The sequence below is a fragment of the Phytoactinopolyspora limicola genome (genome assembly GCF_011320225.1).
Classification (GTDB): domain Bacteria; phylum Actinomycetota; class Actinomycetes; order Jiangellales; family Jiangellaceae; genus Phytoactinopolyspora; species Phytoactinopolyspora limicola.
Genome location: NZ_JAAOEN010000002.1, coordinates 592,147 through 646,435, shown reverse-complemented (window position 1 = coordinate 646,435; position 54,289 = coordinate 592,147). Strand labels below are relative to the sequence as shown.

Here is a 54,289-nt window from a genome sequence, read left to right as displayed (position 1 = left end):
ATCGCCCTAGTGACCCGGGTCCAGCCCTCGACGAGCTGGTTCTCCCGTCCTGGATGCACCCTCCAGCGGTAGATCACCGCGTAGCCGTGGTCGGGGCTCGTGCCGCGCTCCGGTGTTGTCATGCGGCAGCCTCCTCCAGTCCGCCGACGGCCAACCGGGCCGCAACGTCGGCCAGCCGTGCGCCCTGAAGACGTGCGGCGTCCAGGACGGCATCCAGCAAACCTGTGTCCTGCGCGGCGTGCTGCTGACTGAGTGCGACACCATACGGGTTGCCTCCCGTCCGCGTGGCCACGTCCTTGTCGACGTATCCGGTCGGCAGCACCAAGGCACCCCAGTGATAGAGCGTGTTGCACAGCGAGAGCAGCGTGGATTCCTGGCCGCCGTGGGTGCTGTAGCTGGCGGTGAATCCGGTGGCCGGCTTGTTCGCCATCACGCCTCGCTCCCAGAGGCCGGACGTTGTGTCGAGGAACTGGCGGAGCTGCGAGCTGATGTTCCCGAACCGGGTCGGTGAACCCAGCGCGTAGCCGTTCGCCCAGATCAGGTCGTCATGCGTCGCGGAGGCGATGTGGTTGGTGGATTCGAGGTGTGCTCGCCACTGTGGGTTGCTGTCGACGGCAGCTGCCGGCGCGAGCTCCGCGGCCCGACGGAGCCGGACCTCCGCTCCACGGTCGGCGGCGCCCTCGGCAAGCGCGGTGGCCAGGCGGTGGACTGTCCCGGTAGACGAGTAGTAGATCACGGCGATACGCGCGTCGGTGGTCCTCATCAAGGCTCCTCATCACATATACTTCAACGTTAAGATAGTTAACCTTGCTGAATCCATCAACGTCAAGTTTCTTAACGTTCAGTAATCTGCGGAGGGTTTCGTGCCGGATGAAGTCGAGGGTGTCCTCGAGCAGTGGCGCCGAGAACGCCCGGACATCGATCCCTGGCCGATCGGGGTGGTCGGCCGACTCATGCGGCTGTCACGACTGTGGGACGGCGAGATCAAACGGTTCCTGGCCGAACACGGGCTCGAGCCGGGTGAGTTCGACGTGCTCTCGACTCTGCGCCGGATCGGCGCCCCGCATGAGCTCACCGCGAGCGCGTTCATGAAGACCTCGCTCGTCACGTCAGGAGCGATTACCAACCGAATCGACCGGATGGAGGCCAAAGGTCTGGTCCGACGGATCCGCGGCACTGCGGACCGACGCTCGGTGAAGATACGCCTCACCGATCAGGGGCTCCAACTGGTCGATTCGGTGCTTCCGCTCCACGTGGCCCATGAAGCACGCCTGTTCGCCGAGCTGTCCCGTCAGGATCAGGAGGCACTCGTCAGCCTGCTGTCGCGGCTGCTGCATCCGCTGGAGACGGCAACATAGCCTCGACCCAGCGGCTGGGGTGTTGTCAGGGGCACCCCGAGAACGTCCACGTGGCCGCGCCGGTTGTCCGCTGGGCAGGGTGATGGGCGATGGAAGCGCGGCCCAGTCGGCGACGGCCCCCAGATGTCGCGGAGCCACTGGTCATCGGGCCGGCCGGGGTCGGAGACACACTGCATCGCCGCGCCGTAGAAACAGATCTTGAGGCTGCGACTGCCAGGTTCACCCCGGACCGCCGCCGGAGGCGCCGTACAGCAACGACAGGCAATCACCCAGCGCGCCGCCACCCCGGCCCTAGTAGCTCGCGCCCTCGTCGCAGCCTCCGTCGTCGGGATAGCTGTCCAGGAAGCGATGCCAAGTTCGCCTACTCCAGCGTCTTCGGCTTCAGTGTTCCAGCCGGGAGTCGCGGCCTGGGACGGACGGCGACGGGGCCGGGTCGTCGAGGCCGAGCCCGGACTAACCTTCCGAGAGTCCGACCCGTCGTGACTGTTGGCAACGACGGACCCGGAAGACGAACGGGCGCCCTTCTGGCACTCCGCTACCGCCAGATGGGGTTAAGGGCTGAATCCGGGCCCGAACACCATCTGGCGGCAGCGAAGTGGCCGTGTGTCGGCAGGCGTCAGTGTCGCGCTACAGTCGTTGCCACTAATGGTCGGAAGGATTAGACGCGGTGCTCCATGCCTGGTACGCGCGCCGACTGGCTAAACAACTAGCCAACGGTGCACTTCCGCGGCATGTCGGGCTGGTGATGGATGGTAATCGCCGGTGGGCACGTCAGATGGGATTCGACGACCCCAGCGTCGGCCACCGCTACGGCGCCCGCCACATCGACCAGGTCTTGCAGTGGTGTTTCGGTATCGGGATTAGGCACGTCACACTCTTCGTTGTTTCGGAGGACAACCTGCGCAAGCGGGCGGTCGACGAAGTCCGTTTGTTGATGGAGACCATCGAAGAGGTTGTCGCCGAGCGGCTCATGGACCCAGCCAGCCCTTGGCGGCTACATGTGGCGGGCCGCCTCGACGCGCTGCCGGACTCAACGAGGAACGCCCTCGAGTTGGCAGCGGAACGGAGCCGCGAACGCACCGGCGTCGCCCACCTGACCGTCGCGATCGGCTATGACGGGCGGCAGGAGATCGTCGACGCGGTGCGATCGTTGCTCGACGTCGAGGCGAGACAGGGCGTCGCCATCACCGAGCTGGCCGAGCGGTTGACCGACGACGACATCGCCGCACATCTCTATACCCGCGGTCAGCCGGACCCGGATCTGATCATCCGCACCAGCGGTGAGCTGCGGATGTCCGGGTTCTTGCTGTGGCAAGCGGCCCGCTCGGAGCTCCACTTCTGCGATGTCTACTGGCCCGGATTCAGGCATGTCGACTTCCTGCGCGCGCTGCGGGTCTTCGCTGCTCGGCGGGAGGCTCGCTCGCGTGAGCGGTCCACCGACGGCGTCATGGGTGGTTAATCGTCTCGCCGGTTGGTGCTGGTCTGGAAGACTCTGCGCAGTGGGCGCTCTTTGTAGCCGCCGTCGTTCAGGCCGGCCCGGCGCTCGAACACGTTGCGTGATGCGGGGTCGCCGGTGAGTAGCCATGACCATGCTGCGGCGAGTGCGTAGAGGAGCAGCATCACTGGGCCGATGCACCAGGCGTATTGAGTGGCGTGACGGGCCTCGTGAACCAAGAGCCGCGGGCGGCGGTCGAGTTTCTCGTCGTCGAGGCGTATGAGGATGACGTTACCGAGGGTGAAGGCCGGCGCCGGGGGGAGCGGGAAACGGTACCGCCGGGCCAAGAGCAAGCCGTGTTCGCCCTGCTCGAGTTGTGCTCGCCCGATGAGGCAGACCAGCAGCCCGAGAGGTGTGGACAGGTTGATCCAGTTGACGACCTGGCGGGTGCGGTAACGGGGCTGCACGCCGTTATTGTGCCTGAGGTGATCGAACGCCAGCTCGACATCGGCCGTGCTGGCACGCACGGCTAGACCATGGGTTCCAGCCGCGGGCAGCGTCACGGCCGGGCGACCTTGCGGACGAAGGTCTCGGGTGGCGTGACCGCGTGACCTTCGCTGTCGGTGACCTGCAGCCTGCCCAGAGGCCGTTCCGACTTCACGTCAAGCAGGGCAGAATGCGGCTCGGCTTCGTCGAAGAGATAGTCCTCGCCCCACTGTCGAAGCCCAACGAGAATGGTGAACAGATCCCGTCCCTTGCTGGTCAGGGTGTACTCGTGATACGCGGTGCCGTCGGCGGCCGGTACAACCTCCAGGATTCCCTGCGCGACCAGCTCGCGGAGCCGAGCCGCGAGGATGTTCTTCGCTAGCCCGAGATTGCGACGGAACTCGCTGAACCGGCTGATGCCGTCGAAGGCGTCCCGAATGATGAGCAGGGACCAGCGGTCGCCGATGACGTCAACTGCCCTGGCGACTGGGCATTCGGCCCGTTCGTGAGTCACGCGTCGCGGCATCGACGTCTCCCTCTGGTCGCTGGTTGGCCTCAACGTCGACGTCGAGGTGGTTGCAAGTATAAACCACTTCTGTTACGGTCACTCAGTCGGTTTCAACTTGAAACCGGATTGCTGGTCTGAAGCCCAGGAAGGAGCACACCATGACAACTCAGATAGGCGAAGGCGCAGACGCGAGGGTGAGTCCCGTGCGGGTCGCGGTGGTTCAGTTCGAGCCGCGGGTCGGGGTCGAGAATCTCGAGTCGAACGCTGCCGAGGTCGAGCGGCGGTTGGCTGCCGCGGCGGATTCCGGAGCGAGCCTCATCGTCTTGCCCGAGCTAGCGACCACGGGTTATGTGTTCGAGAGCCGCGAGGAAGCGTATGCCCATGCCGAGGCGGTTCCGAACGGCCGCACGGTGGAATCGTTCGCGACGATAGCGGCCGAGCGGCAGGTGTACATCGTTGGCTGCGTGGTGGAACAGGACGGTGAGAAGCTGTTCGACACGGCGGTGCTCGTCGGCCCCGAGGGATACATCGGTCGTTATCGCAAGACGCATCTGTGGAACACGGAGAAGCTCTGGTTCACGCCGGGTGACGAGGGCTTTTCGGTCTTCGACACCCGCATCGGCCGGATCGGACTGCTCGTCTGCTGGGACATTTGGTTCCCCGAGACCGCCCGGATCGTCGCGCAGATGGGCGCGGACATCATTTGTATTCCGACCGGCTGGGTGTGGACCCCGCCGCCGCTCTACGACGAGAGTGGTGTCTGCATGGCCGCGTATCTGACGATGACTGCCGCGCACGCCAACAACATCTTCATCGCCACCGCCGATCGGATCGGCCAGGAGCGCGGCGCTGGATTCATGGGCAATTCGCTCGTCGCCGGGACGAACGGTTGGCCTATCGACCGGATCGCCGGGCCGGACGAGGACACCATCATCTACGCCGACATCGACCTGACCTCGGCCCGGACCGCTCCGATCTGGAATCAGCTCAACGATCTACACCGTGATCGGCGCACCGATCTCTACGACCAGATGCTCGGCTACACCAGCAGCGTTGCACTCCCGCGGTGACGTGATGGCGACTTCTCATCCCACGTTTGCGCATGGCGTCGTCGAACTTGGTCGGTCTCTCCGTCGTCATGAGACGACGTCAAGTGCACTCGTCGCCGCGTCGCTGCGCCGGGTGCATGGCCTCGATCCAGCCCTGAACGCGTTTGCCCTGATCGACGATGAAGGCGCTCTGGAGGCGGCCCAGACGGCTGACCGTGAGCTCACGTCGGGGATCGATCGCGGCCCTCTGCACGGAATCCCGGTCGCCGTCAAGGATCTCATCGACATGGCCGGCCTGCCCACAACGTGCGGATCGGCCAGCTCTTTCGGCGCGACAGCACATGTCGATGCCGAGGTGGTGAAGCGCCTGCGCCAGGGCGGCGCCGTCATCGTTGGCAAAACGACCCTGCATGAGTTCGCCTACGGCGCGACTGGTGATCGGTCCGTCCACGGCGCGTCGCGAAATCCGCGCGATCCGCGCCGGATGTCCGGCGGCAGCAGTGGAGGCAGCGCGGTTGCCGTGGCAGCCGGCATGGTGCCGCTCGCCGTGGGTACCGACACGGTCGGCTCCATTCGGGTGCCAGCCGCGCTCTGCGGTGTCATCGGCCTCAAACCCGCCTACGACGTTGTCCCCACCACGGGCGTATATCCCCTGGCGCCGAGCCTTGACCATGTCGGTCTCTTCGCCGCCACGTCCGACGACGCCCTCGTCGGATACCAGGTCCTCGCTGGTGGAGAGGTGAATGTCCCGCTCGAGAGTCACGGACGGCTGAGCGTCGGATGGATACCACCCGGTGCCATCGGCGTCACTGATCCGCACATCGAAGAGCTGACGCTCGAACTCGTCAGCCAGACCGGGCTGCACGTCGAAACCGTTGCTGGATTCCCCGGCCCGGGGCACGAGCAGAGCTTGTTCGACGTCGTCTCCACCATCCAGAGCAGGGAGGCGTATCACGTCCACGAGCCTCATCTCGAGGCTGACCGGGATCAGATCGACGCGGAGGTTCTCGCGCGTCTCGACCGCGGACGGACGGTCTCCGCGGGACAGTACGCCCAAGCTGACGCGGCCCGAAGTAAGCTGCGCGCAACGGTGGAAGAGTTGCTGAAGGTTCATGATCTGCTGGCGCTGCCGACGGTGCCGACCGTGGCTCCACCGGTGGGTACTCGCACGGTGACGGTGGCGGGAACCCAGCTGGAGGTGCGCTCGGCGCTGCTTTCGCTGACCAGCCTGTGGAATCTGGTGGGCGTACCGGCGATGAGCGTCCCCGCGGGCGAGATCGGCGGTCTGCCGGTCGCTGTTCAACTCGTCACGGCTGCGGGCAGGGAATCTCTCATGTTCGCAGCTGCCCGCGAGCTGGAACGGAGACGCAGCCAATCTCCGGTGTCTTCTTAGCCGCTCATACCCCACGCACCTGCCGTATGAAAGGAACACGATGCCTTCGATCCAGATCGACCTGCCGCTGTCCGTCACTCCATCGGAGAAACAGGCACTGGCGCAGCGGTTCGGTGCCATCTACGCGGAGATCATGCAGGTAGGCATGGATCTCCTGACGGTGTCCGTGCACGATCTCGGCGACGGAGGGGTCTGGCGCTGCCATCAGTCCGGCCCGCCCACACCCTCAGCGCTCATCATGTGTGACATCCGGCGGGGCCGTCCCGTCGAAACCAGAGCCACGTTGGCGCAATCCTTGATCGACGCTCTCGTCGAGACGTTCGACCTGGACTCGCTCTGGATCAAGGTCGAGTTCACTCAGCACTCAGGGGACGATATGTACCACCCGCACCTCGGCGGCTTCAACGTGGACTGGAGTGGCGACGAAAGGGCTGAGTCGGGCAGGGCGAGCTTGTACTAGTGCGTCGCGCCCTCAGGATCTACGGCCACCCTCGTCTCCGACGACCTCATAAGTAAGGTGTGTTGCCCGAGGTGACTCGGTGACCTCCCGCTGGACCAGCGTCATCGGGCCGACGAGGTCGAACAGCCGCGTGCCGCCGCCGAGCAGCAGTGGTGCCAGGTGGATGCGGAGTTCGTCGACGAGCCTGGCCTCCCGGCTTTGGTCGATGACGTTCGCCCCGCCCATGACGACGACGTCCTTGTGGCCCGCGGCCGATCGCGCCTGGTCGATGGCGCCCGCTACTCCGTCGGTCACGAACCGGAACCTGGACACCAGCCGCACCTGGGCAGGTGGTTCGTGGGTGACGACGTAACACGGCGGTGCGGCCGCCTGGTCTTGGTCGTGTCCGTACCCGACGTCGTCACTCCATCCGTGCGGGCCGTCCACGATGTCGTACAGCCGCCGGCCCATCACCACCGCGCCCGTCGTGTCGAAGCTGTGCGCCAACACCGCTTCGTCGACGGGGGAGCGGGGCTTCTCAAGTACCCACGCGTGAATCGCCTCGCCGCCGATGCCGAGGCCGTGTTCCTGATCAGCTCCACGTGCGGTGACATATCCATCCAGCGACATCGAGATGTCAGCGATCACCTTGCTCATGCGCACTCCTTCATGGGCTGTTGTCCTGGTAGACCCGACACGTGCGCAAAACTCATCGGGCGACCATGTTGAGGGCTTCGAGCCGGTTCGATTCAGATCGAGGGATGCGCTACCATCGACCGGGCAACAACAACTGGTTGGAACGGAAAGATCCGATCTGACCAGGGGTTTTGTCAACGTTTCCCGGCGACGGGAAGCTGGCGACGCGGGGTGGAGCAGTTCGGTAGCTCGCTGGGCTCATAACCCAGAGGTCGCAGGTTCAAATCCTGCCCCCGCTACCATGTGATGTCTCAGGACATCGCGGACAGCCGGACCTACGATCTTGTAGGTCCGGTTTTCTGTGTTTTGGGTTGTGGGCCGGGTGGGCGTCCGGTGCCCTGGTAGTTCTTGTCGGGGTTGAGGGTGAGTTCGCGCAGGAGTTCGCCGGTGGCGGCGTCGATGATGCGGATGTTGAGGTCTTGGATCAGGAGCAGGATGTAGGTTCCGGCGTGGGTTCGTCCGATTCCGATGTGGTGGAGTTTGCCGTCGTTGCGTAGCGTGACGGTGCCGGCTTTGTCGACGCGGTCTTGGCGGACTCGTTCGTGGCTGGTGCTGGTGCTGTCTGGGGTGGCTTTGGGGCGCGCGGCATAGGCGGGCATCGGGAACGCGGGGTGAACGCGGCCTCGCCGTCTGCTCGGTAGCGGGCGACGAGTTCGTAGACCCACGAGCGGGCCACGGCGGACTCGGCAGCGACTTGGGTGACGGGACGGCCTTCGATGACGACCGCGGTGATGACCAATCGGGCCTTTGACATGCCCGAACCTCACCATCGGTGAGTGCTGTCCTCGATGACCTGAGACAGCCGGACCCAAATGGACGCGGGTTCGGCCGTCCTTGTTTGCCAGGTCGGGCGGGGTGGCCGTCGGGTGCCACCATATCCGCATCACCGTCGCGGAATTGGAATCGGTGACGGCGAGGTCGGGGAGTCCGGAGTCGACGCCGCAAAAGCTCGCCATTTCCGTATACTTCGTTGCGCAATGGTATTTCAGGCATTGCCGATGTTAAAGGGGAGAGCGGTGAACACAGACCGGGTCTTCAAGAGCCTGCAGGCCGTCCTGCCTCGGGGGGTTGAACTTTCCACCGCGCACCCGCGGCAGACCAGGCTCAACGACACGACTCGGCGGCACGCGGTCGTGCGTATCGCCGGTCGGAAGGTCACCGTCGAATGGCTTAGGGCTGGGACCCTTCCGGCCGTTAAGAACGTGCTCGCACGGCGCCCGCAACCCGATGTCCTCGTCACACCGAAGATGTCTGCGGGAGCCAGGGCCGCTGCATCAGATGCTGGCGTCGGGTGGGTCGAGGAAACTGGTGCCGCCGAGATCGCCCTCCCGTTCCTAGTCGTGAGCCGTACCGCGGCCACCCAGCTCCCAGTCAAGCCGAAACGCTGGCGTTCCAGCGACCTCGGCGTTGCCGAAGCACTACTCGAAGGCGTACGGCCCACCGTCTCCGAAGTGGCCAAGGCAACTGGCATGTCGGCCAGCACTGTCACGACGGCACTCGCGTTCCTGACCTCCGAGGGGTTGCTCGTCGCCGATGCTGCGCGCGGTCGCAAGTCAGCACGGCGATTAAACGACGCGGGAGTGCTCCTCGACAGCTATGCGGGTGCCGTGGAGAATTTTCCGCCGGCCAACGAGGTCCACGTGGGCTTCCTCTCCAAGGACCCCGTCCGAGATCTCGCCAGGATCGGTAAAACCTGGAGTCGCCACGACGTCGCCTGGGCTGCAACCTCGGCCGTCGCTGCAACGGTCCTCGCTCCGTTCGGCACCCAGGTCGCTCCCCTGGTCGTCTACGTCAACGCCGACACGCAACCGCAGCTGGCCTCTGTCGCAGATCTAGCGGACCTCTCGCCCATCCGCGGCGGCCGGCTCACTTTGCGCCCCTTCCCGACGAAGGCGACCGCGAAGCTCCGCACCTGGCAGGACGGACTCAGTATCGTGCCCTGGGCCAGGTGCTACGCCGACCTCGTGACAACTGGCGTCCGGGGGGAAGACATCGCGACGAACCTGCGGGAGATGAAGCTCAATGAGCGATGGGGAACCGGAGCGCAGCCGTAGGGCCCGAGCTGCTGCAGAGCTCGCCCTGACCAGCGTCGCGTACCACTACGGAGCAAAACCGGGCTTCGTGCTTCTCGGCGGCCTCATGCCGGAGTTGCTGTGCTCGGACTCTACCTGGCTGCACGCCGGCACCACCGACGTCGACGTCCAGGTGAATCTCGAGATCGCCGCCGGTGCCGCCAACGCGAGCCGGCTCGAGCAGGCCTTGAGAGACGCGCACTTCCAGCCGTCCAACGACAAGGTCTGGCGCTGGATTCAGGTCGACGCAGGCGGGCGGAAGACGATCGTGAAATTCGAGCTGCTGGCCGACCTCGACACCGAGAGAGCTGAGACGGTCATCAACTTCGCCGGCGCCGAGAATCTAGGCGCAGTCAACCTGCGAGGGACGGGATACGCCACCAAGGGCGCCGTTGAGCGCGAGTTCCGCGCCGAGGTCGACGGCGCACTCCGCGTCGTTCGTCTCGACGTCGCGAGCCTGCCCGGCTACCTGATCGCGAAGGCAGCCGCCGCGCACGGCCGCAACAAGGACAAGGACTGGTACGACATCGCATTTGTGCTACTCCACAATGACGCAGGTGGCCACGACGAGGCGGCTCGCCAGGTCGTGGCGACGTTCGGCAAATCACCCGGAACGCACATGCACACTTGGTTGGTGAATCTGCGAGCCAATTTCGACGACCCCGGTGCCCCGGGCCCGAACGCCTACGTGACGCAGCTACGTATCGACCACCCGGACGCCGACCTCGAAGAGGCTGCTGCGGATGCTGTACTGGCGGTCACCGGGTTCTGTGACATCGTGGACGGCCGAACCCGATAGACGCGGGTTCGGCCGTCCTTGTTTACTAGGTGGGCCTGGTGCGCTGAACGCTCGCTGGAAACCGGCAACTGGGCCGATCGAGCGAGGACTCACCGCACCAGGCCGGTTGCTTCCCAACATGACATACGTCCAACGGGCCGAAGACGCGCTGAATCCGACGGCGCGGGGGCGGATTTCGGGGCCCGGGAGCGTGGCTCGGACGCGGCTTCACACTGCCCCGAACCAGGAAATCCCAGGTTGTCCAGGGGGCATTCCGTTCCTGGAAAGAAGCGGATCGGGCTGAGGTGCTCGTCCCCACCGAACTGAGGTGAGCGTCCAGCGGCTACGATTATGAGAATGAGACTTATTACCGCCACTCCACGATCTCGCCGTCGAACGGTCACCGTGCTCGCTGGGTTGGGCGCTACCTCCTTGGCGCTGGCCGCCTGCGGCGACGACACGTCGATCGCGGGCAACGTTTCCGCGGCGCAGGTCACCAACTACGACAGCGTTGGTTTCATCCTCGATGACGGTGAATATGAGTTCTTCGCGATGCCGGACGCCAGCTGGACCCGGATCATTGGCCTTCGCTCTGACGGCGAGCAGGCGCTCGTATGGTTCCGCGACGACGCCGACGCAGGATACGAACCAGCGCTGCTCGACCTAACCAAAACAGAGTTCATTCCGCTGACCGTCGCTGACGCTCCTGGCTTCTTCGCTCGTGGCCTCACTGGCGACGGTCGCGTCGTCGGCGGAGCCGAGGGCGACGGGGGCACCGAGGGCGTCATCTATGATCCAGAGTCTGGAGCGGTGAACTGGCTGGAGCGCCCAGGTTCGGACTTCACTGGTATTAGTGATGCCGTCGACGACGTCGTGCTCGGCTACACCGACGCAGGCATGGCCACCTTCGTGCAATCCGACGACGTGATCTTCGACATTCACGGCGACGACGCCAACCGGCTGCTGGGGATCCAGGTCAACGCGGACAACGTGGTCGTCGGCTACGCCTCGTGGGGCGACGACCCGATGTGGGATCCGCTGACGCGAGGTTTCATCGCCACGTTCGATGGCGACGAATACATCGCCGAGCCCTTCAGCCTGCCAGGCGCGGCCCGCACCACCATCACTGGCATCAACGACGACGGTCGCATCGCCGGACACGTCCACCAAGCCGACGACACGCCCATGACCGCCTACTCCGCCGACCTTGCCGATCCGGACGGAACGCTCGAACTACATCCGTTACCTGACGACGTGACCGCCATGCTCAGCACACCGGGCACAGGCGCCAGCGTCTGGGGCATCGACCACCAAGGCCGGATCTTTGGTGCTCTCTTCATCACCGACCCAGAGCCCGAGCTGTGGAGCGAGGATGAGCCCTGCGGCGGCCACGGTCACCTGCACGGCACCGAGTGCCACTGCGACGACGGCTACGTGCTTGATCCCGACGACCCCGGGATGTGCCGCCTCGAATCTGACGAATGAGCGCCGCTCGTCAGCTAGTACCAACTAGTTTCCACGCAGGGCACTAGTTCCCGCAGGATAGCCGCGTCTTCGTAGTGGAGACATTTGCATAGAATGTCCGTCCCGCCTGCACGGAAGTTCCGGATGTGCGCTGGATGAAGTTGGAGTTATTAGAATTCCTGCAGCGCCACTCGACTGTCTTCAGCGTCAGCTTTCTAGTGTTTGTGCCGGAATTGGATTTCGTGACCATGCTTTCCCAGTTAAGGCCAAGCCAGCGAGCCTTATACAGAGTGCTTTTGTGGGTTATCCTGGTCGGTGTTCCTTGTGTGCAGATTGTGTAGGGCTTTGCGCCCACGGTATTATATGAGCCGGACTTCCGTTTATGAATCACTGAGGGATAGAGGGTGCAATTGTAATAGTCTACGGCCATTGTATCCACTGTATCCGCGCCAGGGTCACCCGGCTGATATTCGGCCGGCGATCCCTCCTCCAGTTGTACGACGTTAGGATCCAGCACGTCCTCGGAACCTGCGGCACTGGGGGCAATCACCATCATGGAGACAGCTAGGCATCCTAACGCCTGCCCCACTCGGACCGTTCTCATCCCTCTCCCCTTCTGTTGCGGCTACCATCCGCATGTTTGTGTGATGGAGACGTTTGCATCAAAGAATCTCTGTTGCTCTGATTCGGATATCGAATTAATGAATTCGACCTCGTCTCGCGAAACGAGGTAAGGTATTGCTTTTTTGAACGTCGTCGCCCAATCGGCTAGATCGGTTTTGAGAGGGGGAGTGGCGACGTCCGTCGCAGATTCAAAAATCGTCAGGACTTCAGCCATTGATTCTGCACTGACTCTTGAGAAGTTCTGTGCCACTGGCCAGCCGATGTTAGCCTCGGCGAGGCCGGTCGCGAGTTCACGGCAGGTTGTCGCGTCGTCAAGTTTCCGCTCGGCGGAGCATCCAGGGTTTAGCAGTAGTACGGTAAATACACAAAGAACTATCCCCCCCACCTTTAGTAGCATATTGGGACACCTTAGTGCAGTCTTCGTCGTTAGGGAGGGGCCATTCGAGTCTTGTGTGACAATGAGGTGATGAAGCAGGTGTGGATCGTGTTCACTGATGTGCCAGACCCGCCGGAGACTGTCCTCGGCGTCTTTGGTGACCGGAAGTCCGCTGATGCGTTTTTCGACACTATCGCGGGTGACTTCCCAGATGGAGGAGTAGCACTCGGGGTGTATCAGGTCGGGTGGACTTACAACAGTGGTGCGCGTCGTTACAGTGATTAGCGGCTCTTTACAGTTGAGGCTGTAGCGGGGGGCGAGACGCCAAGGTTCGGGTCGCTCAGGATGCTGCCCTCCCGTTCGTGATCTTGCTTCCCGACCATAGATCGGCTCTGCACACGGGGGAAGCCCCGCGATGCCCATAACTTCCTCGCCAGGCGCAGCGGAGGTGGAGCGGGCGCTACGAGGTGCGGGGGATCACGTGGACGGCAGGGGCTTTGATCACGGCTGTCACCGGTGTTCCCGGAGCAAGGCCCAGCTCGTCTCGGGCCGGCCGGGTGATGTAGGCCACCAGGGGGACACCAGCGTCGAGGTCGACACGTTGGAGCGCACCTTCGGATGTCAGTGCGGTGACGCGTGCGTCGAGGTGGTTACGGGGACTGGATCGGCGGGTCCCCGGTTCTTCCAGTGCGATGTCTTCGGCGCGTATACAGGCCAAGACCCGGTCGCCGGTACTCAACGCACCCGGATCCAACGCGGTGAGTGTCTCCGCGGCCACCTCGATGTGCACCAGGCCCGCATCGATCTCACCGACCCGGCCGGTCACGACGTTCTCCACCCCGACGACCTCGGCCACCCGTGGTGTCGCGGGCCGGGAGAACACTTCTTCAACCGTGCCCTGCTGGTGGACCCGTCCGTCCACCAGGACGACGATCCTGTCTCCGAGAGTCAGGGCCTCGGTGCGATCGTGTGTCACGAGCAGGGTTGGTGTACCTGCCTCCACCAGGATCGAGCGTAGTTCGGCGCGCAGCCGCGAGCGGGTGGGGCCGTCCAGTGCGGAGAGTGGCTCGTCCAGCAGCAACAGGCGAGGGTGTGGGGCCAACGCGCGGGCGAGAGCAACTCTTTGTGCTTCTCCTCCGGAGAGGTTGGTGGTGGCACGTCCGGACAGGTGTGCGGCCCCGGCTGCGACGAGCGCTCGGCCAGCACGTTCCCGTCGTTGAGGCCGCGGCAGGTCGGTCAGGCCATAGGCGACGTTGGCGTCCACGTCCAGGTGGGGAAACAGAGCGTGGTCTTGGAACAAGTAGGCGACGCCGCGTTTGCGGGCGGGCAGGCGGTGTCGCCCGTCGTTCCAGACATGGCCGTCGAAGGTGATGTGAGCTGGCGGGGCTGGTGCTTCCAAACCGGCCACACACCGCAACAGGGTGGTCTTGCCCGCTCCGGAAGAACCGAACAGCACGGTGACCGGACGGGCGGCATCCAAGGGGAGTTCCAGGTCCACGTCCAGGAGGAGGTGGCGCAGGCAGACTGTCAGGGTCGGGGCCATGCGGGCCTGCCTTTGCGATTGATGGTGTACGTGGTGGCGAGCACCACCAGAGAGAACACGAGCAGGATGACGCTGGTCCGGCCGGCGGCGGCGTGGTCGAAGGCTTGGACGCTGTCGTAGATGGAGATGGCGACGGTCCGGGTCTGGCCGGGAATGTTGCCGCCGACCATGAGGACGACGCCGAATTCCCCGATGGTGTGCGCGAAGGTGAGGACGCCGGCTGTGACGAACCCGGCGCGAGACAGAGGTAGCGCCACGTGCACGATGGTGCTGGGCCACGTGCGGCCGAGCACCGTGGAAGCCTCCAACAGCCGCCGATCCACCCCGGCGAACGCGGCCATCAAGGGTTGGACGGCGAAGGGGAGGCTATGCACGACCGAGGCGATGAGCAGGCCGTTGAAGGTGAAGACGATGGGGGAGCCAGTCAGTTCGATCCACCACCGGCCGATGGGGGAGCGGTTGCCGAGCGCCACCAGGATGTAGAAACCCAAAACAGTCGGGGGCAACACCAGGGGCAGAGCCACCACGGCCTCGACCAGAACCGTCCAACGGCGCCGGGAGAACGCCAGCCAGGCGGCCAGCGGTACCGCCACCACCAGCAGAACTGCCGTGGTGGCGGCAGCCAGGCGCAGACTCAGCTCGACGGCGGTCCAGTCCACGTCTCGCCTCAGGTGCCAGCGTCGATCGGTGGATAGAACCCGTATGTCTCCAGGATTTCTTGACCGGCAGGTGACGTGATGAAGTCCGCCAACTCGTGGGCGGAGTCCGGAGCGCCGTCCAGGACCACACCACCCTGCTCCAGGCGAGGGAAGTCGTCCACAGGCACCTCGCTGTACGTCCCTTGATCGCGCAGGCCGGGTGAGAGCGCGAGGGACAGCGCGATGATCCCGGCATCCGCATTGCCGGTCTGCGCGAACTCAGCGGCCTGCGCGATGTTCTCGCCCATCACCAGCTTGTCTTCCAGGTCCGCATGCACGCCTGCCGTGCGGATAGCGGCTTCGGCGGCCTGTCCGTACGGGGCGTGTTGTGGGTTGGCGATCGCCACGGTGGTGACGCTGCTGTCCGTCAGCCCGGCGATCCCGGCTCGTGGGTCGGCCGGTGAGCCTTCAGCGGCCCACACGACCAGGCGTCCGACGGCGTAGCCGAATACATCGCCGGAACCGGCGTAGCCGTCGTCGGCCAGGTCATGGACCAGGCTGGCATCGGCGGACAGATACAGGTCGAAGGGTGCGCCATTGCGGATCTGTTGGACGAAATTGCCCGATGAGCCGTACGAGACGCTGACCTGTACCCCCTCGTGCTCGGTCTCGAACACCTCGATGATGTCGTCGAGAGCGAACTTCAGATCCGCGGCGGCGGCAACCTGCACCACCGTGGAGTCTGGAGAAACAGCCGATGACGTACACCCGGCCAGGGCCACGATGAGTGCCGCCACGGCCGGGACGAGGATGGGCACACGCGAGGTGCGGTTCATCCGTGGGCCGTTCCGGCCTCGACGATGGCGGCGGTCGCCTTGACCAGCACAGTGGCGGGTACACCAGGTGCGAGGCCCATCTCCTCAGCGGCATCACGTGTCATCAACGAGGTGAGACGGAACCGGCCCGCGGTTACCTCGACCTGGGCCACGAGCCCGTCGGTGTGTACGTTGGTGACGATTCCACTGATGCGGTTGCGCGCCGACACCCGCTCACCGTCGCCTCCCTCACTGGCCCGTTGGCGGGCGAAGGCGGCGACGTCAGCGCCCTCGATGACCTGGCGTCCGGCATGGTCAGTGTGGGGCCGCAGGTGGCCAGCCGAGATCCATCGACGCACGGTGTCGTCGCTAACCCCTAGTAGATCGGCGACCTGGCTGACACGAAAGTGCGGCATGGGGATGAGAATATCACCGCGATCTCGGGACGATATGCGCAAAAGATCCGAGTTAGCGGAATTGGTGATCCACACTGTGAGGGATGGGGTGGCGTCGCGGAGGTGGCCGAACCGCAGTGACCGTGGGTGTGGCGCTTCGGCTGCCCAGCTTCAGCTACGCCGGAGGTGCGAGCATCGACGTCCGCCATCAAATCCGTGGGCCGAGGAACAGCCCGCCACTTGCGTCGATGACTTGACCGGTGATCCAACGCGCGGCGTCGGAGGCGAGAAAGGTGACGACGTCAGCGACATCGTCGGCGCCGCCCAGTCGGTGAAGTGCCGTCGTCCCGGTGATCATTTCGGCCAGGCCGGGCGCCTCGAAGAATGCCGCGTTGGCCTCCGTGCGGGTCGCGCCCGGTGCTACCGCGTTCACCGTGATTCCTCGGACTCCGAGTTCGTTGGCCAGGGTCATGCTCATCGTCTCGATCGCGCCCTTGGTCATGGCGAACGATGTTTGAGTGGTGTTGGCCATCCGGGTGGCCACCGATGAGATGGTGACGATGCGGCCACCGTCGCGGAGGAGGGGCAACGCCCGCTGGATGATGAAGTACGGTGCGCGCACGTTGACGGCGAAGAGATGGTCGAACTCCGCTGGTGTCGTGGCGCCCAGGGGGCCGGCAGGTGCGGCGGCCGCGTTGTTGACGAGGATGTCGAGCGGCTGCCCCGCCAGGCCAGACTCGACGCCCGCGAACAGTGTCTCCACGTCGTTGTCCACACCCAGCTCCGCGCCTACGGCCAGCGCTGTTCCGCCGGCTCGCCGAATCTCGTCGACTGTAGTGCTCGCGCCCTCCTTGTCGGTGCCGAAATGCACGATGATCATGGCGCCGCGCGCGGCTAGCCGGATCGCGATGGCCCGCCCGATGCCTCGCGACGCTCCGGTCACGAGGGCCGTGCGGCCGGTGAGTTCGCTCATGCTCAACTCCAATGTTAGTGACTACCAAATTGTTAGTAACTATCAGCAAGGTAGTGTCTATCACATGATGGAGCGGCACTCAACACTCAGAGAACAGCGCCGGGCGGAGACGCAGCGCACGATTCAGGCGCATGCGGTGCGGCTGTTCACCGAACGTGGTTACGACGCCACCGCGATCAACGACGTCGCCGATGCCGCCGGAGTGTCACCCATGACGGTCTACCGACATTTCCCCACCAAGGAGGACCTCGTCCTCGTCGACCAGCACCGCCAGCTCATCGCCGAGCGGATCGCCGCATCGTCTCCCGCTCAGCCGCTCGTTCGACGGATCGGCCGTGCCCTCATCGAAGCCGCCGCGACGCTGACCAGCGGCCGGCGCACACCCGACCTGGCGACGAGTGAGCAGTTCCTCCTCGACCGGTTACGGCTGATGATCTCGACGCCCGCCCTACGTGCCAAACACCTCGACAACTACTACGCCCTCCAGCAGGCGATCGTCGACGCTCTCGGGGACGACACCACCGAGCCGGACGCGGCGTTCCACGCCCACGCGGCCGCGAGTGCCTGCCTGGCCACCATGCACACCGCGTTGGTGCGCTGGGCCGAAGACGACGGGAAAACCGATCTTTCCACGTTGATCGCCGCCGCGCTTGCTGCCGCCTTCGGCGATGACGACCTCACGCCCGGTGCGGATGGATAAGGCGGCCCACGTCGGCGTCGGGTGAGCCGTGAATCTCGGCCGCCATGGGCGGCCGCGGAGATCTTTTTCGCGGTGGCCGCCATCCATCGTGGCCTCGTGATCGAACCATAGGTATGGGAGAACACGGAGAACACGGCGTCGACCACGTAGGCACCCAGGCGACAGTCGAAGCTGTCGCCTGTTCCGGCTGTGGGATTGGTCGGAGAAGCGCCTTGCTGGCCGCCGGCTCGCTGGCGTTCAGCGCCTTGCTGGCCGCCTGTGGCGCGGACTCGGATGACAGCACCGGTCAGTCCTCGAATCCGGCGCCAGACGACACCGACCCGGGTCTCGGTGGTGACGAACCGCCCGCGACCAGCGAGCCAACAGCCACCGACGACCCAGCAGCCACCGACGACCCAGCAGCCACCGACGACCCAGCAGCCACCGACGACCCGACACCTGATCGACCTGACAACGGGGAGCCTGCCGACCTTCTCGTCATGGCCCGTGAGGTGCCTATCGGCGGTGGTGTCATCATCCAAGGGCAGACGGTGGTGGTCACGCAGCCGGTTGAAGGTGAGTTCATGGCGTTTAGCGCCACCTGCACACACCAGGGGTGTGCCGTGACGGACGTGTCCGACGGGTTGATCACGTGTCCATGTCATGGCAGCCAGTTCTCGGTCGCCGACGGATCGGTGCATACCGGGCCGGCCGACACCCCGCTACCTGAGGTGGGGATCGTCGTCGACGGCGAACACATCACCCGCGCGTAGAATCGGCGACCGCCGAGCGGCACCGATCGGTATGCTCCTGCATGCGTTCGGGTATCGAGGCAGGAGCCGGATGATGTCGCTACGTTCGCGAGCACTCCGTGGTCAGGACGTCCATGCCGTCGTCCGGCTGGAGTTGTTCATCGTCGCCGCCATCAGCGCCATCCTCGTGACGCGGGGTTACCTCATCCTGATGGACTACCCACAGATCGGCGGCGGTGGCCTACACATCGCCCACATGTTGTGGGGCGGACTGCTCATGTTGATCTCGCACGTCCTGCTCCTGGGATTCCTGGGAGCTCGGGTGAAGGAGCTGAGCGCGTTCGTTGGTGGTGTCGGGTTCGGGCTCTTCATCGACGAGGTCGGCAAGTTCGTCACCGCTGACAACGACTACTTCTTCCAGCCGGCGTTCGCGATCATGTACGTGGTTTTCGTTGTCCTGGTGCTCGCCGTCCACTGGTTGTCCGAGCGGCCCATCCATGACCCTCCGACGCAGTTGGCGAACGCGGTGGTCATCGGGGCCGGTGGACAGCTACGAGGGCTCGACGACGTGAGCCGGTACGAGGCGATCCAACTCATCGCGGCGGCCGAGCGGCAGGGCGCCGAGGTGCGGTCGGTGGCCGCGGTACGCGAGCTGATCGACGCGTGCCCCGTTGCGCGACATGGCGCCGGACGGTACGCGGCCTTCCGTACCAGGCTGCTCCGGCTGCTCCGGGCGCTGGTCCGGAACCGGGTCGCCTACGCGGCAGTTCTTGCCTTCCTCGTGTTGCAGTTGGTCGACGTGGTGCTCAACATCGCCGGTTTTAGCATCGACGAGTTCACCGCGGTGCGAGGCATCCAGTTGGGGTGGGCGCTGCTCACCGTCGGGATCATCGGTGTCGGGCTGGAGCGGTGGCGTCGCGACCAACGCCGTGGTCTACAGATGCTGCGTTATGCCGTGCTGCTGAACATCATGGTCGGTCAGGTGTTCAACTTCGCCGATCGGGAACTCAACGCGTTGCCCGGAGTCCTGGTGAATCTCGCCGCTCTGGGGGTGCTGAACTACCGGCTGAAGTTGCTGGAGACGGGGGCGGAAGGGGCCTCGACGGCGCGGATTCCCGACGCAGGTTCTGCCCCCACGGCATTAGCCGAGTCCGGGCACTCGGCAGCACAAACCGCTGAAGAACGGCGACGGCACGTCTCCTGAGTGGCGGTGGGCGCTGCGCGGTACCGTTGGCCGGTGCTCGTCGTGTTGGTCAACGGGATTCCGGGCTCCGGCAAGTCAACCCTGGCGCGAGCACTGGCGTCGTCGCTGGATCTGCCGCTGTTCAGTAAAGACAGCGTCAAAGAGACGTTGGCCGACATGCTCGGTGGACCTCCAGACGGGATGAGCCAGCGCCGTTGGAGCCAACTACTCGGCAGCGCCGCAGGAGAGACACTCTGGACATTGCTGGCCGACACCAATCGAGGCGCAGTCCTGGAAAGCCCATGGCTGGCTCCTCTTCGTTCGGTGGCCGCCGCCGGTCTCGAACGTGCCGGAGTCCGCCACGTTCACGAGGTCTGGTGTCAGGTGGCCGTCAAGCTTGCCCGGCAGAGGTACGAGGCCAGAGCGTCCAGCCGCCACGTCATCCACGACGACGGCCGCGTCGACGACGAGCAGTGGCGTGTGTGGGCGGGCCAGGCCGAACCGCTGGGGCTTGGCCCGGTGCATGGGGTGGACACCACCCGACCCGTCGACGTCGTCGCGCTTGCACGGCGGATCACGATGGCGTGATCCGCCGGGCAACGAGGGCTACAGCCAGCCGGGAACCGCCTATAGCTGCGCCAGCTGCGCCAACGGGAACGGTGTTCTGGCCAGCGGGCGAACCGCGAGCTCGAACAGGACGACCACGTTGTCGTCACCGGCGATCCGGTTGCGGTGTAACTCGTCACAGCCGACACATCGGTGGATGATGAGCCACTCGCCGTCGGATCGGGTGGTGATGGCGATCGGCTCCATACGCGCGCCACAGTCAGCCGAACGGTCACCCGGCGTGTCGTCGACATGGCGACTCCACAGACATGTGGGGCAGTGATTGCGATGTGCGGTGCCTGGAGCGTCGACTGAGACGTCCAGGCGGCAGTTCAGGCAGCGGAACGATGAGACGCGGCGGCGACGCCGAGCCGCGTTGGTGGAAGTGGACACGAGGCTCCTTGAAGATTGCACGACGGGTCGATGGTCGTGCCGCGCACAATCATGAGCCTCCTCACCCACTCGAATCCGTACGAGCCACTCGGCTGCGGCTCGATCTGCGCTTATTGAACGGCGTCGAACCTGATCGAGGCAACCGATTTTCCGTCGGCACCAATGACGACGGTCTCATCATCGGGCTTGACCCACGGTGCACCGCACTTGGCCGGCCGCGCGTGGAACCCGCCCAACCCGTGCTCCGGCTGAGCTGGCCCGGGCACGATGGAAGAGTGATCGTAGGAGTGGATGGTGCGGGTCGAACAGCGAAGTGACCTCCGGTCCCTGCCGGTGCACTCGATCGTGCCACCGAGCGGGGACACCGGCTCGTCGTCGCTGCTCGTCGGTCCGATCGATGCCGGCGGGCCGGCTTACCTCACGAGTAGTCCGCACCGGCACGACTTCACCCAGATCCATTACGTCACCACCGGCTCCGGCTGGCACGCCGTCGACGCGGTGAGATACCGGATCGAGCCTCCCCAGGTCTACTTGATCACTCGCGGTCAGATCCATCACTGGCAGGGGGAAGGTGTGGGCGGCACCCAGGTGCTGTTCCGCGACGATTTCCTCGCCGGCGTTGGTGGCCCGCCGACGGTGCACCATGACCTATACGCCGACGGTGCGGCGATCTTGCATCCGGATCCACGCCAACTACGGCGGCTGGAACGCCTACTCGGCGAGATGCGGGAGGAGTACATCGCTTCAGAGCGCGGGCGGCTGCTGGCGCTACGGCACCTGCTCGTCCTGCTCCTCATCCACTGTCGCCGTATGTCGCCACATCCGCCCAGCTCACCCAGGTCGACGCTGTATCGAGATTTTCTCCGCTTCGCTCAATCACAGCCGTCGGTGCGGCATACTGTCGGTTCCTGTGCCGCACAGCTGGGTGTCACGCCGGGCTACCTCAACGACCTGGTCCGGCACGAGGCAGGAACCACCGCCGGCCGCGTTCTACGCACCGCCACCTTGAACGAGGCACAACGCCAGCTCGTCCAGACCGATCGCAGCTGTGCGCAGATCGCCGCCCTGCTCGGCTTTACCGACGCGTCGTACTTCTCTCGATTCTTCCGACGCGAGACCGGCAACACGCCGTCGGAGTTCCGCGTCAGCCAACGCGACGTCGTCGGCTGAACCCGGAGTTGGCCCGGCCCGGCCCAAACCCCGAAGGAGCCGGCCGGGCCAGCCACGCAGGACACGAGTGCAACGAGGGGTGCGGCGGATTTCCGGTGCACGACACTAGCGCGCAGCCACCTCAGAGGGCACATTCTCGTCCGACGAATAAGCCCCGTTCAGCGACAACGCGATAAACGAGAACGGCCGACTGACCGAGATGAAGCCGAGCGGACAATGGCGGGTCCCGGCTGGAATATAGACCGAACCCGTCGTGGTGATGACGTGTCGCTCACCCTCGATGTCTAGGTAGATCTCGGCGCCGAGATCATGAATGTCATCCGGATTGTTCCCCATCCACATGAGCACCTCGTCGTAGTCGTGCTCGTGGTCGTTCACCCAATGGACCTGCTGGTCGGTCTCGCTGATCCAGCTGTACGCCATGTGCACTTGGCTGAGGTCGACGTCGGCGCTACGCATGAGCGCGAACGGGTCACCGACGTTGCCAGGGCGGGGCAGGCCGGCGACCGCCCCTTCGTTGACAAGGTCGTCGCTGCATTCCTTCATGTGCCGGACGAATAGGTGGTCGTACCTGCCCGCCATGCGGCCTCCTCGCGTCGAGACGGCATCCGCCGTGAGCCAGATCAAACGACCTGGCTTCGATCACGGTAGATCGCGTCATCGCCGGTCAGCCAGGCACCGATCCTGGATGGACTGGCACATTCCGTCGGTGGCCCGCCTCCGGCACGCGCTTCCCGGGCCTGCGGCGACGTACGATCACGCACGCCACGGCCCCGGGCACACGGGCCCGGCGACTCCCTATTCGCGCGGGTTCTGAGCGTCGCTAGCGACGCGACCAGCCGCGTTCCCCTTCGGTGAGCCCTCCCCAGATGCCGAAGCGCTCCGGTTGTCCAGCCGCGGCCTCGCGGCACTGTGAGGCGACTGGGCATGAAGCACACACGTCCTTGGCGAGTGCTTCCCGTTTGCGCAGTGTGCTCCCGCGCCCTTCCGGATAGAACAGGTCGGTGTCCATACCGCGACACGCGGCAAGTGCTCGCCAGCTCTCCTCTCGACCAAACCAGTCCTGCGCGTGCAGCTCAGTGACGTCGATCAATGCGGTCATGTGGCCGTAGCCCCCTTACCGAGACGATCAAGACCCTCATGTCCGACTTGACGGACGTAGGTGTCGGTCATGACGCGCGCTGCCGGACTTTTTTTGAGAAATTTGCGACCACGCGCGTGAGCAGGACAAACCTGCTGAATGAGTCCGTTCTCCCGCCCCGCTCTTGCACCGTTGTCAGGCCGGACAACTCGCCGACCAGTGGTGTAGCCGCCGGCCGCCCTGACTCGTCGGGTTTCGGTGCGGCCTATCAGGGGAGGGCGGGGCGTTGCTGCTGGTGGCGGACTTGTCCGGCCTGACAGGTGGAGGAGCCGGGGGGGATAGCGGCGGGGGCGGCGGCAGAACGCGACAAAACCGCACGACCGGCGTGGGTCGGGCGGCGGGTGGTGACGTCCGGCGGTAAGTCAGCCGATCAGTTCAGCCTGAACTGCTGGTTTGCACCTCCGTGGCAACTAAATACGATCAGCTCTTTGCCCTTCGCGATGGCACCACCACGGACGTCGAGGCACACCGTCGCGCCGATCGGCAGGAACGTCGTCGATATCGGTTGTGGCGACGAGGCGGCCGGGTTGAATGCCCAGAGTTGATCAGCCGCGGGCTCGGGACTCTGGCACTCGCGGAGCAGCACGCGGAACACATCCTCATGCGGGGTCGGCGACACGCTCAAACAACGCCCGTCGGCCCAACGGACAGTGTGTCCGTTGGGCCCGGTGTCGGTCTGTTCGGTATAAACCTGCCAATCAGGTGGATCTGAACATGTGTCCAACGTCAGCCTGTCGCCTGAACCGGTGGGTTTGACGCACCATTGGTGACCACCCCCAGGGGTGGCGATGCTCAGATCGTTGGTCGAATTCGGGGCGACACGCAACGTCGCCGTACTGCTCTCGCTGGATCCGACGCGATTTCTGAAGATCACCCGGTACTGACTGCCGTCCTGGTTGGTGCTCGTCACGTCGACCCGGCGGCTGGCCGTGGTACCTGGCTGCCATCCGCCGAGGTCACGCCACGAACCTCCCGGGGGTTTCTCCTGCCACCGGAACTCGGTGTTTCCGGGGTTGCCCGCGGTGGCTTTGGCCTGGAAGGTGGCTTGGTCGCCGGTGGCGGCACTGGCATCGCTCGGCCCGTTGGCCACGTCGGGCGCCCACAAGACGCTGAGTCGGGCGAAGTTGCTGTTCGAGGTGCCAACCTGGTTGGTGAACACCGCGCGGTACTCGTGGTCGTTCAACGAGCGCTTGATGTCGGTGAGCTCCAGCGTGGCGCGGGTGCCCCCAGAGCCGAGAGAACCTTTCCCCATGTCTCGCCATGATCCACCGCGTTCACGGCGTTGCCAGGTGACGCTGCTGGGAGCGGGGTTGGCCCGGGCGGTCGCGGTGAAGGTGACCTTGCCGCCCTCGTTGGTTTCGCGAGCGTCCGGATGACCCGTCACCTGCGGGGCGTAGTGGACTGTCAGCACCGCTGGATCCGTGGTGCTGGTGCCGTGGGTGTTGCGGGCCACGACGCGGTACTGGCGACCGTCGAGCTCTGGTTGGGCCGAGACCCGAAGAGTGGACGAGGTCGCTCCGTCGATGTCGCGCCAGCCGCTGCTGGCCATCGACGCCGAGCGGGCCCCGGGTGTCGTGTCGGCACCGGCCGACGTCGAGCCGTCACGGTACTGCCAGGTGAGCGACGGGCGCGGGTTGCCGGACACTTGGACCGACAGGTTGGCCGTCTGGCCCGCGCGGACGGTGGTGTTGCTGGGGCCGGCGTCGATGGACGGTGGTGTTTCCGGCTCGTCTTCGTCCGGGGGTGGAGGGGGATCTTCCGTTGGGTCGTCGGTCGGATCGTCGGTCGGGTCGTCCGTGGGGTCATCCGTCGGGTCGTCCGAGGGGGGCCGGTCCGGATCGGTGGGCGACGGAGAGCCCGGCGGCGGCGTTTCGCCGGTTCTGGGGTCGGTGTCGTTCGGCCGGCTGATGGGCAGCGTGCCCGGGGTACGGCCGGGGCCGGGCTCGACCGGTTCGTCGGCCTCGTCTGGATCTTCAGTGGCGTCCGACTCTTCCGGGTCGGTGGGATCGTCGTCCCAACCCCCACCGGGATCGCCTGAGCCGTTGCCGCCGCTGTCGTTCTGGGACGCGACCGGGGGTGCAGCGGAGCCCTCCGGGGGATCGTCGGACGAGTTGCTCAGCATCATGGCAGCACCAGCGATGATGATGCCTGCGGCGACGACGCCGGCCGCGCCGGCGAGCGTCTTGCTGCCGAGCCGGGCCAGCCGGCCGGGCGAGACCACAGATGCCGCTACCCCGCCACCGGAAGCACCGGAGCCAGCACTCGCCCCGGCACCAGCTCCCCCGGCACCAGCTCCCGCGGCACCAGCTCCCGCGGCGCCGGCGCCCGCCCCGCCGCCGGAGCTTCCCGCTGTGGCGGCACCGACACCGGTCAGGACGGCCGTACCCGTAGCGGTGGCCGCCTCGGTGGCGGCCTGCCCCCCGGCAGCCGCGCCGCCACCAGCGACGGCGGCCGCTCCCGCGGCGCCGGCCAACACTGCCGAACCAACCGCGGCGGGCAGTAGAAGGGCGGGCCACAAGGTGCCACGCAGGTCGGAAACGAGGAGCAACAGTTCGTCGCGGCGTTCCCGGCAGTGCTCACATTCGCTGAGGTGGACCGTGACAGCTCGGGTGTGCTGAGCTGACAGGGTCCCGCGGACGTAGGCAGCCACCTTGGGCGCGTAGGGACGGCACTCGGCGCGGACCTCGGAGGAGAGGTTGACCGCCAGGTAAGCCTGGCGCAGGCCTTCTCGTGCCCGGTATGCCAGGGCGGCCACCGCGTTGGGTGTGCTGCCGAGGGTCGCCGCGAGAGACGCTGGGGACCGGCCCTCGATCTCGGTGTGCCAGAGAACCTGTTGCCAACGGTCGGGCAGGGTCTCGAATGCCCGGCGCACCAGTTGTCGGTCGGTGGCTCGGGCCATGGGGTCGTCGGTGCGCGGCAAGACCTCGAGGACCGACGGGTCGGCCGGCGTGTCGCCGCGCTGCGAGAAGCGGTGCCGGTCGATGGCTAGGCGCCGCACGACCGTGCGTAGGTATGGGGTGAGTTCGGTGTCCGGCCCGCCGCCCTCGCGCAGCCGGGAAAGGACCCGGGTGAACGCCTCGGCGACGACGTCTTGGGCTTCGTCGCTGTTGTTGGTGACAATTCGGGCAACTCGTGACGCGTCGTCCACGTGGCGTCGGTACAGCTCGTCATAAGCGCCCATATCGCCATCGCGAGTACGCGCGATGAGCTGAGCGTCGCTCGGTGCTTCGGCTGGAGTCGTCAACGGTGCGTCCCTTTACTTCTCGGTATGTCGATCAGTCTAGGGAGTATCCATCGGGTTGGAACCAGCCAATCGGACCAAATTGATCCCCAACCAATGATCCGTCCCTAAGTCGTACGATTAGTTCAGTTACAAGGGACCGATCTTCTGGTAGTGGGACGATTTCAACGCTGACCCCCATTGTGCCGAGTTCCCCCGTTTCAAGTGTTTTCAACAGTACGCCACGTTCGAGTCGCGCGCGGCCATCGTCCGGTATTAATGCAAACGCACAGTGTGTTCCAAATTGGCTCAATGTCGCTTCTGTGCGCACGTGTGATCGTAGCGCCGACGCAACCTGGAGGATGCATGAGATCCGGGTCCATGGATCCTTGGGTTCGTGCCAGCGGATCATGACCAGGACGAGGTGCGCCGTGGTGGAGTCGGCCAGTCGGTCCAGTTCCTGGATGCGGCCGAACAGGTAGCTGACGGTGTGAAGTCCGGACAGTGGTTCGATGCCCGGCGCTCCGCGTTGACTCGCCACGGCGTCGACCCACGCGTCGGTGACCCAATGCCTGGCCTGATGGCGGCCGACGGTGCCTACTCCTTCGGCCTCCAGGACATCCCAGAGCGCATCGACCTCGTCGATGGTGCAGGTGAGGTCGGAGCCTCCGGAGGCTCGCTCCCACGCGAACATCACCAGCGCCTCGGCCACACATGAAGGTGCCGGCCACGGCCTGGATAGGGCCTCCATCACCGCATTGACGCCGGGTGGCGGGAGCGGGTCCGCGTTGGTGCCGCGATCGCCCCGAACGTGCGCCAGCCACGACGACACGAGCGTCGTGGCTGGCGCGCCCTCTCGGCGGCACCCCGCTGTGTGGTGCACTCAACCCTCCTCGCGGGTCATCCGCATTCCCCGATCACCTACCAATACGGCCCCATGCGTCCGCTATGACGCGATCGCGGGATGTTTGTCGCAATCCAAGGCTCTAGGTGAGTGTTCTAGATGTTCGGCGGCTGAGCAAACCGTGGCTGCGCTGCCACCACCGTGAGAGCGCACCCGTGCCTGATCGCCCCGGGTGTGCCGCCGGATGCCACCTCCGCCGGCGGCTGCAAGCCATGACCGCCGGCAATGCCGGCATTTCCGACGTTCACGATTCGGGGTGATGGCGCTGTGTCCCTGTATGCCCGTTATCGTGTGTCCGACCTATCGGTGGTGAATGCCCGATAGTTCGGCCGGTGTGACCGGATGCTGGCGTGGCCCTCGATGGGGGCCGCTTCAATGGCGTAGGTGTGTCTGCTTCGGCTGGGATTTGCGGCACCAGGCTGGTGGAGAGTGGCGCGATATTGGTTGCTGGTTTGCGCCGTGTCCGGCATTTCCTGATATCGCCGTTATGGCAGCGAATGTCGCAGGTGGTCCGGCAGGTGTGTCACGTGGGTCATTCGCCATGATTCAGTGACGCCATGGTGTGCGATGGATGGTCCGTCGTGGACTCAGGTCATTCGGAGTCCGCGCGCGGCCGGCGCGGCGTCGTGTCGTCGTCGGTTACGACGCTGGTGAGTGCCGCTAGGCCGAGGGCGACGTCTTCGCCAGTGGGGCCGTTGTCGGGGTCGAGCAGCCATTGCACCATGAGCCCGTCGGCGATGGCGTTCGTCAGGACGACCGCGGCGCGAGCGCTGCGATCGTCCAGCCATGGTGCGACGGCTTTGGCGTGCTCCAATCCGTTCTCCGTCTGGGCTCGGTAAAGGGCGGCGAGTTCGGATCTGAGCTCGGGTGAGCGCTCGATCTGCGCCCAGGCCTCCAGTTGGGCGATGAGGAGCGGGCGGAAGTCGTTCAGGCGGTTGATGGCGTTGCTCCACCCGCGGCTCAGATCCTCGATGCTGGGCCCGGTCATGTCCTTGGAGGTGGCCTGGAGCAACTCCTGACCCATCTCGGTGACCGCCTCGGTTAATGCGGCATTGAGGAGAGCTTCCTTGGAGCCGAAGTGGTAGCCGATGGACGCCAGGTTGGTTCCGGATGCCGCGACGATGTCGCGCGCCGTGGTCCGGGCGTACCCCTTCTCGTAAAGGCAGCGTTTGGCGCCTTCGAGCAGTGCTTCGCGGTGGCCCATGACGGTACTGTAACCCATACGGGCGTCCTAGACATATGTATTATACGTTTGTATAGTTCGGGCATGGGCAACGACTTACTACCCGATCGGGCCGGTACCCGCGAATGGGTCGGCCTCACTGTCCTCACGCTGCCGGCACTTCTCGCCTCGATGGACTTATCCGTGCTGTTCATGGCCGCGCCAGCAGTGAGCGCCGATCTCGAGCCGACGGGGACGCAACTCCTCTGGATCATGGATATCTACGGCTTTCTCATGGCTGGCCTCCTGCTCACCATGGGCACCCTCGGCGATCGGATCGGTCGCCGACGCTTGCTGATCATCGGCGCCGTGGCGTTCGGTCTGGCGTCGCTGCTAGCTGCCTACTCGACCACCTCGGAGATGCTGATCGCGGCTCGGGCGTTGCTCGGCATCGGTGGTGCCACGCTGGCACCGTCGACACTCGCACTGATCCGCCACATGTTCCGTGACGACCGTCAGCGGCGCACCGCGATTGCCGTGTGGACAGGTGCGTTCAGCAGCGGTTTCCCGCTCGGTTCGATCATCGGCGGGATCCTCGTCGACCACTTCTGGTGGGGTTCGGTCTTCCTCATCAACATCCCCATCATGGTGTTGCTGCTCATCCTGGCGCCGCTTCTACTGCCCGAATACTCCGATCCGAACCCTGGCCGTTTCGACCTGGTGAGCGTGGCCCTGTCAATGGCAGCGGTCCTGCCCACCATCTGGGGGTTGAAGAAGCTGGCCGAGGATCTCGCGGAGGACGGTCTCCGGGTGCCGCCATTGGTCGCGGTCGCGGCGGGCCTGCTGATCGGTTATCTCTTCGTCCGCCGGCAACGGTCGCGGCCTGATCCATTGATCGACGTCGGGCTGTTCCGGCACCGGGCCTTCGCCGCGTCGATCGGCTCGAACACCATCCTCATCTTGGCGAGTGCGGGCGTTGGCTTCTTGGTCGTGCAGTATCTACAGCTCGTGCTCGGATACCGGCCGTTCGTCGCGGCTCTCTGGATGCTGCCGATGGTGACGGCGAACGTGATCGGCATCGCCGTGGGAACCGCGGTCGTCAGATGGGTCCGGCCCGGATTCGTCGTCGGAACCGGGCTGGCGCTGATGGCCGTGGGATTCGGCTTGTTGACCCAGCTCGACGCCGCCGACTCGATAACGAGTGTCCTCGCCGGATACGCGGTGCTCGGGTTAGGTATGGGTATGGCCATCACGCTCGCCTATGGTCTGGTCGTCGCCACCGCGCCGCCGGAAAACGCGGGCGCAGCGGCGGCGATGAACGAGACCGGCTCCGAGTTCGGCGGCGCCCTCGGGATCGCCACCCTGGGTAGCGTCGCAACGGCGGTCTACCAAAACAGCGTCGGGAACGCGCTGTCCAGTGACCTCCCGGCCGAAGCCGCGGCGGCCGCGAGTGGAACCCTGGGGGGCGCCGTCGCGGTGGCAGAGGATCTGCCCGCCGGACTCGCGGATCGATTGCTCGATGACGCCAGAGATGCGTTCGTTCAGGGCATCAACGTCACAGCGGCGATAGGCAGCGTGTTTCTTGTCGTCGCGGCGGTAGTGATCACCGTCGTGTTACGGAAGGTCCGGCTGGTGGAGTCGAGCCAGACCGAGGCGTCAGCCCGGGTGGACACCGACATCGAGGCAGGGAATTAGTGTGTCGCGCCGGTCAGTCGAGCCAGCACCTCGTCGTGGAGGAGTCCGTTGGTGGCCAAGGCGTCACCACTGTGCGGACCGGGCTTGCCATCGAGACCGGTGAACCGGCCGCCCGCCTCCTCAACGATGGGCACCAAGGCCGCCATGTCGTAGAGCTGGAGTTCTGGTTCGGTCGCGATGTCGACCGCGCCGTCGGCGAGGAGCATGTACGACCAGAAATCCCCGTAGCCACGGCTCCGCCAGCATGCCCGGATCAGGTCGAGGAACTCCGGCAGCCGGCCGTGCTTCTCCCACTCGGTGACGTCGGAGTAAGACAGCGACGCCGCATCAAGTGTGCTGACGCTGGAGACGCGGCACCTAGCGGCCGATGACAATGACCGGCCGGTCCACGCTCCCGTGCCCTTGGCGGCCCACCAGCGCCGGTTCAGCGCGGGCGCGGAGACCACGCCGGCGACCACCTCGTCCTCCACCATGAGACCGATCAGCGTGGCCCACACGGGTACACCCCGGACGAAGTTCTTGGTGCCGTCGATCGGGTCCACTACCCAGCGGCGGGCAGCGTAGCCATCGCTGCCGAACTCCTCCCCGACGATGCCGTCGCGGGGACGCGCCCGGGACAGAGTGCGGCGGATCGCCTCCTCGGCCCCGCGGTCGGCTTCGGTGACCGGTGTGTGGTCGGTTTTGGTCTCGACCTTGAGGTCAGCCGCCCGGAAGCGGCTGAGTGTCTGAGCGTCGGCGTCGTCGGCGAGGACGTGGGCGAACCGGAGATCATCGTCATGGGCCACGTCCAGACTGTAGCGCCTCCGCCCTGCCCGTCCCCATGATCATGAACACTTTGCCGGGCCATGGCCCGGCAAAGTGTTCATGATCATGGGGACGGGCAGGGCGGGTCAGTCGCCGGATTGGGGTTCCCGACTGGCGAGCAGGCGCCGGAAGGAGTCGACCCGCGCTGCATCCAGACGGCCGGCGTCCAGTGCGGCGTCGAGCGCACACTCCGGCTCGCCGGAGCCGTGGGTGCACCCACGGGGGCAGTCGCCGGTCTCGGCGGTCAGGTCCGCGAACGCCTTGATGAGATCGCCCGGGTCCACGTGCGCGAGCCCGAAGGACCGGATACCCGGTGTGTCGATCACCCATCCGCCCTCCGGCAGCCGCAACGCTACCGCGCTGGTGGAGGTATGCCGGCCGCGCCCGGTCACGACGTTCACGTGCCCGGTGGCTCGGTGCGCGCTGGGTACCAAGGCGTTGACCAGTGTCGACTTCCCCACGCCCGAGTGGCCGACCAGCACACTCATCTGGCCCTGAAGCAGGTCGCGCAGTTCGGCTTCGTCGTCCCTCGTGGCGACGACGGTGGCGACGTCGAGCGGAGCGTAGGACGCTTGGAGCGACCCGGGATCCCCGAGATCGGCTTTGGTGATACACAGCACCGGTGTCATGCCGGCGTCGAAGGCGGCGACCAGACAACGGTCGATGAGCCGCGGGCGAGGCAGCGGATCGGTGACCGACGTGACGATGACCAACTGTTCCGCATTAGCCACGACCACCCGTTCCACCGGGTCTTCGTCGTCGGCGGTCCGGCGCAGTTGGGCGCGCCGGGGGTGCACGCGGACAATACGAGCCAGCGAGCCGTCGCGGCCGGAAACGTCGCCGACCAAGCTGACCCGATCGCCGACCACCACCGCGCGTCGGCCGAGTTCGCGGGCGCTCATCGCCACCACCGTGTGCTCGTCGTCACCGGCGACGCAGGTGTAGCGCCCTCGATCCACAGCGATGACCATGCCCGGGATCGCATTGTTGTGCGCTGGGCGGATCTTGCTTCTTGGCCGCGAACCTCGGCCTGGCCGGATCCGGACGTCGCTTTCGTCGTACGACGCCGGAGATCGCCGCGAGGTGCGCGGCCGCGAGTTCACGCGACGTGCTCCATTTCGAGCATCGCCGTCCACATGCGAGGAAACTCCGGAAGTGTCTTGGCTGTGGTGCCGATGTTCTCTACCTGGATGCCTGGCTCGGCCAAGCCGAGTACCGCACCGGCCTGGGCCATCCGGTGATCGTCGTAGCTGTGGAACACGCCGCCGTGTAGCGGACGGGGGTGGATGGTCAGGCCGTCGCTGGTCTCGACGACGTCGCCGCCGAGCCGGTTGATCTCGGTGGCGAGCGCCTTGAGCCGGTCGGTCTCGTGGCCGCGTAGATGGCCGATGCCGCGCAGCCGCGACGGACGGTCGGCCAGCGCTGACAGCGCCGCGAGTACGGGGGTGAGTTCACCGACGTCGTGCAGGTTGGCATCGATGCCATGGACCGTGCCGGTGCCCGTGACCGTCAGGCCGTCGTCCAGGACACACGTGGCGCCCATACGAGTGAGCAGGTCACGCAGGGTATCGCCCGGTTGGGTGGTGGTTTCCGGCCAGTCGGGGACCCGCACGCTTCCGCCGGTGAGCAAGGCGGCGGCGAGGAAGGGGGCGGCGTTGGACAGGTCGGGTTCGATGGTGGTGTTCATGCCTCTGATGGCGCTGGCGCGGACCCGCCAGGTACGACGTTCGGTGGCGTCGACGCGAACCCCACGTTCGCGCAGCATCGCGACCGTCATATCGATGTGCGGCATAGACGGGATCGGCTTGCCCGTATGCCGGACCTCGATACCCTGCTCATAACGGGCGCCGGCGAGCAACAGGCCGCTGACGAACTGCGACGACGCCGACGCGTCCAGGCTGACCGGCCCGCCCGGTACCCGGCCGGTGCCGTGCACGGTGAACGGCAGCCGACCGCGTTGGCCGGTGGCCTCGATACGCACACCCAACACCCGCAGGGCGTCGAGCATCGCCTCCATGGGACGCACGCGGGCATGGGGGTCGCCATCGAAGCGCACCTGTCCGCTGGACAAGGCGGCAACCGGCGGGACGAAACGCATCACTGTGCCGGCGAGGCCGCAATGGACGTCGGCGCTGGTGTCCAGCGTGGCCGGAGTGACCTTCCAACTGTCGGTGTGTTCGCTGATGTCGGCCCCGAGGGCCCGCAGAGCGGCCACCATGAGCTGTGTGTCGCGGGCCATCAGTGGCCTGCGCAACACCGACGGTGTGGTGGCCAGCGCGGCCAGCACGAGGGCGCGATTGGTGACTGATTTGGAGCCGGGCAAGGTGACGTCGGCCTCCACCGGCTTAGACGCGGTTGGTGCAGGCCAGAGAGACATGGGCGGCTCACTCATCGGTTCCCAGCTTACCGGTGTGCTGGATCGGGCTCGGGAACGATCAGGTGACGATCGGTTGAGGAGCTGGTGTTGGTATCTGGCCGGGCACCCGGAGCCGATACGCGATCGGCCCCGGTGCCCGCGACGTGGGCCCGACGATGGGTCAGTCGGTGTCGTCGTCGACCCAGTCGAACGTTCTGGTCACGGCCTTCTTCCATTGCCGGTACTGGCGTTCCCGTTCACTTTCTTCCATGCTCGGTTCCCACTGCTTGTCCTTGGCCCAGTTGGCGCGGATGTCGTCCTCGCCCTCCCAGTAGCCGACCGCGAGGCCGGCAGCGTAGGCGGCGCCCAGGGCGGTCGTCTCGGCCACCACAGGGCGGATCACCGGAACGCCGAGAATGTCAGCCTGGAACTGCATGAGCCGTTCGTTGGCCACCATGCCGCCGTCGACCTTCAACGACTTCAACGGCACCCCCGAGTCGGCGTTCATCGCATCGATGACCTCGCGGGACTGGAACGCCGTCGCCTGCAAGACCGCCTGGGCCAGGTGCCCTTTGTTGACATAGCGGGTCAGACCGACGATGGCGCCGCGGGCGTCGGTGCGCCAGTACGGCGCGAAGAGCCCGGAGAAGGCCGGTACGAAGTACACGCCGCCGTTGTCGTCGACGCTGTCGGCCAGCCGTTCGACCTCGGCGGCGCTGCTGATCAGCCCGAGGTTGTCGCGGAGCCACTGCACCAACGAGCCGGTGACCGCGATGGACCCTTCGAGCGCGTAGATCGTTTCGTTGTCGCCGATCTTGTAGCAGACGGTGGTCAGCAGACCGTTCTCGCTCACCACCTTCTCGGTGCCGGTGTTGAGGAGGACGAAATTGCCGGTGCCATAGGTGTTCTTAGCCTCGCCGACGTCGAGACAGGCCTGGCCGAAGGTCGCCGCCTGCTGGTCGCCGAGGATGCCGGCCAGCGGCAGCCCGGCCAGCGGGCCGCGCTCGCGGATGTGCCCGTAGACCTCCGAGGACGACCGGATCTCCGGCAACATCGACGTGGGGATACCCATGTCGGCCGCGATGCTTTCGTCCCACGACAGGCTGTCGAGGTCCATCAGGAGGGTGCGTGAGGCGTTGGTGGGGTCGGTGATGTGTAGCCCGCCGTTGGTCCCACCGCTGGCGTTCCACAACACCCAAGAGTCGATGTTGCCGAAGGCGAGCTCGCCGGCGTCGGCCTTCGCCCGGGCACCGTCGACGTTGTCGAGGATCCACTTCACCTTCGGTCCGGAGAAGTAGGTGGCAAGCGGCAATCCAGTGACCTGCCGGTAGCGCTCCTGGCCACCCCCGAGTTGCCCCAACTCTTCGACGATCTTGTCGGTGCGGGTGTCTTGCCAGACGATCGCGTTGTAGACGGGTTTGCCGGTGGCGCGGTCCCACACCACCGTCGTTTCACGCTGGTTGGTGATTCCCACGGCCACGACGTCGTTGGTGACGAGATCCGCCTTGGCCAAGGCTCCGGCGCAAACTTCCCGGGTGTTGCGCCAGATCTCCGCGGGGTCGTGTTCGACCCATCCGGCGCGCGGAAAGATCTGCTCGTGTTCACGTTGGTCGACGGAGACGACGCCACCGGAATGATCGAAGATCATGCAGCGGGTGGACGTGGTTCCTTGGTCGATGGCGGCTACGTACTGTGCCATGAACGCTCCTCCGGGTCGGATGGTCTGCCGTCAACCGTAGAAGGCGCCGCCGGCCAGGCCGGCCAGGACACCACCGACGATCGGACCGGCTGTCGGCACCCAGGCGTAGCTCCAGTCGCTGGGGCCTTTGTCTTTGATCGGCAACAGGGCGTGTGCGATACGAGGGCCGAGATCACGTGCTGGGTTGATGGCGTACCCCGTCGGCCCACCGAGCGAGGCACCGATGCCGACCACCAAGAGCGCCACCGCGACCGGCCCGATGTCGATGGGGTGCGGCCCAAACGACAGCACCACGAAGACCAGCACGAAGGTGCCGATGACTTCGGTGACGAAGTTCCAGCCGTAGTTGCGGATCTCCGGCCCGGTGGAGAACACCGCCAGCTTCTTGCCGGGTTCGTCGCCGGCGTCGAAGTGTTGTTTGTAGGCGAGATACGCCACGACGGCGCCGAGGATCGCACCAGCCAACTGGCCAGTGACGTACGCGGGTACGTCGGACCAACTCGTGGTGCCCTCGACCGCGAGACCGAAGGTGACGGCTGGGTTGATGTGGGCGCCGGACTCGGCGGCGACGTAGACACCGGCGAACACACCGATGCCCCAGCCGAAGTTGATGAGAAGCCAGCCACCGTCGAACCCTTTGTTCCGCGGGAGTACGACGTTGGCGACGACGCCGCAGCCCAGCAGCACTAACATGCCGGTGCCCAGCATCTCCGAAAGGAAGATCTCGCCGAAGCTCAGGTCCATGTAGGACTCCCTTCATGGGCGCGGCCACGCGCCCTGAACGCGGCCGGCCACCGGGAGCCCCGGCACCGTTGCCGTGGTACTCGTATCGAGCCCTCCAAGCTATTCGGCAACCTACCCAGCGAATCTGCGAGTGTCTACGCGATCGGCGGAATCAACAGGTAGTTTGGTGGCCTTGAGGTGTGACCTCATCAGATCGAACCCGCGAGGAGGCGAGGCCGAGGTGGCCGTGGACGGTACAGACGGTCGGTTCAACGAGCGAGTGGGCGGCCTCGGACCCGAGCAGCGGTTGCGCAATTGGCAGCGGCTCGGCGAGGAGCACTTCGACGTCGTCGTCATCGGCGGAGGTGTGGTCGGTGCCGGCGCGGCTCTGGACGCCGCCACCCGCGGTTTACGGGTGGCATTGGTTGAGGCACGCGACTTGGCCGCGGGTACGTCGAGCCGGTCCAGCAAACTCTTCCACGGCGGCCTGCGCTACCTGGAACAGTTCGAGTTCGGTCTGGTCCGCGAGGCGTTGCGCGAGCGTGAACTCATGCTGACCAGGCTCGCGCCCCATTTGGTCAAGCCGGTGAGTTTCCTCTATCCGCTCACCCGCCGGTTCTGGGAGCGCCCGTACACCGCCAGTGGGTTGTTGCTGTACGACACCATGGGTGGCGCTCGGTCGGTGCCTGGGCAGAAACACCTGACGCGTTCGGGTGCCTTGCGCCTGGTGCCGGCCCTGCGCCGAGACGCATTGATCGGCGGGATCAGGTACTTCGACGCCTGGGCCGACGATGCCCGGCACACTCTCACCGTGGCCCGTACGGCGGCCCACTATGGCGCGGTCGTGCGCACGTCCACGCAGGTGGTCGGCTTCTTGCGGGAGGCCGACCGGATCAGCGGCGTGCGGGTCCGTGATGTCGAGACGGGCGACGAGCAGCAGGTCACCTGCGACGTCGTGGTCAATTGCACCGGGGTGTGGACCGACGAGATGCAGCGGCTGGCCGGTACCCGGGGGCGGTTCCGGGTGCGGGCCAGCAAGGGCGTGCACATCGTCGTGCCCCGCGACCGCATCGCCTCGGAGTCTGGTGTCATCTTGCGCACCGAGAAGTCGGTCCTGTTCATCATTCCGTGGCGGGCTCATTGGATCATCGGCACCACCGATACCGACTGGATGCTTGATCTTGCCCATCCGGCGGCAACCCGGGCGGACATCGACTACATCCTCGATCAAGTCAACTCCGTGCTGGTCACGCCGTTGACACATGACGACATCGAAGGTGTCTATGCCGGTTTGCGGCCACTGCTGGCGGGGGAGAGCGACGAATCGTCGAAGCTCTCTCGTGAGCATGCCGTCGCACGTCCGGCTCCTGGCATGGTGTCCATCGCGGGAGGCAAATACACGACGTACCGGGTCATGGCCGCCGACGCCATCGACGCCGCCGCCGCGGATCTGCGCGGCCGCAGCGCACCATCCATCACCGACAAGGTGCCGCTGCTCGGTGCGGACGGCTACCACGCGCTGGTGAACCAGGCCGAGCAGTTGGCGGCCAAGCACGGGCTGCACCCGCACCGGCTGCGTCACCTGCTGGATCGGTACGGCTCGCTGGTACACGACGTGCTCGGGCTGACCATCGACCGGCCAGAGCTGTTGGAGCCATTGCCGGGTGCGCCGGACTACCTGAAGGTGGAGGTGTCGTACGGGGTTCGGTACGAGGGGGCGTTGCACTTGGAGGACATGCTGACCCGTCGTACCCGGATCTCCATCGAATACCCGCACCGGGGCCTGGATGCTGCCCGTTCAGCGGCGGAACTGATGGCTGAGGTCTTGGGGTGGGACGCCGCCCGTATCGACCACGAGGTGGCGGTGTACACCGAGCGGGTGGAGGCCGAGCGGGACTCTCAGACCAAGCCGGACGACCAAGCCGCTGACGCTGTACGGTCGGCTGCTACCGAGGCCCGTTCATTGATCTCCGAGCCGATCAACTGAGAGTGCGTACGGGCGGACGAATCAGTGAGAACGGCGGAGGCTGAGATAGACGGCTACCGCGCAGACGGCGAAGCCGGCTAGGCCGCGGGCGTCTATCCGGTCGCCGAACATGATCCATGCCCAGAACAGTGTGGTGGGTGGCGTGAGGTAGAGCAGGGCGCTGGTCCGGGTGGCCCCCTGTCGGCGTAGCGCCAGCAGGTACATCCCGTAGCCGCCGAAGCCGGAGAGCACAACGGTCCACCCAACGGCCCACCAGAAGCCGGCGGACGCTGGTGGTGTGAGCCCGCCGGATATGGCGGCGATCACCACGACGACGACCGCCGCTGACGTGACGTGGACGGTCAGCGCCTCGGCGGGGTTGCCAGCGGGACGCCAGCGACGATCCAGCACGGTGCCGGCGGACAACGCGAGCATGGAGCCGATGGGTAGCAGGTAGGCCCATGGCTGGGCGCCGCCGGCCTGGAAGTCGTCGGCCACCACGATGCCGACGCCGGCGAGGCCGAGCCACAGCCCGACGTGTTGGGCCGGGCGGACCCGTTCGCCGAGCAGGCGGCTGGCGGCTTGGGCGACGACAAGTGGTTGGAGGGCGGCCATCAGCGCGGCGGTGCCGGCCGGAACTCCGGCGGCGATGCCGGCGAATACCCCGCCGAGGTAGAGGGCCTGAGTGAGCACCCCGATGACGACGTGGTGCCCGATGGCTGCCCGGCTCAAGCGGCCCGGTTCAGATCGGTGCCGATTGCGTAGTGCGAACCAGACCAGAAGCAGGACGGCAGAGATGGTCAGTCGCCACGCGAGCAGCGTGTCCGGGCCGGCGTGATCGGCGCCGAGCCGGGCGCCGACGAAGCCGGAGCTCCAGAGCACGACGAGCGCGGTGCCGGCGGCGGCATCCGCCGCGGGGGTGGCGGACGGGTGGGCGGCGGACGGGTGGGCGGCGGCAGGAGGTGCGATGCGGGTGGCGCCTGGTGTAGAGGTCACACTCATGATGTAAACATACCGGTCTGTATACTGTCAGTGTAGGAAACGTCGCTTCCGGATGTGAAGTGCATCACCGCGCCATGGCCTCGGGTGCCGTTGTGGAGTTGAAGGTGCTGGCCGGCCCAGCCGGGGCGGTCGGTGCCGCTTCCGGGTCATGGCGGGTGCTATACCGGTAGGTATACTTTTGGCGCCGGTCGCCTCCGCCCTGCCGGCCGACCAACTCAACGAGGAGTCCCGGTGACCAACCCAACCGCGCCCACCCAGTCGCCGCTGCCGCTCCAGGCGCCGCCCCCGGTTCGAATGACCCCCGCCGGCGAGCGGTTGCTCGCCGCGGCAAGCGAGCTGTTCTACGCGAAGGGTATTCATGCCGTCGGGGTGGACACGATCGCGGCGGCGGCTGGCACCACCAAGAAAACCCTGTACGACCGGTTCGGTTCCAAGGACGCGTTAGTGGCGCTCTACCTGCAACATCGGGTGGACCGGTGGCAGCGCTACGTGCAGGAGCGGTTGGCTCAACACCCCCCGGTGGCAGCCGAGATGGATGTCGAGGCGGCGGTGCGGCGGGTCCTTGCCATCTTCGACGCACTGGAAGACTGGCACGGCCAGTACGACCGTGGCTGCGCGTTCGTCAACGCCTACGCGGAGTTCGCCAATACCGGGCATCCGGGGCTGGCGGTGGTGCGGGCGGAGAAAGAATGGATCCGCGCGGTGTATACACAGCTCGCCCGGGAGGGCGGTTTCGGTGGTGCCGCCGTTGAAGACCTCGGCGCGCAACTGGCGTTGGTGCATGAGGGCAGCTTGATCGTCAGATCAGCCGCTGGTGGCGGCGACGCCTTCGATCAAGCCCGAGCCGCGGCGCGGGTGCTGCTCCTGGCCACGCTGTGATCGCCCACAGGTAGCGGCACGAGCGACGTGTCGCCCAGGGGCGGCCCGGCAGTCCAGCGCCAGGCTCAGGAGGGCTTCGCCTTGTTGGCCGCCTTGCGGGCCTTGCGGCGGGTGGCCTTGGTGACCTTCTTGGCGCGGTCGGTCGCGTGTTTGGCGCGCCAACTCAGACCAGGTTTGCCCTCGGTGTCGACGCTGGCCAGTAGCAGCCCGCCGGCCAGGCCGGCGTTCTTGAGTACCTGAATGCGGTGCTGGCTGCGCTCAGCAGGATCGTCGGACTCCCAGAACGGATGCCCAGCGAGGGTGGTCGGCACCAACGTGGCGGCGAGGACGGTGGCGGCCAGCCGCGGGAGGCGACCAGTGGCCAGCGCGACGCCGGCTCCTAGCTGGGCTGCGGCATTGATCCGCACCAGCTGTTTGGGATCAGTGGGGAGGTTGGGTGCGCGTTCTTCCAGCACGGGCCCGAATCGGTCGACGAACGACTTGGCCTTCGGGACCAATGGCTCCGGGTCGCGGACGTTCTTCAGCCCCTGGACGACGAAGATGGACGCCAGCATGGGACGCGCGATCAGGCGGACGAGGCTCATATCTCCTCCCTACCACGAATCAAAGTCGAATGGGTTGTTGTCCACACCACGCGATAGAAAAGACTCATGTGTGGGCGTTACGCGGTGACCCAGAGTCCAGACGATCTTGCCGACGAGTTCGGCGTCGATCAGATCGACGTCCGTGAGCGGCTGGAGCCGGATTGGAACGTCGCGCCCACCAAACCCTCACCAACCGTGCTGGCCCGCCCACCACGAGATGCTAAAGACGCCGAGCCCGTCCGGCAGATGCGGAACCTGACGTGGGGCCTGGTGCCGTCGTGGGCGAAGGACCCGAAGATCGGCAGCCGCTTGATCAATGCCCGCGCCGAGACGGTGCACGAGAAACCCGCGTTTCGCCGCGCGTTCGCGACCAGACGGCTGATCGTGCCGATCTCCGGCTTCTACGAATGGTTTCCCACGGAGCGCGTCACGAAGGCCGGCAAGCCCATCAAACAGCCCTTCTACCTGCGACGTAAAGATGAGCACCCGCTCGCTCTCGCCGGCCTCTACGAGTTCTGGCGCCGACGGGATACACCGGACGGCGATCCGAACGCCTGGCTTATTACGTTCACTATCATCACCACGAAGGCGTCCGACGACGTCGGCCACATTCATGACCGGATGCCCATGACCGTTGCTCGGGAGAACTGGCAGAGTTGGCTCGACCCCCGTCTTGACGACACCGACGCCGCCCGTCAGCTGATGGAGGCTCCGGCCAGTGGAAGTCTGGACGTCTTCCCGGTGTCCACGGAGGTCAACAATGTCAGGAACAACGGTCCGCACCTCGTCGACCCGGTGACGCTGTAGCCAGCTACTCCGTCCAGTTCTGCGGCGTCGCCCGCCACCCTGGCGACTTGTCCGGCCTGACAAGGCTGGACGCGGGGATGGGTGAGGCGAGTGCATCGGGCCGGTCGAACATGGTGAGATGACCCGGTGACCGACGAACAGATGGTGACGACGCCGGAAGGCCCGGCCCGACTATGGATCGACGGCGACGCCAGCTCACGTCTGTGGCTGGTCCTCGGGCACGGCGCTGGCGGCGGCGTCCAAGCACGTGACCTGGCCGCGTTGGCGCGGCGGCTACCGGCCGACGGTATCGGTGTCATCCGAGCTGAGCAGCCCTACCGGGTGGCGGGTAAGCGGCTGCCGCCGCGGCCGCAGGTGCTCGACCGCGGCTGGGCCGCCATCGTGGACGCCGTCCCGAAAGGGGTCCCCGTCGTCACCGGCGGGCGTAGCTCCGGCGCCCGGGTGGCCTGCCGCACGGCCCGTTCAGTCGGGGCGTCGGCGGTCGTGGCCTTGGCTTTCCCCTTGCACCCGCCGGGCAAACCGGAGAAGTCCAGGCTGCCCGAACTCGCCGAGTCCGGAGTGCCCACCCTCGTGCTGCAAGGGGCGCGCGACACGTTCGGCCGGCCCGACGAGTTTCCACCCGGCGAATACACGCTGAAGGTGATCGAGAACGCCGATCACGGCATGGCCGTACCCAAGGCGTTCGACCAAGCAGCGGCCGTCGATGCCGTTGTCGAAGCCGTGCGGGAATTCCTGGCGCCACCGGCGGGTTAACCATGCTGACGCCGTCCACAAGCGGCGTCACGCAACAACGTCACCGACGATATCCCGGGAGGGTCTGACGTCGTGAGTGCACCTGGTATGGCCTGCCTCGAGGCACCCCGACCGGTCTTCGCCACACCTCAGTGGGAGGACTGGAAAGCAAAGAAGGCCGGAACGCCGATACCATCGAAGGCGATGCCCGGGACCGAGACAGCCGAACAGCGCGCGCAGCGATTCGAGCGCGACGCGCTGCCCTTCCTTGACCAGCTCTATTCAGCCGCACTGCGGATGACCCGCAATGCCAGTGACGCCGAAGACCTCGTGCAAGAGACGTTCACCAAGGCCTACGCTTCGTTTCACCAGTTCAAAGAGGGAACCAACCTCAAGGCGTGGCTTTACCGGATCTTGACGAACACCTTCATCAACTCGTATCGCAAGAAGCAGCGTGAGCCGCAGCAGAGTGCGACGGAAGAGATCGAAGACTGGCAGATGGCCCGGGCCGAGGCGCACACCTCCAGCGGGCTGATCTCGGCTGAGGCTGAGGCGCTGTCTCACTTGCCGGACTCCGATGTGAAGGATGCCCTTCAGCAGATCCCGGAGGAGTTCCGGATCGCGGTCTACTTGGCCGACGTCGAAGGTTTCCCCTACAAAGAGATCGCCGACATCATGGGTACGCCGATCGGCACGGTCATGTCCAGACTGCACCGTGGCCGGCGGCAGCTGCGCGAGCTGCTGGAAGATTACGCTCGAGAGCGAGGGCTCGTCCCGGCGGGAAATAGCGGACCAGGGGGTGCGCGAGTGTCATGAGCTGCAACGACGACGATGTCGACTGCGCTGAGGTTCTCGCCCGGGTCTATGCGTTCTTAGACCACGAGCTGGACGGCCGCGCGTTGACGTATGACGAGATCGAAGCACATCTGGACGGCTGTGGGAGTTGCCTGTCCAAGTACGATCTCGAACGTGCCGTCCGGCAGGTGTTGGCCCGTTCCTGTGCGTGTGAGCATGCACCCGATGCACTGCGCATGAAGGTTCTCGCGCAGATCCGCGAGGTTCGGATACAGGTCACCGAGGACATCACCGACAGCGGGCTGCCTCGTATCTGACCGGACCACCGTGGTGTCGCGCACGACACTGGTGCTACGGACACTGGCGGGACCTTCCTGGCTATCCCGGGAGGGTGTAGCGTTCGCGCAGGTCAGTGAGGGGTTTCGGGCTGTGACGGTGTATTACCTAGATGACCGATTCCAAGGGGTGAAGGTCCGCGTGTGACGCGGTGAGGGCGTCCACGATCGGCGTTCCTACCCGGCCGACGTCGTGTGGGCCGACAGCGTCTGGCTGATCGATTCCACACCTATGGAGTGTGGGCGCTCCCGACCGACCGTCAAACGCACGGACCTGGCGGGGTGGGTCGGCTGCTGCGCCAGCCACTCCCGGTTCCTTTTGGGACTCCGGCTCCACCCCCGCCTACGACCACTGACCCCTTCGAACATGTGGGGGTCTGGAGCGGTTCTTCGGCGCATCGGCGGTCAGCGGCGTCCGTCGGCGACGCTCAGACTGACTTCTCGCCAGGCCTCGTCGTCGCCGCTACGCGATGACCCGCTTCGAGCGCGACCTCGACGAGCGCGCGACCCAGACCGTGCGAACTTCCTGTCACGAACCACACCTTGGACATCGAGACTCCAGTCTGACGGCCACTCATGACACAACCCGGTAGCGCACGTGTGTGACGCCAGGCGCGTCGAGCACGCGCGTGGGCTCGACGATCGGCACGCCGTGGTGGTCGCCGCTCCAGTGCCCGGCGTAGTCGAACGTCTTGCGGCCGACGACGACCGCAACCGTCGTCATCAGCTCGGCGAACACCTGCCCACTCAGCCCCGGCGGGTCGAAGCGTGGCAGCCTGGAGACGGGCTCGCCGAGCCACTCGTGCAGCCGGTTGCCGCCGGTTCCGAGCCCGTTGTCCGGGCCGTCGCCGGGGCCGGTGATGAACCCGTCGAGCGACATCGACATGTACAGGATGGACTTCGCCATGGGGCCTCCTTCCTCGGGCCTACAACGCCCGTGCCAGCCGGTCGAACGCGTGCGGCAGACCGCGGCCGTGCCCGTCGCGCAACTCGTCGGACGGGAAGCCCCACTGAACCATCGTCATCAGGGTCGCCCCGTCTCGGGGCGCGAACGTGAACTCGGTGCTGAACGCGAGCGTCGACCCGTCGAGGCGGGTCTCGGTCGTGGCCAGCAGCAGGCGGCGAGGGCGCTCAATCGCCTCGAACACGTGCCGGTGCCGGTAGAGCTCGTCCGGCGAGGGGCCGAAGGCGATCTCCCATACGCCGCCGACGCGCAGCTCGCAGCGCGAGTCGACGACCCAGCCCGGCGCGTCGTCGCCGTAGAACTCGCGCTGGCTCGCCGGGCTCGTGAACAGGTCGAACACGCGCGCTGGCGCCCAGTTTCACGACCCGGTCACCAGCCGTGGTGGCCCATCACTTGGCGAACGCCAGTTTCGAGCGGGGATCCACCACTCGGTTTGCGGCCGCCTTGCTTCCTACTCAACCAGCTAGCCAGGAAACGCCGGCTAGGATCAGCGTATGGCCACGCGTGCGATCAGCCCGTCGGAGCGGGTGGTGGTCCCGTCCGGTCAGAGTTATCGCAGGCTGGTTAAGAGCACCCCGGTGCTGGTCGGCGCGCTCGGATCGCTGGTGGTGGTGCGCAACGGCGTGGTCGGGGTGATGGCTGCCAGTGTTGTGGCGCTGACGTTGGCGGGAGTGGCCCAGTTCTTACATCGGGAGCGTATCGTCGTCACGCCGGAGAAGATCCGGGTCGTGCGGCCGATCGGGTGGCCACGCAGCCGGGCCCGCTCCGACATCGCCACGGTGCTGAGCATCCGGGTCGCGGCCTCGTCCGGCACGCAGGCCAACCGGAACCTGATCGTGCTCGACCGACGCGAACGGCTTATCGCGCGGCTGAAGAGCCCACACTGGACACCTGATGACATGCGCCGGCTGGTCAGGTGGCTGGAGGTCCGGCCGGAGGAGCTGGACGGCGCCGTCACGGCCCGCCGGCTCGCTCGACGGTTCCCCCGGGCCGTCCCGCTGGCCGAACGTTTCCCGTTCGTCTCGGGCGCTGTGCTCGGGCTGGCTATGGCAGCGGGTATCGTCGCCGCCGCTTTCTTGCTCAGCTGATGTCATCCGCATCCGCCCGCTGAATTTCGCGGACCGGCGCGGTCTATCTAAGTGTGCGCGAGGCAGCGGCGCGTGACCGCGACGGCGCGGAGACCGTGCTGTCCGGCAGCGGGCAGCGGTGATGATGAGCGGAGATGGCCAGATGGCGACAACCAGGGACGGTACGGCCGTCGCTGTGGGAGAAACCAGCCCGGAGATCGGCGCGGAGTTCACCCGACTGGCTATACCCCTGCGGCCGGAGCTGATGGCGCATTGTTACCGCATGCTCGGTTCGGTTCATGACGCCGAGGATGCTGTGCAGGAGACACTCCTGCGTGCCTGGAGGTCCTACGGGTCGTTCGAGCAGCGTTCGAGCCTGCGCACTTGGTTGTACCGGATCGCCACGCGGGTGTGCCTGAACGCTCTGGAGAGCCGTCAGCGCCGGCCGTTGCCGTCCGACCTGGGCGGACCGAGTACCCAACCTGTCGCGGCGGGGCGGCAGCAGCTGGACATTCCGTGGCTCGAGCCGATACCGACGGGGATGGTGTGGGACGTTGCCGCCGATCCGGCGGAGGTGGTGGCCGCGCGGTCCAGCGTCCGGCTGGCTTTCGTGGCCGCTCTGCAGCATTTGCCGCCGCGGCACCGCGCCGTCGTCATCCTCTGCGACGTCCTGAAATGGCGATCGGCCGAGGCCGCCGAGGCGCTGGGCAGCACCGCCACGGCGGTTGACGGCATTCGCCAGCGGGCCCGGGCCCGGTTGCGCAGGGCCGGGCTGGTCGAGGACGAGGTAGCCGAGCCGGAGCCGGCCGAGCAACGTCGCCTCCTCGAGCGGTACCAGCACGCGATGGAGCAGCGTGATGTCGCCGCCCTCGTGAGTTTGTGCACCGACGACGTCGTCTGGGAGATGCCGCCGGATCCGGTGTGGTACCGGGGTCCCACCGACGTCGGCACCCTGGTGGCCACGGCCTGTCCGGCTGGGCCGGGCGACCTGCGGCTGATTCCGGTCCAGGCCAATGGGCAGCCTGGGTTTGGGGTGTATTTGCGGCAGGGCGGGTCGGACACCTTCCGTCCCGTCGCCTTGCAGGTGCTCACAGTCGGTGCTGGGGGTGTGGGCTGCGTCGTGACGTTCGGAGATCCGCGGTTGTTCCTACTGTTCGACTTGCCGTCGGAGGTGAACTGCCTGGTGTAGGGCTTCGGTGCCGCGGACCGAATTAGCCGGCTCCGTCGATGAATGCCCGGACGGCGTCGGCGACCAGTTGGACGGCGATCGCCGCGAGCAGCAGACCGGCGATCCGGCTGACCAGCAAGATCCCGGACTCTTTGAGAACGCGCAGGACCACCACGCTGAACCGCATGAAGATCCAGAGGAGCAGGTGGACAGCGACGATCGCCGCCGCGATGGCGAGGTAGTCGGCTCGCTCGTCGGCCCGCTGGACGAAGACCATCGTGGCGACGATGGCGCCGGGGCCGGCCAGCAGCGGTGTCCCGAGTGGAACCATGGCGACGTTGCCTGAGGTCGGGGTAGCGGGGTCGTCGAGGGCGCCGGTCAGCAGCTGGAGTGCGACCAGGAGTAGGAGCAGCCCGCCAGCGGTTTGTAGGGCGGGGAGGCTGATTCCCAGGTAGTCGAGGATGGCCTGGCCGAACAGGGCGAATGCGACGATCACCCCGAGAGCGACGGTCACCGCGACTAAAGCGGCGCGGGCCCGGTGTCCGGCTGCGGCGCGGGTGCCCGTGAGGGCGAGGAAGATCGGCACGGTGCCTGGCGGATCCATGATGACGAACAGCGTGACGAACGCCTCGCCGAACAGTTGCCACGTCATGATTCACCCACGAGTGCTGAGTGTAGAGGCCGTTCCGGGGCGATGCGGGGACGTAGCGCTACTACGTTATGTAGTGTTACGGTATGTAGTAGTTTTCCCTGAGCCCGGCTGGGGCTGCGGCCTCGGCTCCGGGCGGTCAGTGGGCCGAAATGGTCGAAGGGGTGATCCAGATCGAGCAAGCCGTCACCGCCGAGACCCCCTTGTCGGGCGTCAGCCGGCCGGAGTGGATGAGCTGGGCCAGCTGCCGTAAAGCCGACCCGGAGATATTCTTCCCCATCGGGACGGTCGGCCCCGCCGTCGAGCAGATCGAGGCGGCCAAGGAGATCTGTGCCAGTTGCCGAGTCACCGCGGAATGCCTGGCCTATGCCTTCGACACCGGCCAAGGTTACGGCGTGTGGGGAGGTACTACCGCTGAGGAGCGACGCTCCGTTCGAGGCCTCAGTCGGCGCGGCGTGCAGTTGGGTGGACTCTGAGCAACGGGTTCCGCGTGTGCCGCGGAGGGGAGCGAACGCGGGGTCGTGGCCCGTGGGGCCGGACCATGCGTCGCGGTCGCCGTGTCCGGCGTTCTATGCTCATGACACATCGATCAACTGGCAGATGGAGCCGCTATGACGCATCCGCCCGATCCGGTTCCAGAACGCTCGGTCCGGGCGGCCGACGCCGACCGGGACGCCGTGGCCGAGCAACTTCAGTCGGCGGTGGCTGACGGCCGCCTGGACCTCACTGAGCTGGACGAACGGCTGGCCGCTACGTACGCCGCGCGGACTCGGGCCGAGTTGGACGTCGTGACGTCAGATCTGCCGGCTCCGCCGGTGCGCGATACCGGAACGCTGACGCTGAAAACACAGAGCGGGTCGCTGCGCAAGGAAGGCTACTGGGTGGTGCCGGCCCTGATCGTCGCGGAATGCACCTCGGGCACCATCAGGATCGACTTCACCCAGGCCGTCTGTTCACATCAAGAGGTCACGATCCAGGCTATGGCGGACGCTGGGTCCATCGTCATGACGGTGCCGCCCGGCTGGGGTGTGGATATGGACAACGCCTCCAGTAGCAGCGGCAGCCTGGTCAACCGCGTGACACAGCGTGCCGAGCCGGGTGCGCCCGTCCTGCGCATCGTGGGCAAGGTGCGCTCAGGTGCCATCCGAGCCAGCCATCCGCGGCGGACGTTCCGGCAATGGCTACTGCGTCGCCCAGCGGCGGGCCATCGTCGTTGACGAGACCATGACCTCATTGCCTCGGGCGACGCGGCGAACCGGCCGGTGGCCCAGTCGCTGTAGGGGCCGAGGTGATCGTATCTGTGCACACGCCCACCGTGGGCATGGCTGACGCGGCCGGCGCAAGGGTGTGATCACAGGGGTAGGCCGGCTTCGAGATGGCGCAGTGCGTCGTCGATCCCAGCCGCGAGGTCGAGGTCGGAATCATGTGCCCACGCGAACCAGGCCGGCACTATGGCGCCACTGACCGCACCAACGAAGCTACGCATAAGTGGGTCGGCGGCGTCTCGCCCGCCCCGCTCGTCGACCGCTTCGGCAAGTTGGAGCAGGCCGCTGGTGATGTTGTCGAGGTTGGCCGCCCACAGCTCGAGAATGGACAAGATCAGCAGCTCGCGCTGTTCACGATCGCGTCGTTCATCCAGTTCGCGGTCGCTGAGGGGGACAACGTCGCCTGGAACGCCCGCCGGATGGCCTCCAACGGGCTCAGCTCCGGGGGTTGAGCCTGAAAGGCGGCCAGAAAGGGGCCGAGGTCGTCTTCGGGGACGACGATGTCTTCCTTGGTGGGGAAGTATCGGAAAACGGTGCTGGGGGCCACTTCGGCTGCTTCGGCGATCTGCTCGACGGTGGTCGCGTTGAAACCCTGCGCGCGGAACAACTCCACCGCCGCGCTGTCCGACGGCCACCCCGTGATCATGAACGTTTTGCCGTGCCATAGCACGGCAAAACGTTCATGATCACGGGGTGATGGGCGGGTGGCGTCGAACCGGCTCGAGGCGCCTGCCACCGAGCCGGCCCCCGCGGACTGTTAAGCGTTGGGACGCTTGCCGTGGTTGGCGGACTTCTTCTTGCGGCCCCGCCGCTTGCGTGCTCGCTTGGCCATCTGTGCTCCCTAGGTGTCGCTGTGCACTGGTTGCCGGCGGATCGGTGTGGTGTCCGACGGCCGCTGGCCCTTCATTGTGGCACGGCTGTGCTGGTGTGCGGGTTCGCCGGTGCGGGTAGGTGATGGTCGCCGGCCGTGGTCGGGTGCGGCGGCGCCGGGCCGGCGGGGAGCGGGATCGTGGTGCGGCTCGGCGTCGGTGTGGGCGTCGGGTGGGTGTTCACCCTCCGGGCGCTCGTCGAGTTGAGCGGCGTAAGGATTGCGACGGCGGGGAGCGGGCGGTGTGGGGGAGGTTGGTCGGTGACCGGTCATGCCGGTGGCTACGACGACGGCCAGCCCCGCCGCCACGGCGATATCGCCGGGGCTGACCACCTCCGGCCTCGGGGGAAAGGCAACGGGGATGTTCTTGGTCAGTATCGATAGTCGGGTCGACTCGTCGACGGGTTCGGTGTGTTCGGCCGATGTGACGGCCGACGGCTCGGCTCCGGCCCGGGAGGCCGCGTTGGGTGATACCGGAATAGACCCGTTGAACAGCAGGACCAGAGCGTTGGCCGCCAGGCCGAAGGCGATGAGGCGGGCGCCAGGCATCCAGCGGTTGATCCAGGCATAGAACGCAACGACCAGCCAGCTCAGGGCGGAAAGGACACCGAGTGCGGACTCCCAGGCCCAGCTGGCGAACACGCCCAGGATGTACAGGCCTAGTGCGGTGAGTAATAGTCGGTTGCGGACCGGTGGCGGCGTGGCGAGCCGGCGCAACCGGCCGTGCTTCGCGTAGCCGACGGCGAGGCCGGCTGACAGAGCTAGCACAACGAGCACCACAATAGCTCTAGTGAACCCTTGTTCGGGGTGATCTTGTGGGAGCCACGCCCATCGATGGCGCAGGTAAATGGCCGGTGGCTGTGGGCTGCGGCCGTGGCCGGAGTAGGGGCGCGTATAGGCTGCCGGATGCGGATCGGGCTCCGGTCCACTGAGAGGAGTGGGGCACGTGGTGGAGCAGGTGTCGGCCGAGATGGTGGCCAATGTCCATTCGGTGGACGTATCCCTGGGGGACCGGGTCGAAGCGGGGGCCACTCTGCTGGTGTTGGAGTCGATGAAGATGGAGATCCCCGTCTTGGCCGAAACAGGTGGAGTCGTCGTCGACGTCAAGGTCGCGGCCGGTGACGTCGTGCAGGAGGGTGACATTCTCGTCCTCCTGGACTGACGGCGCGGTACCTGGCTACACCCCGGCGGGGTGGGTTAGTGGCGGATGCGGTCCCGGTAGGGCTCGGTGGGCAGGTCGGGTGACCAGGAGTCTTCGGCGCGCCGCTGGGGTTCACGTGACCGCCGGCCGTCGTCGAGGAGCAACACGACCAGGTACGTCATCAGTGTGACGAGAGCGACGATGGCAATGACGGGTCCCATGGCAGAAATTGTCCCACCGCAAGATTGCTGCCAGTAGTGGCAGGAATGCCATCTACCATCGACATTCTGCCAATCTTCGGGCATCATGGTCGAATGATCCGAAATGTCGCGGTGCTAGCTGTGGAGGGTGTCGCTCCCTTCGAGCTCGGCGTCTTCTGTGAGGCCTTTGGCCTCGACCGGTCGGACCAAGGCATGCCGACGATGGAGTTCGCCCTCTGCGGGACGCGGCCAGGGCCGGTCACCACCTCCGTCGGATTCGACATCGTTGTTCAGAACGGGCTGGAGCGGCTCGACGAGGCCGACCTCATTGGGATCCCCGCCATGCCCCGGCTGCAGGTGATCGAGGGGCGGGAGCCGTTCACCGAACCCCTCCTATCGGCCTTGCGGGCCAGCGTCGACCGCGGAGCGCGGGTGTTGTCCGTGTGCACCGGGGCGTTCGTGCTCGGGGCCGCTGGTCTGCTCGACGGGCGACGTTGCACCACCCATTGGATGTACAGCGATGACCTGGCCCGTGCCTATCCCGCCGCGAAGGTCGACCCCGACGTGCTGTACGTCGAAGACGGGCCGGTGATCACCAGCGCCGGGACAGCCGCTGGCATCGACGCGTGTCTTTATCTCTGGCGGCAAGAGCACGGCGCGCAGGTCGCGGTGGAGATCGCCCGTCGGATGGTGGTGCCGCCGCACCGGGACGGCGGCCAGGCGCAGTTCATTCAGGCGCCGATCAGGGCGACGGCGGCGGACACCCTGGCAAGCGTCCTCGACTACATGGAGGCGCATCTCGACGAGGAATTGACGATCGAGCGGTTGGCTGCCCGGGCAGCGATGTCCCCACGGACCTTCGCCCGTCGCTTCCGTGCCGAGACCGGAGTGACGCCCTACGGCTGGCTGCTGGGTCGCCGCGTCGCCGCGGCGCAACGGATGCTCGAACAGGGCGACTTGACCGTTGACGCGATCGCGTCGGCGACCGGGTTCGGCACGGGGGCGGCGTTGCGGCACCAGTTCAGCCGACGGCTAGGCACCACTCCGCAGAGCTACCGAGCGGCGTTCCGCCACCGCGATGATTGATCGTCGTAGCACCGGGGGTGAGGCTGAAGCGTGGCGACGATCACCGGGGGTGTGGCGACGACGACTGATGCGATGGTGGTGGCGGCGGGGGTGAAGTTGTCTGCCGATACAGCCACGGCGAGCCCGTACGCAGCGCATTCTGCAGGGCGATCAGGAGGTCGGTACGGACCTTCGGGGCGGCTTGGACCGATCCCGAGACGTCTTGGCTGGGTGTCCCGTGGACTCCCAGGAGCAGTTGCAGATGCAGCGCCCTCAGGTATCTCGCGGTGTTCACCCGGTTGGCCGGCTCGGGGGTAGTGAGAGATCCGGCACCCGCGGCCGCTGGTGCTAGCCGCTCCAGCCACGCCTCGAGGGTGTCGGTGGGGACGAGATCCCGGTGGAGCAGCGACATCGTGGCGTAGGCCAGCCGCTCGTCCTCATGTCCGGCGAACTGCTGCTCGGTGGGGATGAGCAGACGCTCGGCCACGACGTCGAGCAGCACGGTGAGCTCGTCGGTGTTCAGGTGACGGGACGCCGTCAAGGTGCCGAGCAGGTCGGCGCCGTGGGTGATGGCGTGAACCCACCCCAGATTCGGTACCCAGCCGCGCAGGTCCTGTTCGGCGAGCAGCCACGCCACCGCGTAGTCGGCCCAGGTGAGCACCACCGTAGGTGGCAGCGAGTGGATGAGATTGTCGCGGGCAATGACCACTGCCAGGGCGAGCGCGGAGTACGAGCGCCGCAGGGCAGAGCTGGTCCCGTGTTCGCCCAGCCCTTGCCGCAGCCCGTAGGCGAGGCCATCCCCGAGGCCGGACAACAGGTGGTCATAGACACCTTCGGAGATCCACGTCTGGAGCACCGAGAACGCGATGCCGTCCCGGACGTGTGGGTCGGGTTCGCCGAGCATGGTCACCAGTTCGGTGGTGAGCTCGTCGAGTGCCTCGCCCTGGGGTACGCGGTAGCCGTCGGCGACGACACGCTCCCAGTACGACGACCTCTGCACAGATAGAATCCTGACAGATCCCCCCGCCGCTTGACGAGGGAGGTGATCAAATCGAAAGGGAGTCAGCAAACGTCGCGGTAATCTCTTTGAGTGCCGTCGTTGAACGATGTGGTCCGTCGCCGAACCGACCTGACCGAGGACGAACTCGACTGGCTGCACGGCTTGGTCGCGGACTGGCAGCTGATGGCGGACCTGTCGTTCGCCGACCTCGTGCTCTGGGTGCCGGATCGCGAGGGCGCCGGTTTCTGGGCCGCGGCCCAGATGCGCCCCACCACCGGGCCGACGGCTTATGTCGAGGATCTCGTGGGGGCGTTTCTCGCTGAGGGGCGACGCCCGCTGGTCGACGCCGCGTACGCCAAAGGCGCGATCAAACGCGAAGGAGACCCCGAATGGTGGGACGACGTCCCCGTGCGGGTCGAGGCCATCCCGGTGCGCCGAGGAGCGCGATTCATCGCGGTGATCGCCCGCCATACCAACCTCGTATCGGTGCGTACGCCGAGCCGGCTGGAATTGGCCTACCTCGAGTGCGCCGGCGAACTGGCCAGGCTGATCGTCGACGGCCGCTTCCCGCACGCCCGCCGGACCGACATGGGCCGGAGAGGTGCTCCCCGGGTGGGCGACGGGCTGATCCGGCTCGACGCCGACGGCGTGGTGCGCTACGCCAGCCCGAACGCGATGTCGGCCTACCGGCGGCTCGGCCTGTCGGCTGACCTGGTGGGGCAACATTTTGGCCGGGCCACGGCCGATCTCGCCCCCAGGGAAGGAGCCGTCGACGAACCTCTCGAGATCCAGGTGGCTGGCCGTCAACACGTGCGCACCGAGATCGAGGGCAACGGCACGGTCGTGACCATCCGGACCATCCCGTTGGACCCGGGTGGCCACTACTCGGGAGCACTGGTGTTGTGCCGGGATGTCACGGAGGTGCGTCGCCGCGAACGTGAGTTGCTCACCAAGGACGCCACCATTCGGGAGATCCACCACCGGGTGAAGAACAACTTGCAGACGGTGGCCGCGTTGCTGCGGCTACAGGCGCGCCGGATCCGGGTGCCCGAAGGCAGGTTCGCGCTCGAAGAGGCGGTGCGGCGGGTCGGCGCCATCGCGGTTGTGCACGAGACCCTGGCCCAGACCGTGGACGACACCGTCGACTTCGACGGCGTGGCGGACCGGCTGCTGGCCATGGTGGCCGAGGTGGCGTCCACGGACCAGCAAGTGCGTGGTTATCGGACGGGCTCGTTCGGGGTGTTGTCGGCGAATGTGGCCACGCCGCTCGCGATGGCCCTCACCGAGATCCTGCAGAATGCCGTGGAACACGGGTTGGGCAGCCGGCCCGGTACGGTGCATCTGGAAGCGAGCCGCCAGGCCGGCCGGCTGCGGATCGTCATCGACGACGACGGCACCGGCCTTCCGGACGACTTCGACCCCGAGGTCTCGGGCAATCTGGGCCTGCAGATCGTGCGCACGTTGATCATCGGTGAGCTGGGCGGCACCATCGACGTCGGGCGTCGGGCCAGCGGCGGCACCCGGGTGGTGCTCGATCTTCCGATGCCGCACTGACCCGTCGTCATCAGCACCCGCACCGGGAAGACCACCGTGCCCGCTGGGAATGGTGATGACGACCGGAGCTGGTTACCGGGACGGCGCCGGACCGGTTGATCCGCGCAGGACCGGCCGACCCGGCAGGGTGCGCGCCTCAGCCCGTGCGGACGGGGTGTCGATGGCGCGGTGGAGGAGGTCTACGGCTACCCCACCGAGTTGGTCGGTGGGTGCGGTGACGGTGCTCAGGCTCGGGGTGACCATCCGGGCCATCAGGACGTCGTCGCAGCCGACGACGCTGCGTTGACCCGGCACCGCGACATCGCGGGCAGCCAACTCGGCGAGCACGCCACAGGCCATGACGTCGTCGAAGGCGAAAGCCGCCGTAGCGCCGGTGCGCAGCATGTGGTCGGCGGCATCCCGACCACCCTCGAACGAGGCGTCGAACGGCCCGAGTTCGTCGAGGACAACTCCGGCGCCAACCGCCCAGTTCCGAACCGCGGCGGCGCGTTGGCCGGCCGCCCACGAGTCCACCGGGCCACCTAGTAACGCGACCTCACGATGGCCCAGTTGAAGCAGTTGGTCGCCGATCTTGGACAACGCCTGCGCGGTATCACAGACGACGGACGGCAGGCCGGACACCTCACGGTTGATCAGCACTGCCGGAAGGTCGCGGATGGCCTCTCGAAGCGCGTCTGGACGGGCCCGTGGCGAGGCGAGGATGAGCCCGTCCACCTGTC

At 66.3% G+C, this 54,289-nt stretch carries 63 protein-coding genes, 1 tRNA gene and 3 pseudogenes (2 of these 67 running past the window's edge); 31 read left to right on the top strand and 36 right to left on the bottom strand.

The features are described from left to right. Positions 1-122, bottom strand: the start of a protein-coding gene (locus G8760_RS08675; RefSeq protein ID WP_166349767.1) for a hypothetical protein. Its footprint begins 229 nt before the window's first position; the window shows 122 of its 351 coding nt (coding positions 1-122); its start codon is at positions 120-122; the stop codon falls past the left edge of the window. Continuing rightward, complete coding sequence (gene wrbA, locus G8760_RS08670; RefSeq protein WP_166349764.1) at positions 119-763, bottom strand: NAD(P)H:quinone oxidoreductase; 645 nt, start codon at positions 761-763, stop codon at positions 119-121. Before wrbA ends, G8760_RS08675 begins: the two co-directional genes overlap by 4 nt. Before the next feature lie 100 nt (positions 764-863). Here wrbA and G8760_RS08665 point away from each other — a divergent pair, with 100 nt between their 5' ends. The 3 genes from G8760_RS08665 (at position 864) to uppS (ending at position 2,817) form a co-directional block, all read left to right on the top strand. Beyond that, complete coding sequence (locus G8760_RS08665; RefSeq protein WP_166349761.1) at positions 864-1,358, top strand: MarR family winged helix-turn-helix transcriptional regulator; 495 nt, start codon at positions 864-866, stop codon at positions 1,356-1,358. A gap of 198 nt (positions 1,359-1,556) precedes the next feature. Then, a complete protein-coding gene (locus tag G8760_RS08660; protein ID WP_166349758.1) occupies positions 1,557-1,841 on the top strand; it encodes a hypothetical protein in 285 nt (94 codons plus the stop codon). Between the two features lie 184 nt (positions 1,842-2,025). After that, complete coding sequence (uppS, locus tag G8760_RS08655) at positions 2,026-2,817, top strand: polyprenyl diphosphate synthase (RefSeq protein WP_246222480.1); 792 nt, start codon at positions 2,026-2,028, stop codon at positions 2,815-2,817. Here uppS and G8760_RS08650 read toward each other — a convergent pair. Continuing rightward, the gene (locus G8760_RS08650; protein WP_207782155.1) at positions 2,814-3,320 is read right to left on the bottom strand and encodes a hypothetical protein; all 507 of its coding nucleotides are present in this window, start codon (positions 3,318-3,320) and stop codon (positions 2,814-2,816) included. The genes uppS and G8760_RS08650 overlap by 4 nt on opposite strands. Positions 3,321-3,352: 32 nt before the next feature. Continuing rightward, the gene (locus G8760_RS08645) at positions 3,353-3,805 is read right to left on the bottom strand and encodes a winged helix-turn-helix transcriptional regulator (protein WP_166349755.1); all 453 of its coding nucleotides are present in this window, start codon (positions 3,803-3,805) and stop codon (positions 3,353-3,355) included. 140 nt (positions 3,806-3,945) lie between these two features. Here G8760_RS08645 and G8760_RS08640 point away from each other — a divergent pair, with 140 nt between their 5' ends. The 3 genes from G8760_RS08640 to G8760_RS08630 are packed head-to-tail and all read left to right on the top strand — an operon-like array spanning position 3,946 to position 6,689. After that, on the top strand, positions 3,946-4,857 hold the full coding sequence (locus tag G8760_RS08640) for a nitrilase family protein (protein ID WP_166349752.1): 912 nt from the start codon (positions 3,946-3,948) through the stop codon (positions 4,855-4,857). A 4-nt stretch (positions 4,858-4,861) separates the two neighbouring features. Continuing rightward, entirely contained in the window at positions 4,862-6,229 is a 1,368-nt protein-coding gene (locus tag G8760_RS08635) for an amidase (protein ID WP_166349749.1), read from the top strand. 40 nt (positions 6,230-6,269) lie between these two features. Further along, the gene (locus tag G8760_RS08630; RefSeq protein WP_166349746.1) at positions 6,270-6,689 is read left to right on the top strand and encodes a tautomerase family protein; all 420 of its coding nucleotides are present in this window, start codon (positions 6,270-6,272) and stop codon (positions 6,687-6,689) included. 12 nt (positions 6,690-6,701) lie between these two features. Here the strand turns inward: G8760_RS08630 and G8760_RS08625 are convergent, their stop codons facing one another. Further along, positions 6,702-7,325 (bottom strand): dihydrofolate reductase family protein, encoded by a 624-nt coding sequence (locus G8760_RS08625; protein ID WP_166349743.1) that lies wholly within the window; start codon positions 7,323-7,325, stop codon positions 6,702-6,704. A 204-nt stretch (positions 7,326-7,529) separates the two neighbouring features. On the opposite strand from G8760_RS08625, the gene G8760_RS08620 reads away from it, so the two are divergent. Then, a tRNA-Met gene (locus G8760_RS08620) sits at positions 7,530-7,606 on the top strand. A 33-nt stretch (positions 7,607-7,639) separates the two neighbouring features. On the opposite strand, the gene G8760_RS30225 is transcribed toward G8760_RS08620, so the two are convergent. Together G8760_RS30225 and G8760_RS30780 are read right to left on the bottom strand one after the other, a co-directional pair. After that, on the bottom strand, positions 7,640-7,963 hold the full coding sequence (locus tag G8760_RS30225; RefSeq protein ID WP_246222479.1) for a hypothetical protein: 324 nt from the start codon (positions 7,961-7,963) through the stop codon (positions 7,640-7,642). 56 nt (positions 7,964-8,019) lie between these two features. Then, positions 8,020-8,118: pseudogene (locus tag G8760_RS30780) on the bottom strand (hypothetical protein); the annotation flags it as partial. Between the two features lie 586 nt (positions 8,119-8,704). Between G8760_RS30780 and G8760_RS08610 the strand changes: the two are divergent. The 3 genes from G8760_RS08610 (at position 8,705) to G8760_RS08600 (ending at position 11,699) form a co-directional block, all read left to right on the top strand. After that, on the top strand, positions 8,705-9,418 hold the full coding sequence (locus G8760_RS08610) for a helix-turn-helix domain-containing protein (protein WP_207782154.1): 714 nt from the start codon (positions 8,705-8,707) through the stop codon (positions 9,416-9,418). Continuing rightward, the gene (locus G8760_RS08605) at positions 9,387-10,235 is read left to right on the top strand and encodes a nucleotidyl transferase AbiEii/AbiGii toxin family protein (protein WP_166349734.1); all 849 of its coding nucleotides are present in this window, start codon (positions 9,387-9,389) and stop codon (positions 10,233-10,235) included. The genes G8760_RS08610 and G8760_RS08605 overlap by 32 nt, the downstream gene beginning before the upstream one ends. A 336-nt stretch (positions 10,236-10,571) precedes the next feature. Continuing rightward, a complete protein-coding gene (locus tag G8760_RS08600; protein WP_166349731.1) occupies positions 10,572-11,699 on the top strand; it encodes a hypothetical protein in 1,128 nt (375 codons plus the stop codon). A 604-nt stretch (positions 11,700-12,303) separates the two neighbouring features. Here G8760_RS08600 and G8760_RS08595 read toward each other — a convergent pair. From G8760_RS08595 to G8760_RS08570, 6 genes are all read right to left on the bottom strand, one after another. Next, positions 12,304-12,699 (bottom strand): hypothetical protein, encoded by a 396-nt coding sequence (locus G8760_RS08595; protein WP_166349728.1) that lies wholly within the window; start codon positions 12,697-12,699, stop codon positions 12,304-12,306. Positions 12,700-13,138: 439 nt separating this feature from the next. After that, positions 13,139-14,221, bottom strand: a complete 1,083-nt coding sequence (locus G8760_RS08590) for an ABC transporter ATP-binding protein (protein ID WP_166349724.1) — start codon at positions 14,219-14,221, stop codon at positions 13,139-13,141. Next, entirely contained in the window at positions 14,206-14,880 is a 675-nt protein-coding gene (gene modB / locus G8760_RS08585) for a molybdate ABC transporter permease subunit (RefSeq protein ID WP_166349721.1), read from the bottom strand. Before modB ends, G8760_RS08590 begins: the two co-directional genes overlap by 16 nt. 8 nt (positions 14,881-14,888) lie before the next feature. After that, entirely contained in the window at positions 14,889-15,695 is an 807-nt protein-coding gene (gene modA / locus G8760_RS08580; RefSeq protein WP_166349718.1) for a molybdate ABC transporter substrate-binding protein, read from the bottom strand. Continuing rightward, a complete protein-coding gene (locus G8760_RS08575; RefSeq protein WP_166349715.1) occupies positions 15,692-16,090 on the bottom strand; it encodes a TOBE domain-containing protein in 399 nt (132 codons plus the stop codon). The genes modA and G8760_RS08575 overlap by 4 nt, the downstream gene beginning before the upstream one ends. A 187-nt stretch (positions 16,091-16,277) precedes the next feature. Next, on the bottom strand, positions 16,278-17,042 hold the full coding sequence (locus G8760_RS08570; RefSeq protein WP_166349711.1) for an SDR family oxidoreductase: 765 nt from the start codon (positions 17,040-17,042) through the stop codon (positions 16,278-16,280). 64 nt (positions 17,043-17,106) lie between these two features. Here G8760_RS08570 and G8760_RS08565 point away from each other — a divergent pair, with 64 nt between their 5' ends. The 4 genes from G8760_RS08565 to G8760_RS08550 all read left to right on the top strand — a co-directional run bounded on the left by G8760_RS08565 (position 17,107) and on the right by G8760_RS08550 (position 20,244). Next, entirely contained in the window at positions 17,107-17,742 is a 636-nt protein-coding gene (locus G8760_RS08565; protein WP_166349708.1) for a TetR/AcrR family transcriptional regulator, read from the top strand. 113 nt (positions 17,743-17,855) lie between these two features. Next, entirely contained in the window at positions 17,856-18,494 is a 639-nt protein-coding gene (locus tag G8760_RS30115; protein ID WP_166349705.1) for a Rieske (2Fe-2S) protein, read from the top strand. Between the two features lie 73 nt (positions 18,495-18,567). Next, the gene (locus G8760_RS08555) at positions 18,568-19,677 is read left to right on the top strand and encodes a hypothetical protein (protein ID WP_166349702.1); all 1,110 of its coding nucleotides are present in this window, start codon (positions 18,568-18,570) and stop codon (positions 19,675-19,677) included. A gap of 33 nt (positions 19,678-19,710) precedes the next feature. Then, entirely contained in the window at positions 19,711-20,244 is a 534-nt protein-coding gene (locus tag G8760_RS08550) for a P-loop nucleotide/nucleoside kinase family protein (RefSeq protein WP_207782153.1), read from the top strand. Between the two features lie 39 nt (positions 20,245-20,283). Here G8760_RS08550 and G8760_RS08545 read toward each other — a convergent pair whose 3' ends face one another. Next, a complete protein-coding gene (locus G8760_RS08545) occupies positions 20,284-20,655 on the bottom strand; it encodes an RNHCP domain-containing protein (RefSeq protein ID WP_166349699.1) in 372 nt (123 codons plus the stop codon). Positions 20,656-20,949: 294 nt separating this feature from the next. On the opposite strand from G8760_RS08545, the gene G8760_RS08540 reads away from it, so the two are divergent. After that, the gene (locus tag G8760_RS08540) at positions 20,950-21,825 is read left to right on the top strand and encodes a helix-turn-helix domain-containing protein (RefSeq protein ID WP_166349696.1); all 876 of its coding nucleotides are present in this window, start codon (positions 20,950-20,952) and stop codon (positions 21,823-21,825) included. A gap of 105 nt (positions 21,826-21,930) precedes the next feature. Here the strand turns inward: G8760_RS08540 and G8760_RS08535 are convergent, their stop codons facing one another. The 3 genes from G8760_RS08535 to G8760_RS08525 form a co-directional block, all read right to left on the bottom strand. Next, positions 21,931-22,407: a cupin domain-containing protein gene (locus G8760_RS08535; RefSeq protein ID WP_166349693.1), complete on the bottom strand. Its 477-nt coding sequence runs from the start codon at positions 22,405-22,407 to the stop codon at positions 21,931-21,933. Between the two features lie 241 nt (positions 22,408-22,648). Further along, a complete protein-coding gene (locus G8760_RS08530) occupies positions 22,649-22,927 on the bottom strand; it encodes a WhiB family transcriptional regulator (protein ID WP_166349690.1) in 279 nt (92 codons plus the stop codon). Between the two features lie 409 nt (positions 22,928-23,336). Next, positions 23,337-26,210 carry a sigma-70 family RNA polymerase sigma factor gene (locus tag G8760_RS08525; RefSeq protein WP_166349687.1) on the bottom strand — a complete coding sequence of 958 codons (2,874 nt, stop codon included), beginning with the start codon at positions 26,208-26,210 and terminating at the stop codon, positions 23,337-23,339. Between the two features lie 373 nt (positions 26,211-26,583). Between G8760_RS08525 and G8760_RS08520 the strand changes: the two genes are divergently transcribed. Beyond that, positions 26,584-26,904 carry a hypothetical protein gene (locus G8760_RS08520; protein WP_166349684.1) on the top strand — a complete coding sequence of 107 codons (321 nt, stop codon included), beginning with the start codon at positions 26,584-26,586 and terminating at the stop codon, positions 26,902-26,904. Positions 26,905-27,682: 778 nt separating this feature from the next. Here G8760_RS08520 and G8760_RS08515 read toward each other — a convergent pair. Further along, positions 27,683-28,312 carry a TetR/AcrR family transcriptional regulator gene (locus tag G8760_RS08515; RefSeq protein ID WP_246222478.1) on the bottom strand — a complete coding sequence of 210 codons (630 nt, stop codon included), beginning with the start codon at positions 28,310-28,312 and terminating at the stop codon, positions 27,683-27,685. A gap of 45 nt (positions 28,313-28,357) precedes the next feature. Between G8760_RS08515 and G8760_RS08510 the strand changes: the two genes are divergently transcribed. Further along, positions 28,358-29,947 (top strand): MFS transporter, encoded by a 1,590-nt coding sequence (locus G8760_RS08510; protein ID WP_166349681.1) that lies wholly within the window; start codon positions 28,358-28,360, stop codon positions 29,945-29,947. Here G8760_RS08510 and hisN read toward each other — a convergent pair. From hisN to G8760_RS08485, 5 genes are all read right to left on the bottom strand, one after another. Beyond that, complete coding sequence (gene hisN / locus G8760_RS08505; RefSeq protein ID WP_166349678.1) at positions 29,944-30,732, bottom strand: histidinol-phosphatase; 789 nt, start codon at positions 30,730-30,732, stop codon at positions 29,944-29,946. The genes G8760_RS08510 and hisN overlap by 4 nt on opposite strands. Before the next feature lie 105 nt (positions 30,733-30,837). Continuing rightward, positions 30,838-31,710, bottom strand: a complete 873-nt coding sequence (gene rsgA / locus G8760_RS08500) for a ribosome small subunit-dependent GTPase A (RefSeq protein ID WP_211198952.1) — start codon at positions 31,708-31,710, stop codon at positions 30,838-30,840. Positions 31,711-31,850: 140 nt separating this feature from the next. Continuing rightward, positions 31,851-33,143, bottom strand: coding sequence for a 3-phosphoshikimate 1-carboxyvinyltransferase (aroA, locus tag G8760_RS08495; RefSeq protein WP_166349670.1), 1,293 nt, complete (start codon positions 33,141-33,143; stop codon positions 31,851-31,853). A 145-nt stretch (positions 33,144-33,288) separates the two neighbouring features. Then, positions 33,289-34,806, bottom strand: coding sequence for a glycerol kinase GlpK (gene glpK, locus G8760_RS08490; protein ID WP_166349667.1), 1,518 nt, complete (start codon positions 34,804-34,806; stop codon positions 33,289-33,291). Positions 34,807-34,836: 30 nt separating this feature from the next. Next, positions 34,837-35,550 carry an MIP/aquaporin family protein gene (locus G8760_RS08485; protein ID WP_166349664.1) on the bottom strand — a complete coding sequence of 238 codons (714 nt, stop codon included), beginning with the start codon at positions 35,548-35,550 and terminating at the stop codon, positions 34,837-34,839. A gap of 226 nt (positions 35,551-35,776) precedes the next feature. Between G8760_RS08485 and G8760_RS08480 the strand changes: the two genes are divergently transcribed. Then, positions 35,777-37,516 (top strand): glycerol-3-phosphate dehydrogenase/oxidase, encoded by a 1,740-nt coding sequence (locus G8760_RS08480; RefSeq protein ID WP_166349661.1) that lies wholly within the window; start codon positions 35,777-35,779, stop codon positions 37,514-37,516. Positions 37,517-37,537: 21 nt separating this feature from the next. Here the strand turns inward: G8760_RS08480 and G8760_RS08475 are convergent, their stop codons facing one another. Then, entirely contained in the window at positions 37,538-38,497 is a 960-nt protein-coding gene (locus G8760_RS08475) for a DMT family transporter (RefSeq protein ID WP_166349658.1), read from the bottom strand. 231 nt (positions 38,498-38,728) lie between these two features. Between G8760_RS08475 and G8760_RS08470 the strand changes: the two genes are divergently transcribed. Then, positions 38,729-39,376, top strand: coding sequence for a TetR/AcrR family transcriptional regulator (locus G8760_RS08470; RefSeq protein WP_207782152.1), 648 nt, complete (start codon positions 38,729-38,731; stop codon positions 39,374-39,376). A gap of 65 nt (positions 39,377-39,441) precedes the next feature. Here G8760_RS08470 and G8760_RS08465 read toward each other — a convergent pair whose 3' ends face one another. Continuing rightward, on the bottom strand, positions 39,442-39,960 hold the full coding sequence (locus tag G8760_RS08465; RefSeq protein WP_166349656.1) for a DoxX family protein: 519 nt from the start codon (positions 39,958-39,960) through the stop codon (positions 39,442-39,444). A gap of 66 nt (positions 39,961-40,026) precedes the next feature. Here G8760_RS08465 and G8760_RS08460 point away from each other — a divergent pair, with 66 nt between their 5' ends. The 5 genes and pseudogenes from G8760_RS08460 to G8760_RS30220 form a co-directional block, all read left to right on the top strand. After that, positions 40,027-40,767, top strand: coding sequence for an SOS response-associated peptidase (locus tag G8760_RS08460; RefSeq protein WP_166349654.1), 741 nt, complete (start codon positions 40,027-40,029; stop codon positions 40,765-40,767). A 141-nt stretch (positions 40,768-40,908) separates the two neighbouring features. After that, complete coding sequence (locus tag G8760_RS08455) at positions 40,909-41,520, top strand: alpha/beta hydrolase family protein (RefSeq protein ID WP_343074382.1); 612 nt, start codon at positions 40,909-40,911, stop codon at positions 41,518-41,520. 183 nt (positions 41,521-41,703) lie between these two features. Further along, positions 41,704-42,315 carry a sigma-70 family RNA polymerase sigma factor gene (locus tag G8760_RS08450; protein WP_166349649.1) on the top strand — a complete coding sequence of 204 codons (612 nt, stop codon included), beginning with the start codon at positions 41,704-41,706 and terminating at the stop codon, positions 42,313-42,315. After that, a complete protein-coding gene (gene rsrA / locus G8760_RS08445) occupies positions 42,312-42,611 on the top strand; it encodes a mycothiol system anti-sigma-R factor (protein ID WP_166349646.1) in 300 nt (99 codons plus the stop codon). Before G8760_RS08450 ends, rsrA begins: the two co-directional genes overlap by 4 nt. Before the next feature lie 211 nt (positions 42,612-42,822). Continuing rightward, positions 42,823-42,966: pseudogene (locus G8760_RS30220) on the top strand (IS982 family transposase); the annotation flags it as partial. Positions 42,967-43,078: 112 nt separating this feature from the next. Here G8760_RS30220 and G8760_RS30775 read toward each other — a convergent pair. From G8760_RS30775 to G8760_RS08425, 3 genes and pseudogenes are all read right to left on the bottom strand, one after another. Beyond that, positions 43,079-43,180: pseudogene (locus G8760_RS30775) on the bottom strand (short-chain dehydrogenase/reductase); the annotation flags it as partial. 23 nt (positions 43,181-43,203) lie between these two features. Continuing rightward, positions 43,204-43,536 carry a dihydrofolate reductase family protein gene (locus G8760_RS08430; RefSeq protein WP_207782150.1) on the bottom strand — a complete coding sequence of 111 codons (333 nt, stop codon included), beginning with the start codon at positions 43,534-43,536 and terminating at the stop codon, positions 43,204-43,206. 19 nt (positions 43,537-43,555) lie between these two features. After that, a complete protein-coding gene (locus G8760_RS08425) occupies positions 43,556-43,933 on the bottom strand; it encodes an SRPBCC family protein (RefSeq protein ID WP_166349643.1) in 378 nt (125 codons plus the stop codon). A 154-nt stretch (positions 43,934-44,087) separates the two neighbouring features. Here G8760_RS08425 and G8760_RS08420 point away from each other — a divergent pair, with 154 nt between their 5' ends. Both G8760_RS08420 and G8760_RS08415 read left to right on the top strand, forming a co-directional pair. Continuing rightward, entirely contained in the window at positions 44,088-44,681 is a 594-nt protein-coding gene (locus G8760_RS08420) for a hypothetical protein (RefSeq protein WP_166349640.1), read from the top strand. A 142-nt stretch (positions 44,682-44,823) separates the two neighbouring features. After that, on the top strand, positions 44,824-45,849 hold the full coding sequence (locus G8760_RS08415; RefSeq protein ID WP_166349637.1) for a sigma-70 family RNA polymerase sigma factor: 1,026 nt from the start codon (positions 44,824-44,826) through the stop codon (positions 45,847-45,849). A gap of 22 nt (positions 45,850-45,871) precedes the next feature. Here the strand turns inward: G8760_RS08415 and G8760_RS08410 are convergent, their stop codons facing one another. After that, positions 45,872-46,480 carry a MarC family protein gene (locus G8760_RS08410; protein ID WP_166349634.1) on the bottom strand — a complete coding sequence of 203 codons (609 nt, stop codon included), beginning with the start codon at positions 46,478-46,480 and terminating at the stop codon, positions 45,872-45,874. Between the two features lie 161 nt (positions 46,481-46,641). On the opposite strand from G8760_RS08410, the gene G8760_RS08405 reads away from it, so the two are divergent. Next, on the top strand, positions 46,642-46,953 hold the full coding sequence (locus G8760_RS08405; RefSeq protein ID WP_281355135.1) for a WhiB family transcriptional regulator: 312 nt from the start codon (positions 46,642-46,644) through the stop codon (positions 46,951-46,953). A gap of 135 nt (positions 46,954-47,088) precedes the next feature. After that, on the top strand, positions 47,089-47,694 hold the full coding sequence (locus G8760_RS08400) for a DUF1707 SHOCT-like domain-containing protein (RefSeq protein ID WP_166349631.1): 606 nt from the start codon (positions 47,089-47,091) through the stop codon (positions 47,692-47,694). 134 nt (positions 47,695-47,828) lie between these two features. Here the strand turns inward: G8760_RS08400 and G8760_RS08395 are convergent, their stop codons facing one another. From G8760_RS08395 to G8760_RS08385, 4 genes are read right to left on the bottom strand one after another with little or no spacing between them, the layout of a single operon-like run. After that, positions 47,829-48,074 (bottom strand): acyl-CoA-like ligand-binding transcription factor, encoded by a 246-nt coding sequence (locus G8760_RS08395; RefSeq protein WP_166348224.1) that lies wholly within the window; start codon positions 48,072-48,074, stop codon positions 47,829-47,831. Positions 48,075-48,076: 2 nt separating this feature from the next. Next, entirely contained in the window at positions 48,077-48,478 is a 402-nt protein-coding gene (locus G8760_RS29775; protein ID WP_207782149.1) for a TetR/AcrR family transcriptional regulator, read from the bottom strand. 21 nt (positions 48,479-48,499) lie between these two features. After that, on the bottom strand, positions 48,500-48,574 hold the full coding sequence (locus G8760_RS31080) for a 50S ribosomal protein bL37 (protein ID WP_425502297.1): 75 nt from the start codon (positions 48,572-48,574) through the stop codon (positions 48,500-48,502). Between the two features lie 9 nt (positions 48,575-48,583). Next, positions 48,584-49,378 carry a DUF5317 family protein gene (locus G8760_RS08385; RefSeq protein WP_166349628.1) on the bottom strand — a complete coding sequence of 265 codons (795 nt, stop codon included), beginning with the start codon at positions 49,376-49,378 and terminating at the stop codon, positions 48,584-48,586. A 178-nt stretch (positions 49,379-49,556) separates the two neighbouring features. On the opposite strand from G8760_RS08385, the gene G8760_RS08380 reads away from it, so the two are divergent. Further along, positions 49,557-49,772 carry a biotin/lipoyl-binding carrier protein gene (locus tag G8760_RS08380; protein WP_207782148.1) on the top strand — a complete coding sequence of 72 codons (216 nt, stop codon included), beginning with the start codon at positions 49,557-49,559 and terminating at the stop codon, positions 49,770-49,772. Between the two features lie 35 nt (positions 49,773-49,807). On the opposite strand, the gene G8760_RS08375 is transcribed toward G8760_RS08380, so the two are convergent. Further along, positions 49,808-49,972: a hypothetical protein gene (locus G8760_RS08375; RefSeq protein ID WP_166349625.1), complete on the bottom strand. Its 165-nt coding sequence runs from the start codon at positions 49,970-49,972 to the stop codon at positions 49,808-49,810. Between the two features lie 93 nt (positions 49,973-50,065). On the opposite strand from G8760_RS08375, the gene G8760_RS08370 reads away from it, so the two are divergent. Continuing rightward, positions 50,066-51,037 carry a GlxA family transcriptional regulator gene (locus G8760_RS08370; protein ID WP_166349622.1) on the top strand — a complete coding sequence of 324 codons (972 nt, stop codon included), beginning with the start codon at positions 50,066-50,068 and terminating at the stop codon, positions 51,035-51,037. 40 nt (positions 51,038-51,077) lie between these two features. Here the strand turns inward: G8760_RS08370 and G8760_RS08365 are convergent, their stop codons facing one another. Further along, positions 51,078-52,016, bottom strand: coding sequence for a DUF2785 domain-containing protein (locus G8760_RS08365; protein WP_207782147.1), 939 nt, complete (start codon positions 52,014-52,016; stop codon positions 51,078-51,080). Between the two features lie 90 nt (positions 52,017-52,106). On the opposite strand from G8760_RS08365, the gene G8760_RS08360 reads away from it, so the two are divergent. Further along, on the top strand, positions 52,107-53,570 hold the full coding sequence (locus tag G8760_RS08360) for a sensor histidine kinase (protein WP_166349619.1): 1,464 nt from the start codon (positions 52,107-52,109) through the stop codon (positions 53,568-53,570). 72 nt (positions 53,571-53,642) lie between these two features. Here G8760_RS08360 and G8760_RS08355 read toward each other — a convergent pair whose 3' ends face one another. Beyond that, positions 53,643-54,289 carry the 3' portion of a LacI family DNA-binding transcriptional regulator gene (locus G8760_RS08355; protein WP_166349617.1) on the bottom strand. Its footprint extends 343 nt past the window's final position, so the window shows 647 of its 990 coding nt (coding positions 344-990); its start codon lies beyond the right edge, outside the window; it ends in the stop codon at positions 53,643-53,645.

Coding starts and splice junctions, on each gene's coding strand:
- wrbA (WP_166349764.1), bottom strand. CDS start 763: ATGAGGACCACCGACGCGCGTATCGCCGTGATCTACTACTCGTCTACC.
- G8760_RS08645 (WP_166349755.1), bottom strand. CDS start 3,805: ATGCCGCGACGCGTGACTCACGAACGGGCCGAATGCCCAGTCGCCAGG.
- G8760_RS08640 (WP_166349752.1), top strand. CDS start 3,946: ATGACAACTCAGATAGGCGAAGGCGCAGACGCGAGGGTGAGTCCCGTG.
- G8760_RS08635 (WP_166349749.1), top strand. CDS start 4,862: ATGGCGACTTCTCATCCCACGTTTGCGCATGGCGTCGTCGAACTTGGT.
- G8760_RS08630 (WP_166349746.1), top strand. CDS start 6,270: ATGCCTTCGATCCAGATCGACCTGCCGCTGTCCGTCACTCCATCGGAG.
- G8760_RS08625 (WP_166349743.1), bottom strand. CDS start 7,325: ATGAGCAAGGTGATCGCTGACATCTCGATGTCGCTGGATGGATATGTC.
- G8760_RS30225 (WP_246222479.1), bottom strand. CDS start 7,963: ATGCCCGCCTATGCCGCGCGCCCCAAAGCCACCCCAGACAGCACCAGC.
- G8760_RS08605 (WP_166349734.1), top strand. CDS start 9,387: ATGAGCGATGGGGAACCGGAGCGCAGCCGTAGGGCCCGAGCTGCTGCA.
- G8760_RS08600 (WP_166349731.1), top strand. CDS start 10,572: ATGAGACTTATTACCGCCACTCCACGATCTCGCCGTCGAACGGTCACC.
- G8760_RS08595 (WP_166349728.1), bottom strand. CDS start 12,699: ATGCTACTAAAGGTGGGGGGGATAGTTCTTTGTGTATTTACCGTACTA.
- G8760_RS08590 (WP_166349724.1), bottom strand. CDS start 14,221: ATGGCCCCGACCCTGACAGTCTGCCTGCGCCACCTCCTCCTGGACGTG.
- modA (WP_166349718.1), bottom strand. CDS start 15,695: ATGAACCGCACCTCGCGTGTGCCCATCCTCGTCCCGGCCGTGGCGGCA.
- G8760_RS08575 (WP_166349715.1), bottom strand. CDS start 16,090: ATGCCGCACTTTCGTGTCAGCCAGGTCGCCGATCTACTAGGGGTTAGC.
- G8760_RS08570 (WP_166349711.1), bottom strand. CDS start 17,042: ATGAGCGAACTCACCGGCCGCACGGCCCTCGTGACCGGAGCGTCGCGA.
- G8760_RS08565 (WP_166349708.1), top strand. CDS start 17,107: ATGATGGAGCGGCACTCAACACTCAGAGAACAGCGCCGGGCGGAGACG.
- G8760_RS30115 (WP_166349705.1), top strand. CDS start 17,856: ATGGGAGAACACGGAGAACACGGCGTCGACCACGTAGGCACCCAGGCG.
- G8760_RS08555 (WP_166349702.1), top strand. CDS start 18,568: ATGTCGCTACGTTCGCGAGCACTCCGTGGTCAGGACGTCCATGCCGTC.
- G8760_RS08535 (WP_166349693.1), bottom strand. CDS start 22,407: ATGGCGGGCAGGTACGACCACCTATTCGTCCGGCACATGAAGGAATGC.
- G8760_RS08530 (WP_166349690.1), bottom strand. CDS start 22,927: ATGACCGCATTGATCGACGTCACTGAGCTGCACGCGCAGGACTGGTTT.
- G8760_RS08515 (WP_246222478.1), bottom strand. CDS start 28,312: ATGGGTTACAGTACCGTCATGGGCCACCGCGAAGCACTGCTCGAAGGC.
- G8760_RS08510 (WP_166349681.1), top strand. CDS start 28,358: ATGGGCAACGACTTACTACCCGATCGGGCCGGTACCCGCGAATGGGTC.
- aroA (WP_166349670.1), bottom strand. CDS start 33,143: ATGAGTGAGCCGCCCATGTCTCTCTGGCCTGCACCAACCGCGTCTAAG.
- glpK (WP_166349667.1), bottom strand. CDS start 34,806: ATGGCACAGTACGTAGCCGCCATCGACCAAGGAACCACGTCCACCCGC.
- G8760_RS08485 (WP_166349664.1), bottom strand. CDS start 35,550: ATGGACCTGAGCTTCGGCGAGATCTTCCTTTCGGAGATGCTGGGCACC.
- G8760_RS08475 (WP_166349658.1), bottom strand. CDS start 38,497: ATGAGTGTGACCTCTACACCAGGCGCCACCCGCATCGCACCTCCTGCC.
- G8760_RS08465 (WP_166349656.1), bottom strand. CDS start 39,960: ATGAGCCTCGTCCGCCTGATCGCGCGTCCCATGCTGGCGTCCATCTTC.
- G8760_RS08460 (WP_166349654.1), top strand. CDS start 40,027: ATGTGTGGGCGTTACGCGGTGACCCAGAGTCCAGACGATCTTGCCGAC.
- G8760_RS08455 (WP_343074382.1), top strand. CDS start 40,909: ATGGTGACGACGCCGGAAGGCCCGGCCCGACTATGGATCGACGGCGAC.
- G8760_RS08450 (WP_166349649.1), top strand. CDS start 41,704: ATGCCCGGGACCGAGACAGCCGAACAGCGCGCGCAGCGATTCGAGCGC.
- rsrA (WP_166349646.1), top strand. CDS start 42,312: ATGAGCTGCAACGACGACGATGTCGACTGCGCTGAGGTTCTCGCCCGG.
- G8760_RS08430 (WP_207782150.1), bottom strand. CDS start 43,536: ATGGCGAAGTCCATCCTGTACATGTCGATGTCGCTCGACGGGTTCATC.
- G8760_RS08420 (WP_166349640.1), top strand. CDS start 44,088: ATGGCCACGCGTGCGATCAGCCCGTCGGAGCGGGTGGTGGTCCCGTCC.
- G8760_RS08415 (WP_166349637.1), top strand. CDS start 44,824: ATGGCGACAACCAGGGACGGTACGGCCGTCGCTGTGGGAGAAACCAGC.
- G8760_RS08410 (WP_166349634.1), bottom strand. CDS start 46,480: ATGACGTGGCAACTGTTCGGCGAGGCGTTCGTCACGCTGTTCGTCATC.
- G8760_RS08400 (WP_166349631.1), top strand. CDS start 47,089: ATGACGCATCCGCCCGATCCGGTTCCAGAACGCTCGGTCCGGGCGGCC.
- G8760_RS08375 (WP_166349625.1), bottom strand. CDS start 49,972: ATGGGACCCGTCATTGCCATCGTCGCTCTCGTCACACTGATGACGTAC.
- G8760_RS08370 (WP_166349622.1), top strand. CDS start 50,066: ATGATCCGAAATGTCGCGGTGCTAGCTGTGGAGGGTGTCGCTCCCTTC.